This window comes from Acidovorax sp. FJL06, from assembly GCF_003852545.1.
Classification (GTDB): Bacteria; Pseudomonadota; Gammaproteobacteria; order Burkholderiales; family Burkholderiaceae_C; genus Acidovorax.
On the sequence record NZ_QAJR01000012.1, the window covers coordinates 115,344 to 171,015 of the forward strand.

General features: G+C 65.4%; 53 protein-coding genes (2 of these 53 only partly in view). 29 read left to right on the forward strand and 24 right to left on the reverse strand.

Going from position 1 to position 55,672, the window contains the following annotated elements:
* The 11 genes from DBV10_RS07755 to DBV10_RS07805 all read left to right on the forward strand — a co-directional run.
* Positions 1-2,412, forward strand: the 3' portion of a protein-coding gene (locus DBV10_RS07755; RefSeq protein ID WP_124512256.1) for an efflux RND transporter permease subunit. The gene continues 705 nt to the left of window position 1, outside the view; the window shows 2,412 of its 3,117 coding nt (coding positions 706-3,117); its start codon lies beyond the left edge, outside the window; the stop codon is at positions 2,410-2,412.
* A gap of 123 nt (positions 2,413-2,535) precedes the next feature.
* Positions 2,536-3,747: an HD-GYP domain-containing protein gene (locus DBV10_RS07760; RefSeq protein ID WP_124512258.1), complete on the forward strand. Its 1,212-nt coding sequence runs from the start codon at positions 2,536-2,538 to the stop codon at positions 3,745-3,747.
* Between the two features lie 284 nt (positions 3,748-4,031).
* Positions 4,032-4,613, forward strand: coding sequence for a glutathione peroxidase (locus DBV10_RS07765; RefSeq protein WP_124512260.1), 582 nt, complete (start codon positions 4,032-4,034; stop codon positions 4,611-4,613).
* Positions 4,614-4,857: 244 nt separating this feature from the next.
* Positions 4,858-6,177: an NAD(P)/FAD-dependent oxidoreductase gene (locus DBV10_RS07770; RefSeq protein ID WP_124512262.1), complete on the forward strand. Its 1,320-nt coding sequence runs from the start codon at positions 4,858-4,860 to the stop codon at positions 6,175-6,177.
* Positions 6,174-6,965 (forward strand): DUF1365 domain-containing protein, encoded by a 792-nt coding sequence (locus DBV10_RS07775; protein ID WP_124512264.1) that lies wholly within the window; start codon positions 6,174-6,176, stop codon positions 6,963-6,965. The genes DBV10_RS07770 and DBV10_RS07775 overlap by 4 nt, the downstream gene beginning before the upstream one ends.
* 23 nt (positions 6,966-6,988) lie before the next feature.
* On the forward strand, positions 6,989-8,212 hold the full coding sequence (locus tag DBV10_RS07780) for a cyclopropane-fatty-acyl-phospholipid synthase family protein (protein WP_124512266.1): 1,224 nt from the start codon (positions 6,989-6,991) through the stop codon (positions 8,210-8,212).
* A gap of 71 nt (positions 8,213-8,283) precedes the next feature.
* Positions 8,284-8,799 (forward strand): chalcone isomerase family protein, encoded by a 516-nt coding sequence (locus tag DBV10_RS07785; RefSeq protein WP_124512268.1) that lies wholly within the window; start codon positions 8,284-8,286, stop codon positions 8,797-8,799.
* The gene (locus tag DBV10_RS07790; RefSeq protein ID WP_124512271.1) at positions 8,796-10,091 is read left to right on the forward strand and encodes an MFS transporter; all 1,296 of its coding nucleotides are present in this window, start codon (positions 8,796-8,798) and stop codon (positions 10,089-10,091) included. Before DBV10_RS07785 ends, DBV10_RS07790 begins: the two co-directional genes overlap by 4 nt.
* An 18-nt stretch (positions 10,092-10,109) precedes the next feature.
* Entirely contained in the window at positions 10,110-10,652 is a 543-nt protein-coding gene (locus DBV10_RS07795; protein ID WP_124512273.1) for a DUF3833 domain-containing protein, read from the forward strand.
* Entirely contained in the window at positions 10,649-11,431 is a 783-nt protein-coding gene (locus DBV10_RS07800; protein WP_124512275.1) for an SDR family oxidoreductase, read from the forward strand. The genes DBV10_RS07795 and DBV10_RS07800 overlap by 4 nt, the downstream gene beginning before the upstream one ends.
* 8 nt (positions 11,432-11,439) lie before the next feature.
* The gene (locus DBV10_RS07805; RefSeq protein WP_124512277.1) at positions 11,440-11,895 is read left to right on the forward strand and encodes a nuclear transport factor 2 family protein; all 456 of its coding nucleotides are present in this window, start codon (positions 11,440-11,442) and stop codon (positions 11,893-11,895) included.
* A 62-nt stretch (positions 11,896-11,957) separates the two neighbouring features.
* On the opposite strand, the gene DBV10_RS07810 is transcribed toward DBV10_RS07805, so the two are convergent.
* A complete protein-coding gene (locus DBV10_RS07810) occupies positions 11,958-12,572 on the reverse strand; it encodes a glutathione S-transferase N-terminal domain-containing protein (RefSeq protein WP_124512280.1) in 615 nt (204 codons plus the stop codon).
* A gap of 132 nt (positions 12,573-12,704) precedes the next feature.
* Between DBV10_RS07810 and purB the strand changes: the two genes are divergently transcribed.
* From purB to DBV10_RS07825, 3 genes are all read left to right on the forward strand, one after another.
* The gene (purB, locus tag DBV10_RS07815) at positions 12,705-14,084 is read left to right on the forward strand and encodes an adenylosuccinate lyase (RefSeq protein WP_124512282.1); all 1,380 of its coding nucleotides are present in this window, start codon (positions 12,705-12,707) and stop codon (positions 14,082-14,084) included.
* Between the two features lie 7 nt (positions 14,085-14,091).
* A complete protein-coding gene (locus tag DBV10_RS07820; RefSeq protein ID WP_233589847.1) occupies positions 14,092-15,153 on the forward strand; it encodes an acyltransferase in 1,062 nt (353 codons plus the stop codon).
* Between the two features lie 115 nt (positions 15,154-15,268).
* Complete coding sequence (locus DBV10_RS07825; RefSeq protein WP_124512286.1) at positions 15,269-15,829, forward strand: YaeQ family protein; 561 nt, start codon at positions 15,269-15,271, stop codon at positions 15,827-15,829.
* Between the two features lie 94 nt (positions 15,830-15,923).
* Here DBV10_RS07825 and DBV10_RS07830 read toward each other — a convergent pair whose 3' ends face one another.
* Positions 15,924-16,226 carry a DUF2007 domain-containing protein gene (locus DBV10_RS07830; protein ID WP_124512288.1) on the reverse strand — a complete coding sequence of 101 codons (303 nt, stop codon included), beginning with the start codon at positions 16,224-16,226 and terminating at the stop codon, positions 15,924-15,926.
* A gap of 79 nt (positions 16,227-16,305) precedes the next feature.
* Complete coding sequence (locus DBV10_RS07835) at positions 16,306-16,740, reverse strand: DUF3717 domain-containing protein (RefSeq protein ID WP_124512290.1); 435 nt, start codon at positions 16,738-16,740, stop codon at positions 16,306-16,308.
* Positions 16,741-17,223: 483 nt separating this feature from the next.
* Between DBV10_RS07835 and DBV10_RS07840 the strand changes: the two genes are divergently transcribed.
* The 3 genes from DBV10_RS07840 (at position 17,224) to DBV10_RS07850 (ending at position 18,996) form a co-directional block, all read left to right on the forward strand.
* A complete protein-coding gene (locus tag DBV10_RS07840; RefSeq protein WP_124512292.1) occupies positions 17,224-17,979 on the forward strand; it encodes a TerC family protein in 756 nt (251 codons plus the stop codon).
* 91 nt (positions 17,980-18,070) lie between these two features.
* Complete coding sequence (locus tag DBV10_RS07845; RefSeq protein ID WP_124512294.1) at positions 18,071-18,529, forward strand: hypothetical protein; 459 nt, start codon at positions 18,071-18,073, stop codon at positions 18,527-18,529.
* 113 nt (positions 18,530-18,642) lie between these two features.
* Positions 18,643-18,996: a phage holin family protein gene (locus DBV10_RS07850; protein ID WP_124512296.1), complete on the forward strand. Its 354-nt coding sequence runs from the start codon at positions 18,643-18,645 to the stop codon at positions 18,994-18,996.
* Here DBV10_RS07850 and DBV10_RS07855 read toward each other — a convergent pair.
* Complete coding sequence (locus tag DBV10_RS07855) at positions 18,964-20,433, reverse strand: M48 family metalloprotease (protein WP_124512298.1); 1,470 nt, start codon at positions 20,431-20,433, stop codon at positions 18,964-18,966. The two genes, DBV10_RS07850 and DBV10_RS07855, sit on opposite strands and share 33 nt — an antisense overlap.
* Before the next feature lie 181 nt (positions 20,434-20,614).
* Here DBV10_RS07855 and moaC point away from each other — a divergent pair, with 181 nt between their 5' ends.
* Positions 20,615-21,112 carry a cyclic pyranopterin monophosphate synthase MoaC gene (gene moaC / locus DBV10_RS07860; protein ID WP_124512300.1) on the forward strand — a complete coding sequence of 166 codons (498 nt, stop codon included), beginning with the start codon at positions 20,615-20,617 and terminating at the stop codon, positions 21,110-21,112.
* Between the two features lie 339 nt (positions 21,113-21,451).
* Here the strand turns inward: moaC and DBV10_RS07865 are convergent, their stop codons facing one another.
* The 10 genes from DBV10_RS07865 to sucC all read right to left on the reverse strand — a co-directional run bounded on the left by DBV10_RS07865 (position 21,452) and on the right by sucC (position 34,449).
* Positions 21,452-23,185, reverse strand: coding sequence for a PglL family O-oligosaccharyltransferase (locus DBV10_RS07865; protein ID WP_158616806.1), 1,734 nt, complete (start codon positions 23,183-23,185; stop codon positions 21,452-21,454).
* Between the two features lie 140 nt (positions 23,186-23,325).
* Positions 23,326-23,790: a pilin gene (locus DBV10_RS07870; RefSeq protein WP_124512304.1), complete on the reverse strand. Its 465-nt coding sequence runs from the start codon at positions 23,788-23,790 to the stop codon at positions 23,326-23,328.
* Positions 23,791-24,014: 224 nt separating this feature from the next.
* On the reverse strand, positions 24,015-24,806 hold the full coding sequence (locus tag DBV10_RS07875; RefSeq protein ID WP_124512306.1) for an MBL fold metallo-hydrolase: 792 nt from the start codon (positions 24,804-24,806) through the stop codon (positions 24,015-24,017).
* Between the two features lie 23 nt (positions 24,807-24,829).
* On the reverse strand, positions 24,830-27,094 hold the full coding sequence (locus tag DBV10_RS07880) for a CHASE2 domain-containing protein (RefSeq protein WP_124512308.1): 2,265 nt from the start codon (positions 27,092-27,094) through the stop codon (positions 24,830-24,832).
* 80 nt (positions 27,095-27,174) lie between these two features.
* A complete protein-coding gene (locus DBV10_RS07885) occupies positions 27,175-27,828 on the reverse strand; it encodes an FHA domain-containing protein (protein ID WP_124512311.1) in 654 nt (217 codons plus the stop codon).
* Positions 27,829-27,869: 41 nt separating this feature from the next.
* On the reverse strand, positions 27,870-28,658 hold the full coding sequence (locus tag DBV10_RS07890; protein ID WP_124512313.1) for a Stp1/IreP family PP2C-type Ser/Thr phosphatase: 789 nt from the start codon (positions 28,656-28,658) through the stop codon (positions 27,870-27,872).
* Between the two features lie 17 nt (positions 28,659-28,675).
* Positions 28,676-31,360: a CHASE2 domain-containing serine/threonine-protein kinase gene (locus DBV10_RS07895; RefSeq protein ID WP_233589848.1), complete on the reverse strand. Its 2,685-nt coding sequence runs from the start codon at positions 31,358-31,360 to the stop codon at positions 28,676-28,678.
* A 194-nt stretch (positions 31,361-31,554) separates the two neighbouring features.
* The gene (locus DBV10_RS07900; protein ID WP_124512315.1) at positions 31,555-32,241 is read right to left on the reverse strand and encodes a TerC family protein; all 687 of its coding nucleotides are present in this window, start codon (positions 32,239-32,241) and stop codon (positions 31,555-31,557) included.
* A 135-nt stretch (positions 32,242-32,376) separates the two neighbouring features.
* Entirely contained in the window at positions 32,377-33,273 is an 897-nt protein-coding gene (sucD, locus tag DBV10_RS07905; RefSeq protein ID WP_099657212.1) for a succinate--CoA ligase subunit alpha, read from the reverse strand.
* A gap of 15 nt (positions 33,274-33,288) precedes the next feature.
* Positions 33,289-34,449, reverse strand: coding sequence for an ADP-forming succinate--CoA ligase subunit beta (gene sucC / locus DBV10_RS07910; protein WP_124512317.1), 1,161 nt, complete (start codon positions 34,447-34,449; stop codon positions 33,289-33,291).
* Between the two features lie 220 nt (positions 34,450-34,669).
* On the opposite strand from sucC, the gene argC reads away from it, so the two are divergent.
* The gene (gene argC, locus DBV10_RS07915) at positions 34,670-35,602 is read left to right on the forward strand and encodes an N-acetyl-gamma-glutamyl-phosphate reductase (RefSeq protein WP_124512319.1); all 933 of its coding nucleotides are present in this window, start codon (positions 34,670-34,672) and stop codon (positions 35,600-35,602) included.
* A 48-nt stretch (positions 35,603-35,650) separates the two neighbouring features.
* Here the strand turns inward: argC and recX are convergent, their stop codons facing one another.
* Both recX and recA read right to left on the reverse strand, forming a co-directional pair.
* Positions 35,651-36,109, reverse strand: a complete 459-nt coding sequence (gene recX / locus DBV10_RS07920; protein ID WP_124512321.1) for a recombination regulator RecX — start codon at positions 36,107-36,109, stop codon at positions 35,651-35,653.
* Between the two features lie 99 nt (positions 36,110-36,208).
* A complete protein-coding gene (gene recA, locus DBV10_RS07925) occupies positions 36,209-37,285 on the reverse strand; it encodes a recombinase RecA (RefSeq protein ID WP_124512323.1) in 1,077 nt (358 codons plus the stop codon).
* 141 nt (positions 37,286-37,426) lie between these two features.
* Between recA and DBV10_RS07930 the strand changes: the two genes are divergently transcribed.
* A complete protein-coding gene (locus tag DBV10_RS07930) occupies positions 37,427-37,924 on the forward strand; it encodes a MarR family winged helix-turn-helix transcriptional regulator (protein WP_124512325.1) in 498 nt (165 codons plus the stop codon).
* Here DBV10_RS07930 and DBV10_RS07935 read toward each other — a convergent pair.
* Positions 37,900-38,868 carry a LysR substrate-binding domain-containing protein gene (locus DBV10_RS07935; RefSeq protein ID WP_124512327.1) on the reverse strand — a complete coding sequence of 323 codons (969 nt, stop codon included), beginning with the start codon at positions 38,866-38,868 and terminating at the stop codon, positions 37,900-37,902. The two genes, DBV10_RS07930 and DBV10_RS07935, sit on opposite strands and share 25 nt — an antisense overlap.
* A gap of 107 nt (positions 38,869-38,975) precedes the next feature.
* Here DBV10_RS07935 and DBV10_RS07940 point away from each other — a divergent pair, with 107 nt between their 5' ends.
* On the forward strand, positions 38,976-39,941 hold the full coding sequence (locus tag DBV10_RS07940; RefSeq protein WP_124512329.1) for a tripartite tricarboxylate transporter substrate binding protein BugE: 966 nt from the start codon (positions 38,976-38,978) through the stop codon (positions 39,939-39,941).
* 140 nt (positions 39,942-40,081) lie between these two features.
* A complete protein-coding gene (locus tag DBV10_RS07945; protein ID WP_124512331.1) occupies positions 40,082-41,011 on the forward strand; it encodes an N-formylglutamate amidohydrolase in 930 nt (309 codons plus the stop codon).
* 57 nt (positions 41,012-41,068) lie between these two features.
* Here DBV10_RS07945 and DBV10_RS07950 read toward each other — a convergent pair whose 3' ends face one another.
* From DBV10_RS07950 to DBV10_RS07960, 3 genes are all read right to left on the reverse strand, one after another.
* Positions 41,069-42,283, reverse strand: a complete 1,215-nt coding sequence (locus tag DBV10_RS07950; RefSeq protein WP_124512333.1) for a serine hydrolase — start codon at positions 42,281-42,283, stop codon at positions 41,069-41,071.
* Between the two features lie 103 nt (positions 42,284-42,386).
* Positions 42,387-43,787 (reverse strand): HAMP domain-containing sensor histidine kinase, encoded by a 1,401-nt coding sequence (locus DBV10_RS07955; RefSeq protein WP_124512335.1) that lies wholly within the window; start codon positions 43,785-43,787, stop codon positions 42,387-42,389.
* The gene (locus DBV10_RS07960) at positions 43,784-44,440 is read right to left on the reverse strand and encodes a response regulator (protein ID WP_124512337.1); all 657 of its coding nucleotides are present in this window, start codon (positions 44,438-44,440) and stop codon (positions 43,784-43,786) included. The genes DBV10_RS07955 and DBV10_RS07960 overlap by 4 nt, the downstream gene beginning before the upstream one ends.
* Before the next feature lie 113 nt (positions 44,441-44,553).
* Here DBV10_RS07960 and DBV10_RS07965 point away from each other — a divergent pair, with 113 nt between their 5' ends.
* Entirely contained in the window at positions 44,554-45,228 is a 675-nt protein-coding gene (locus DBV10_RS07965) for a response regulator transcription factor (protein WP_124512339.1), read from the forward strand.
* Between the two features lie 80 nt (positions 45,229-45,308).
* On the forward strand, positions 45,309-46,760 hold the full coding sequence (locus tag DBV10_RS07970) for a sensor histidine kinase (RefSeq protein ID WP_124512341.1): 1,452 nt from the start codon (positions 45,309-45,311) through the stop codon (positions 46,758-46,760).
* Between the two features lie 340 nt (positions 46,761-47,100).
* Here DBV10_RS07970 and DBV10_RS22875 read toward each other — a convergent pair whose 3' ends face one another.
* The 3 genes from DBV10_RS22875 to DBV10_RS07980 are packed head-to-tail and all read right to left on the reverse strand — an operon-like array spanning position 47,101 to position 49,363.
* Positions 47,101-47,814 carry an SPOR domain-containing protein gene (locus DBV10_RS22875; protein WP_199740062.1) on the reverse strand — a complete coding sequence of 238 codons (714 nt, stop codon included), beginning with the start codon at positions 47,812-47,814 and terminating at the stop codon, positions 47,101-47,103.
* Positions 47,815-47,849: 35 nt separating this feature from the next.
* Positions 47,850-48,809 (reverse strand): biotin--[acetyl-CoA-carboxylase] ligase, encoded by a 960-nt coding sequence (locus DBV10_RS07975; RefSeq protein ID WP_124512343.1) that lies wholly within the window; start codon positions 48,807-48,809, stop codon positions 47,850-47,852.
* The gene (locus DBV10_RS07980; protein ID WP_124512345.1) at positions 48,806-49,363 is read right to left on the reverse strand and encodes an SET domain-containing protein; all 558 of its coding nucleotides are present in this window, start codon (positions 49,361-49,363) and stop codon (positions 48,806-48,808) included. Before DBV10_RS07980 ends, DBV10_RS07975 begins: the two co-directional genes overlap by 4 nt.
* Before the next feature lie 137 nt (positions 49,364-49,500).
* Between DBV10_RS07980 and DBV10_RS07985 the strand changes: the two genes are divergently transcribed.
* The 5 genes from DBV10_RS07985 (at position 49,501) to DBV10_RS08005 (ending at position 54,949) form a co-directional block, all read left to right on the forward strand.
* Entirely contained in the window at positions 49,501-52,407 is a 2,907-nt protein-coding gene (locus DBV10_RS07985) for a DNA topoisomerase III (RefSeq protein WP_124512347.1), read from the forward strand.
* A 37-nt stretch (positions 52,408-52,444) separates the two neighbouring features.
* A complete protein-coding gene (locus DBV10_RS07990; RefSeq protein ID WP_124512349.1) occupies positions 52,445-53,227 on the forward strand; it encodes a helix-turn-helix transcriptional regulator in 783 nt (260 codons plus the stop codon).
* A gap of 226 nt (positions 53,228-53,453) precedes the next feature.
* Entirely contained in the window at positions 53,454-54,047 is a 594-nt protein-coding gene (locus DBV10_RS07995) for a YbhB/YbcL family Raf kinase inhibitor-like protein (protein ID WP_124512351.1), read from the forward strand.
* A 67-nt stretch (positions 54,048-54,114) separates the two neighbouring features.
* Complete coding sequence (locus DBV10_RS08000) at positions 54,115-54,465, forward strand: DUF4124 domain-containing protein (protein ID WP_124512353.1); 351 nt, start codon at positions 54,115-54,117, stop codon at positions 54,463-54,465.
* Positions 54,466-54,601: 136 nt separating this feature from the next.
* A complete protein-coding gene (locus DBV10_RS08005) occupies positions 54,602-54,949 on the forward strand; it encodes a DUF2834 domain-containing protein (RefSeq protein WP_124512355.1) in 348 nt (115 codons plus the stop codon).
* Positions 54,950-55,038: 89 nt separating this feature from the next.
* Here the strand turns inward: DBV10_RS08005 and DBV10_RS08010 are convergent, their stop codons facing one another.
* Positions 55,039-55,672 carry the 3' portion of a helix-turn-helix domain-containing protein gene (locus DBV10_RS08010; RefSeq protein WP_233589849.1) on the reverse strand. The gene runs 185 nt beyond the window's last position, so the window shows 634 of its 819 coding nt (coding positions 186-819); its start codon lies off the right edge, out of view; the stop codon is at positions 55,039-55,041.

The window sequence follows — 55,672 nt, forward strand, 5'->3', positions numbered from 1 at the left end:
TCGGCGCAGGAGCTGGCCGACCTCACGCTGGCGTTGTCTGACGGGCGGAAAATCCGCCTGGACCAGGTGGCCACGGTGTCTGACACCATTGCCGAGCCGCGTGCCCTGGCCCTGCTCAACGGCAAGCCGGTGGTGGGCTTCGAGGTGGCGCGCAGCAAGGGCGCGAGCGAAGTTGAGGTGGGCGCGGCCGTGCAGGTGGCCCTTCAGGAGATGCGCGCCCAGCACCCCGACCTCACTATCACCGAGGCGTTCAACTTCGTGCAACCTGTGCAGGAGGAATACGACGGCTCCATGCACCTGCTGTATGAAGGCGCGCTGCTGGCCGTGCTGGTGGTATGGCTGTTCCTGCGCGACTGGCGCGCGACCTTTGTGTCGGCCGTGGCGCTGCCGCTGTCGGTAATCCCGGCATTCATCGGCATGCACCTGCTGGGTTTCTCCATCAACGTGATCACTCTGCTGGCCATGTCGCTGGTGGTGGGCATCCTGGTGGACGATGCCATCGTGGAAGTTGAAAACATCGTGCGCCACCTGCGCATGGGCAAGACGCCCTACCAGGCGGCCATGGAGGCCGCCGATGAAATTGGTCTGGCCGTGGTGGCCACCACCTTTACGCTGATCGCGGTGTTTTTGCCCACCGCTTTCATGAGCGGCATTGCCGGCAAGTTCTTCAAGCAGTTTGGCTGGACGGCGTCGCTGGCGGTGTTTGCCAGCCTGGTGGTGGCGCGTGTGCTCACGCCCATGATGGCGGCCTACATTCTCAAACCCATCGCGGGTGGCCACAAGGACCCGCGCTGGATGACGACCTACCTGCGCTGGGCGGCATGGTGCATCAAGCACCGCTGGGTCACCTTCCTGGGCACTGCGGCGTTCTTCATCGGATCGCTGGCGCTGATCCCGCTGCTGCCCACGGGTTTCATACCGCCCGACGACAACTCGCAGACCCAGGTGTACCTGGAGCTACCCCCTGGCGCCACGCTGTCGCAGACCCGCGCGGCGGCCGAGGACGCGCGCGAGCGCATCGCGCGGGTGGACCATGTGAAGAGCGTCTACACCACCATTGGCGGTGGCACTGCGGGGGGGGATCCTTTCATGGGTAGCTCAAACGCCGAGACGCGCAAGGCCACGCTCACCATCCTGCTGGCAGAGCGGGGCGACCGCCCGCGCAAGCAGGGCATCGAGAACCAGATCCGCGCCGCGCTGGAAACCCTGCCTGGCGTGCGAAGCAAGGTGGGCCTGGGCGGCTCGGGCGAGAAGTACGTGCTGGTGCTGACCGGCGATGACCCGCAGGCGCTGACCACTGCCGCGCTGGCGGTCGAGAAGGACCTGCGCACCATCCCTGGCCTGGGCAGTGTGTCGTCCACCGCCAGCCTGGTGCGCTCGGAGATCGCCGTGCGCCCTGATTTCGCGCGCGCCGCCGACCTGGGCGTGACCAGCAGCGCGATTGCCGAAACCCTGCGCATCGCCACGGTGGGCGACTATGACGTGTCGTTGCCCAAGCTCAACCTGGCCTCGCGCCAGGTGCCCATCGTGGTCAAGCTGCGGGACGACGCGCGCAAAGACCTGTCGTTGCTGGAGCGCCTGCCGGTGCAGGGCAGCAAGGGCCCGGTCATGCTGGGCCAGGTGGCTACGCTGGAGTTCAGTGGCGGCCCGGCCGTGGTGGACCGCTACGACCGCGCGCGCAACGTGAACTTCGAGATCGAGCTCTCGGGCCAGCCCCTGGGCGATGTGACGAAGGCTGTGGAGGCCCTGCCCTCCATTCAGAACCTGCCGCCGGGCGTGCGCCAGATCACGATCGGTGATGCCGAAATGATGGGCGAGCTGTTTGCGAGCTTTGGCCTGGCCATGCTGACGGGCGTGTTGTGTATCTACATTGTGCTGGTGCTGCTGTTCAAGGACTTCCTGCACCCGGTCACCATCCTGGCGGCATTGCCACTGTCGCTGGGCGGGGCGTTTGTGGGCCTGCTGGTGGCGCAAAAGAGCTTCTCGATGCCCTCGCTCATCGGGCTCATCATGCTCATGGGTATTGCAACCAAAAACTCGATCCTGCTGGTCGAGTACGCCATCCTGGCGCGGCGCGAGCATGGCATGACGCGTCTGGAGGCTCTCATCGACGCCTGCCACAAGCGCGCGCGGCCCATCATCATGACCACGCTGGCCATGGGCGCGGGCATGCTGCCCATCGCCATCGGTTTTGGCGCGGCGGACGCCAGCTTCCGCTCGCCCATGGCGGTGGCGGTGATCGGGGGGCTCATCACCTCCACGCTGCTGAGCCTGCTTGTGATTCCGCCAGTGTTCACCAGCGTAGACGACCTGGGCCAGTGGTTCGGGCGCATGTTGCGCCGATTGCGGGGCCTGCACCCGGCGCGTGAGCCTGCCGAAGCCTTGCCACCCGCGCCACCCACGGCGCACTGACTGTCGTCCAGGCGCTGAGGGCCGGGCGGCAACACGGGGGTTGCGTCTGCTGAAAAGCCGGGAAATCACCCGGCAGGCGAAGGGTTTGCCGGGCGCGGTGCGTTGGATAATGTGCAGAGAACCATGAACCTCGTCGGCCTCAACATCGAATCCATCCAGCTCGGTCACCCGCTGCCTTTTGTGCTGCGGGGCTCCGATGGCGCCCTGCTGGCCCAAAAAGGCTATGTGATCCGCACCCGGGAGGAACTGGCCAAGATGGTAGCCCGGGGGCGCCAGCTGTGTGTGGACACCGACGAGTCGGGCGGCAGCCACCGAGCCTACCTGGCACAGCTGCAGCGCATGCTGATAGCGGACACCAACCTGGGCGAGATCGCCGCCATGAAGATGACGGCCGCCGAGGAATCTGCAAGCCGGGCCCGTGCAGAGGCTGCCCGGGCCCAGGCGGACTGGCCTGAGCTGCAGCTGCGCGCCACGCAACTGCTGCGTACGCCCTCGCCCAGCGATTTTGGTGCGCGCTTCCAGGCACTGCATGAAGAACTGGCCCGCCACTGCGAGCAGACACCCGACGCCACCCTGCTGGCGCTGATCTACCTGTCGGCCCAGGAAACACGCATGTACAGCGCTACCCACTCCATGCTGGTGAGCTGCGTGTGCATGGTGGTGGCGCGTGAGATGCTGCGCTGGCCTGCGGGCCGGGTGCAGCAGGTGGGGCATGCGGCTCTCAGCATGAACATCTCCATGACGGAGTTGCAGGACCAGTTGGCCCAGCAGACCCATCCTTTGACTGCGGCGCAGATCGCCGCAGTAGAAAACCACGCCGAGCGTTCCGAGGCACTGCTGCGCCATCTGGGCGTGGCGGACCCGGTATGGCTGGAGGCCGTCCGCTGCCACCACCACCGCACCCCCGGCCCACTGGACCAGAAGACGGATGCCCAGCAGATGGCGCGCCTTGTTCAGCGTGCCGACATCTTCGGCGCACGGCTCGCGCCCCGCGCTGCCCGCTGGCCCATGCCGGTCACGGCTGCCATGCAGGCCAGCTACTACGACGAAGAGCAGCAGGCGGACGAAGCCGGTGCTGCGCTGGTGAAGACTCTGGGTGTGTACCCGCCGGGCGCCTTTGTGCGGCTGGCCAGCCGCGAGGTGGGTGTGGTGATCCGTCGGGGCACCACCGCCACCACGCCCAAGGTGGCCGTGGTGACCAACCGCGACGGCATGCCCACGGGCGAGCCCATCCCGCGCGATTCGGGCATGCCACCCTGGAAGGTCACCGGTGTGGTGGCCTTCAAGGATGTGCGGGTCAAGCTCTCGCTGCACCGTCTGTTGCAGATGGTCTGACCTCTGCCTCTGGGCGCGCCTTGGGTGTCGCCAGCAGTTCCCCCTTCTTTTCCCCTTTTCCCCCGTTCTGCCCGCCGGCCCAGCATCTTGCGGGCATGGCCCGCGTGCGCTTGCTCGCGTGCTGTACGCAGAGCGGGCGGGCCTACCCATGCTGCCATGTCGGAAATATGAATCCAAAGGCGAGGGCGATGCGTATACCGTTCAGTACAAATAAAAACTCATGTGGACAAAAAATGATGAAGCGGTTAAATTGTCCCCATTACTTGCCAGCTGCCCAACACCCCATGAACACAAAGTCACGCTGTATCTCCCTGGCTGCCCTGCTGGCGGGGCTGTTGCTGGCGCCCCAGGCAAAGGCGGCCGACACTGAGGCCCCATGTCCTAGTACGCTGAAGCACAGCTTCCCCCGCCTGCAGGACGAAAAGCCCCAGTCGCTGTGCCAATACAGCGGAAAAGTGGTGCTGGTGGTCAATACGGCCAGTTTCTGCGGCTTTACCGGCCAGTACAAGGGGCTGGAGGAGCTGTATGCGCGCTACAAGGACAGGGGCTTGGTGGTGTTGGGCTTTCCGTCCAACGACTTTGCCCAGGAAAAAGGCAGCAACAAGGAGATCGCGGACTTCTGCGAGAACACCTTCGGGGTGAAATTTCCGATGTTCGCCAAGAGCAGCGTGAAAGGCCCCGAGGCCTCGCCGCTGTTCCAGCAGCTGGCGCAGTTGTCAGGCACCGCGCCGCGCTGGAACTTCCACAAGTACCTGCTGGGGCGTGACGGCCAAGTGGTGGACAACTATTCCAGCCTGACCGGCCCTGACAACAAGGGCCTGGTGCGGGCCATCGAGCAGCAACTGGCCCGGCCCGCCCCCCGGTGAGCGCCATGGTTTCTTTACGTTTTTTTATAAAAATTCCGGGCGAGCTCTGGAACTTCGCGGAAATGGCACCACTCTATCCATTGCGCAAGACGATTGCGCAGCGTACAGTTTTAATGTTGCGAAGCCTTTCGGGCCCCCGGGTTCCGACTGACCTCCTGGAGCGCTTCTCCTCCCTCCCTCTCTTATTCGTTTCGGGACGCTTCGCAACCTTTTTATTCCGTGCATCGGCCAGAGGGAGCCGGTCATGAAAATCGCCATCATCGGCTCCGGCATCTCCGGGCTGTCGGTCGCGCATCAACTGCGCGGCCAGGCAGACATCACGCTGTTTGAGGCGGGTGACTATTTTGGCGGCCACACACACACGGTGAATGTGACGTTGCCCGATGCCTCGGGCACCCCAGTCACCCACGGTGTGGACACTGGCTTTCTGGTGTTCAACGAGCGCACCTACCCCCACCTCATCCGCCTGCTGGCCGAGCTGGGCGTGGAGACCGCCAAATCCGACATGTCGTTCTCGGTGCAGGTACCGAGTGCCCTGAGCGGACCTGGCGGCGGCCGTGCGCTGGAGTGGAGCGGGACCAACCTCAGCACCGTGTTTGCCCAGCGCTCCAACCTGGTCAACCCGCGTTTTCTGGGCATGCTGCGCGACCTGCTGCGCTTCAACAAGCTGTGCACGCGCATTGCAGAAAAACAGGCCGAGGCGGCGCTGATGCAGCCACTGGGCGACTTCTTGCGCGAGCACCGCTTTGGCGACGCGTTCCGCGACTGGTATTTCCTGCCCATGCTGGGCTGCATCTGGAGCTGCCCCACCGACCAGATGCTGAAGTTCCCCGTGGCCACCATGATCCGGTTTTGCCACAACCACGGGCTCATCCAGGTGAGCAACCGCCCACAGTGGTGGACGGTTTCCGGTGGTGCGCGCCACTACGTGGAGAAGATTGTGGCGGGCATTGCCGACAAGCGTCTGAACACCCCCGTGCGCCGCATCGAACGCGACGCGGCTGGTGTGCGCGTGTTGACTGCAGGCTATTCAGAGCGTTTCGACAAGGTGGTACTGGCCACGCATTCCGACCAGTCGCTCGCGCTGCTGGCCGAACCCACCCTACAGGAACGAGCCGTGCTCGGCGCCATCCGCTACCAGGCCAACCGCGCCGTGCTGCACACAGACACCTCGGTGCTGCCTGCGCGCCGCGCTGCCTGGGCCGCGTGGAACTACGAGCGTGCCCAGCAAAAGAGCCGCGAGTCGGCCCGCGTGTGCCTGCACTACCTCATCAACCAGCTGCAGCCTGTGCCATTTGCCCAGCCCGTGGTGGTGTCGCTCAACCCAGTGCGCGACATTGCCCCCGAAAACGTGATCGGCAGCTACGAGTACGCACACCCGGTGTTCGACATGGCCGCCATCCGTGCGCAGCAGCAAGTGGGCAAGCTGCAAGGGCAGCAGAACACGTGGTTCTGCGGCGCCTGGACGGGCTATGGCTTCCATGAAGACGGGCTGAAATCCGGACTGGCCGTGGCCGAACGGCTGCGTGCCACCCTGCCCACACCCATGGCGGAGGCCGCGTGAGTCTCGCTTCAGCCCCGCCCGCAGCGCCCCTGATCGGCTTCGGTCAGGTGCGCCACGCGCGGCTGCGGCCCCGGCGGCATGCATTTGCCTACCCCACGTTTTTCCTGATGCTGCCCATGCGCAGCCTGCCCGGCCTGCGCAGCGCGCTGGCCGTGAACCGAAGCGGTGCCATCAGTTTTCATGACGTGGACCACGGCGACGGCCGCAGCGCCGTGCAGGGCGGGGCGCTGGCCTGGCTCGACGAGCTGCTGCGCACCGAAGGCATCACCGATGCAACGGGCGAAGTCTGGCTGCACTGCTACCCGCGCGTGCTGGGCTACACCTTCAAGCCCGTGAGCTTCTGGTACTGCCACCGTGCCGACGGCAGCCTGCGCGCCATCGTGGTCGAGGTGAACAACACCTTTGGCGAGCGCCACTGTTATCTGCTGGATGCCCCCCAGTACGGCGTGGAGCAGCAGGCACGCAAGGTGTTCCATGTGTCGCCGTTCTGCGAAGTCAGTGGCGGTTACCGCTTTCGCTTCATGCGCACCGAGGCCGGTGCACAGGACGCGGGCCGCACCGTGGTGCGCATCGACCACGACGACGATACCGGCCCGCTCATCCAGACCAGCGTGAGCGGAACCCTGCACGCCATCACCCCGCAGACCCTGCGCCAGGCGCTCTGGGGTTATCCCGCCATGACGCTGGCCATCATTGCCCGCATTCACTGGCACGCGCTGCAGCTGTGGCTCAAGCGCGTGCGTTTCCACCGCAAGCCCGAGGCGCCCGCCGCCGCAGTGACCCGCTGATTTCCATGACGAACGAGACCGCCATGAATTCCACCACCGCCCCCCGCTCTGCCCTGACCCTGCCCGCAGGCACTCCGGCTGCCGCCCGCACTGCGCTCAAGCTGCTGCAGCGCCTGCAGCATGGCCACCTCACGGTGCAGCTGCCCGACGGCACCTTGCAGCACTTCGGGCACGGCAACGGCCCCTCTGCGGCGATCACGCTCAAGAACTGGAACGTCTGCAGCGCAGCGCTCAAGTCGGGCGACATCGGCTTTGCCGAGAGCTACATCGCGGGCGACTGGACCACGCCGCACCTCACCGACCTGCTCAAGCTCTTCATCGCCAACCGTCAGCAGGTGGAAGGCGTGATCTATGGCACCTGGGCTGGGCGGCTGCTGTACCGCATCAAGCACCTGCTCAACCGCAACACGCGCGCCAACAGCCAGAAAAACATCCACGCCCACTACGACCTGGGCAACGCGTTCTACGAGTTGTGGCTGGACGACACGATGAACTACTCGTCCGCGTGGTTCGAGGGCGACGCAGACGGCGACATGCGCAAGGCACAGCATGCCAAGGTGCGCCGCGCGCTGCGCATGGCGGGGGTTGAGCCGGGCTCCCGGGTGCTGGAAATCGGCTGCGGCTGGGGCGCACTGGCCGAGATGGCGACCGTTGAATTCGGCGCCAACCTCACGGGCGTGACACTCTCCACCGAGCAGCTCGCGTTTGCGCAAAAGCGCATGGCGCAGCAGGGTGTGGCCGGGCACGCTGACCTGCGTCTGCAGGACTACCGCGACATCCAGGACGGTCCATACGACGCCATCTGCTCCATCGAAATGGTCGAGGCCGTGGGCCGCGAATACTGGCCCACCTATTTCCAGTCGGTGAACCGCCTGCTCAAGCCAGGTGGCAAGGCCTGTATCCAGAGCATCGTGATCGACGACAGCCTGTTCGAGCGCTACATCAGCTCCACCGACTTCATTCAGCAATACATCTTTCCTGGCGGCTGCCTTCCATGCCCGCGCGAGTTCCGCCGCGAGGCCGAGGCCGCAGGCCTGCGCGTGGTGGATGAGTTTGCGTTCGGCCAGGATTACGCCGAGACCCTCAAGCGCTGGCGCGAGCGCTTTCTGGCGCAGCGCACGCAGATCCTGCAACTGGGGTTCGATGAGCGCTTCATGCACATCTGGGAGTTCTACCTCGCCTACTGCGAGGCCGCGTTTGCCATGGGCAACATCGATCTGGTGCAGTACACCCTGGTGAAAGCATGATTGCTATAAAAAACATAGCTATCAGCGCTTTGCTATCAGGCGCAGGGGCCGTTTTTGGCTCGAATTTTGCAATGGCGCAAGGCCCGCAAGGGATTGTTGCCGCGTCGCCAAGCGCCAGCGCACCTTTGGCTGGTGCGCGCCTGGTGGGGCAGGGCACCTTGCGTTTCCTGGGTTTTGAGGTGTACCGCGCTCGCCTGTGGGCCCAGCCCGGTTTTGATGCCGACCAGTACAGCGCACACCCGCTGGCGCTGGAGCTGACCTACCAGCGCAACTTCACTGCTGAGGCCATTGCCAAACGCTCCATCGAAGAAATGCGCCGCGTGGGCAGCTTCACGCCGCAGCAGGCCACCCACTGGCAGCAGGCGCTGCAGGCAGCGCTGCCGGATGTAAAACCTGGCGACCGCCTGCTCGGCCTGTACCAGCCGGGTGCAGGCGCCGTCTTCAAGATGGGCGGCCGCGTGGTGGGCGAGGTGGCTGACGCCGAATTTTCTCGCCTGTTCTTCGGCATCTGGCTCTCGCCCCAGACCTCCGAACCCGGTCTGCGCCGGGAGCTGCTGGCCGCCACCCGAACCGCAGGCCAACCATGACTGCTATGCAGCCCATCCGCGCCAGTGCTGGCTTGGCCTATGGGCTGCTCGGGCTGCCGCTGGCGTTTGTGGCGCTGCCTCTGTATGTGCTGCTGCCCAACCACTACGCGCGCGAATTCGGCATGCCGCTTGCCACGCTGGGCTCGGTGCTGCTGGCGGCGCGGCTTTTTGATGCGTTCACCGACCCGCTGCTGGGCCGCCTGTCCGACCACCTCTTTGGCCGCTCGGTGCGCGCCGTGCTGGCGGTGGGCGCGGGGTCGGCAGTGGTACTGGTGCTGGGCTTGACCAGCCTGTTCTTTCCGCAGGTAGCTGGGGCCGACGCGCTCATCACCTGGGCGCTGGTGACGCTGCTCATCACCTACACCGCCTACAGCCAGCTCAGCATTGCACACCAGTCCTGGGGCGCGCGGCTGGGCGGCGACGAGCTGCAACGCGGCCGCATCGTGGCCTGGCGTGAGGGCGCAGCGCTGCTGGGCGTGGTGCTGGCTTCGGTGCTGCCTGCGATGCTGGGCCTGCCGGTCATGCTCAGTGTGTTTGCTATCGCCCTGCTGATGGGTTGGTGGGCGTGGACGCGTGCACCACGCCCCGCAACGCATGCGGGCGGTGCCGTGGCGGGGGTGTACCGCCCCCCGCAGCGCGCCAGCCTGTGGCGGCCCTGGGAGCGGGCTGCCTTCCGCCGCCTGCTGGCGGTGTTCATGCTCAACGGAATTGCCAGCGCCATACCGGCCACGCTGGTGCTGTTTTTTATCCAGGACCGTCTGCAGGCCCCGCCCACGCAGGAGCCAATGTTTCTGGCGGCCTATTTTGTGTGTGCAGCGCTGTCCATCCCGATGTGGCTGCGCGCTGTGGCGCACTGGGGCCTGGCGCGCACCTGGCTGGCGGGCATGCTCTTGGCGATTGGCGTGTTTGTGTGGACGGCGTTTCTGGGCGCGGGCGATGTGGTGCCGTTCCTCGTGGTCTGTGCGCTGTCGGGCGTGGCCCTGGGCACTGACCTGGCCCTGCCCAGCGCGCTGCTGGCAGGTGTGATCGCGGCGGAAGGCGATAGTGGCCAGCACGATGGCGCGTATTTTGGCTGGTGGAACTTTGCCACCAAGCTCAACCTGGCATTGGCCGCAGGCCTGGCGCTGCCCCTGCTGGGCTGGCTGGGCTACACCCCCGGCACGCGCAGTGCCGAGGGCCTGCAGACCTTGGGTTGGGCCTACGCGGTGCTGCCCTGCATGCTCAAGTTGCTGGCAGCAGGGGCGCTGTATTTCCTGGTGCTTCGGCCTGCGCACCGCGCGGCCAGCGCCTGACAGTCTGAGGGAACTCCCATGATGCAAAGACGCCTTCTCCTATCTGCCGCCGTGGCGGCCCCTTTGGTGCTGTCCGGCTGCGCCAGCCAGAACCTCGATGGCTACGCCAGCGAAAAGCCGGTGCTCGACCTGGCCCAGTATTTCAACGGCAAGATCGACGCCTACGGCATCTTCCAGGACCGCAGCGGTCAGATCGTCAAACGCTTCACCGTCGTCATGGACTGCACTTGGAAAGGCAACGAGGGCGTGCTCGACGAAGCCTTCACCTACTCCGACGGCACCACGCAGCGCCGCATCTGGCGGCTGACGAAACATGCCGACGGCCGCTATACCGGCACCGCCGACGATGTGGTGGGCACCGCCAACGGCCAGACGCGCGGCAACGCCTTTCGCTGGAACTACACACTCGCCCTGCCGGTGGATGGCACGGTCTACAACGTGGACCTGGACGACTGGATGTACCTCATCGACGACCGTGTGATGCTCAACCGCGCCACCATGAGCAAGTTCGGCGTACGGCTGGGCGAGATCACCTTGTCCTTCACCAAACGCGCACCATGAGCCTCAACCCCCCCCTGCGCGACTGGCACGGCCGCCGGGTCTGGCTCATCGGGGCCAGCAGCGGCATTGGCAGGGCCACGGCAGTCGCGCTGCATGCGCGTGGTGCGCAAGTCATCGTGTCGGCGCGCAACGGCGATGCCCTCCAGGCGTTCGTGGCGCAGCACCCCGGCAGCGTGGCCCTGGCCTTCGACACCGCCGAGCCCGATCAGGTGCAGACCGCCGCCGTGCAGGTGCTGGCAGGCGGCGCGCCCGATCTGGTGTGCTATTGCGCGGGCTACTACCGCGACATGCGCGCCACCGATTTCGACCTGGCCGTGATGTTGCGCCACGAGCAGATCAACTACAACGGCGTGCTGCACGTGCTGGCCGCTGTGTTGCCCGCGATGCTGGCTGCAGCCCAGGCCGGGCGCCCAGGGCATGTGAGCCTGATCAGCAGCGTGGCGGGTTTCCGGGGGCTTCCCAAGAGCCTGGCCTACGGGCCCACCAAGGCCGCGCTCATCAACCTGGCTGAGGCGCTCTACCTGGACCTGCATGACCTGGGACTGGGCGTGAGTGTGATCAACCCCGGCTTTGTGGCCACGCCGCTCACGGCGGGCAACGACTTCACCATGCCGGCCCTCATCTCGCCCGAGGCTGCCGCTGCCGCCATCGTGCAGGGCTGGGAGCGGGGACAGTTCGACATCCACTTTCCCAAGCGCTTCACGTGCGTGATGAAGCTGCTGCGGCTGCTGCCGTATCGGTGGTACTTTCCAGCGGTTCGCCGCTTCACAGGCCTTTGACTTTAGCCATGCAGCCTTCGAACACGACCCCCTCCACCGAAGAGTCCGTCACGCGCGTCATCGCGTTCTTTGAGAATCTGTCCCCCGCCGATGTGGCGACCATCGGCAACCTGTATGCCCCGCAGGCCCGCTTCAAAGACCCGTTCAACGAGGTGGTGGGCGTGCCCGCCATCCAGGGCATATTTGCCCACATGTTCGAGGCGCTGGAGCAGCCACGGTTTGTGGTCACCGGCCGCGTGGTGCAAGGGCAGCAGTGTTTTCTGACCTGGGATTTCCTTTTTGCCTTCAAGAGCTTTGAAAAGGGCGTGCCCCAGACGGTGCGCGGCGCCTCGCACCTGGTGCTGGACGAACAAGGCCTGGTGACCCTGCACCGCGACTACTGGGACGCGGCCGAGGAGTTGTACGAAAAGTTGCCCGTGGTCGGTGCGCTGATGCGCTGGCTCAAGAAACGCGCCAACAGTTAGCAGTGAACAGTTAGTTGATCGTTGGCGGGTGTTGTGCCGCGCCAGGGGCTTGATGCTGGCGCTCAGGATGGCCTGGTGTCTGCGAAGCTTGGGCGCAGCATCAGCTTGTCCAGCAGCTTGCCCAGGTTGGGGTATTCGTTGCGCCAGGCGATCTCTGGGAAGCGGAACTCCAGCCAGCCCAAGGCACAGCCCACGGCGATGTCGGACAGGCTCAGGTGGATGCCGCTGCAATAAGGCTTGTCGCCCAGGCCCTGGCTCATGGACTTGAGGCCGTCGTTCACCTTGATCAACTGGCGGTCAATCCAGGCCTGGCTGCGCTCGCTGTCCTTGCGGTGGGCCCAGGTGGCTTCCAGGCGGGCCAGGATGGCGGCGTCCATCACGCCATCGGCCAGCGCCTCCCAGGTCTTGACCTCGGCGCGCTCGCGGCCTTGGGACGGGATCAGCTTGCCCACGGGCGACAGGGTGTCGAGGTATTCGACGATCACGCGGGAGTCAAATACCGCTTCGCCGCCTTCCATCACCAGGCAGGGGACCTTGCCCAGCGGGTTGGAAGTGGCGATGTGGGTGTCGTCAGCCCAGACGTTTTCTTGTACGAACTGGTAGTCGAGCTTTTTCTCCGCCATCACGATACGTACCTTGCGCACGTAGGGGCTGGTGGTGGCTCCGATCAATTTCATGGTAAGTCTTCCAGTGCGCGGGATAAGCTGAACAATTCGGGTTTGATTCTATCGACAGCGACCCGGCGTGAGGCCGACTGATGCGCCGCCCCCACAAACCCCGCCGACCCACCCCGCCTACAATGGCGCGCCATGAGCCTGTCCACCATCACTGCCCTGTCGCCGCTTGACGGCCGTTACGCCCCCAAACTTGCCGCCCTGCGCCCGATCATGAGCGAGCACGGCTACATGCACCGCCGTGTGCAGGTGGAGGTGGCATGGTTCATCGCGCTGTCTGATGCGGGATTTGCTGAGTTCAAGCCGCTTACCACCGGAGCGCGCGCTTACTTGCTGGGCCTGGTCAAGAACTTCTCCGAGGCCGATGCCGCCGCGATCAAGGAGATCGAGAAGACCACCAACCACGATGTAAAGGCGGTCGAATACTGGATCAAGAGCAAGTTCGAAGCGCGCCCCGAGCTGGAAAAAGCCTCCGAATTTGTGCACTTTGCCTGCACCAGCGAAGACATCAACAACACCAGCCATGCGCTGCAGCTGCGCTCGGGCCGCGACCAGGTGGTGCTGCCAGGGCTGGACCGCATCGTGCTCAAGCTGCGCGAGATGGCCCACGCCTTTGCCGACGTGCCCATGCTCAGCCGCACCCACGGCCAGACGGCCAGCCCCACCACCGTGGGCAAGGAGATGGCCAACGTGGTGATGCGCCTGCAGGCCGCCTGCGAGAAGATCGCCGCCGTCAAGATCATGGGCAAGATGAACGGCGCCGTGGGCAACTACAACGCCCACCTGTCCGCCTGGCCCGAGTTTGACTGGGAAGCCTTCAGCAAGAAGGTCATCGAAACGCCCGAACCCCTGGGCCTGGGCCTGACCTTCCAGCCCTATTCCATCCAGATCGAGCCGCACGACTACATGGCCGAGCTGTTCGATGCCGTGGCCCGCGCCAACACCATCCTCATCGACCTCTCGCGCGACATCTGGGGCTATGTGAGCCTGGGCTACTTCAAGCAGCGCCTGAAGGCGGGCGAGATTGGGTCGTCCACCATGCCGCACAAGGTCAACCCGATTGACTTTGAAAACGCCGAAGGCAACCTGGGCCTGGCCAACGCGCTGCTCAAGCACCTGTCCGAAAAGCTGCCGATCAGCCGCTGGCAGCGCGACCTGACCGACAGCACCGTGCTGCGCAACATGGGCGTGGCCCTGGGCTACGCAGCGCTGGCCTACACGTCGCTGCTCACGGGCTTGAACAAACTTGAAATCAACGAAGAGGCCCTGGCCGAAGACCTGGACGCCGCCTGGGAAGTGCTGGCCGAGCCCATCCAGACGGTGATGCGCCGCTTTGGCGTGCAAGGTGCCTACGAGAAGCTCAAGGAAGTGACCCGCGGCAAGACCGTGACGGCCGAGGCGCTGCATGGCCTGATCAACTCGCTGGAAATCCCCCAGGCCGAAAAAGACCGCCTGCTGGCCATGACGCCCGGCAGCTATGTGGGCAAGGCGGCCGAGCTGGCACGCCGCGTTTGATCTGGGCGTGAAATTCACATTTGCGCAGGGACACCGCGCCTCAGTGATTCATAGCCCCCAGCATCGAGCCAACAATTTTGACGCTTTGCGTTTGTTGGCAGCAGTGTTGGTGATATGGAGTCATCAGTTTGCACTGATGGGGCGCCCTACGCCGCTGATTTTCGGTAATGAGCCGGGTGCTCTGGGCGTGGTGCTTTTTTTCGCCATCAGTGGGTATTTGGTAACCCAATCGTGGGTGGCGGATCCTCATGTCCGCCGCTTCGCTGCGCGGAGGGCGCTTCGAATCTGGCCCGGTCTCACGGCGCTTGTGTTGCTGTCGGTTTTTGTCTTGGGACCACTGCTGACGGAGCTGTCCGTACCCCAGTATTTCAGTCACAAGGCTACTTGGCAGCATCTGCTGAACTTGGTTCTTCAAACCCAAATTGGTCTGCCCGGTATCTTTGCGTCGAACCCGCATCCTGGATCGCTCAACGGACCCCTCTGGACGATTCCAATAGAGGTTGGTTGTTACGCCGCACTGGCCTTGGTTGGATGGCTCGGATTGATGCGCTGGCGTTGGTTTCCTTTATGTGTTTTCCTTGCTTTAGCTGGGTTGCTGCAGTGGCGGTACAGTGCTTGGCCTCACCCTGAGTGGTCATTCGCGCTGCAATACGCAATGATCTTTGCAGTTGGATCTGCCCTGTCACGGTGGGAGTCGATTTGGCTTGAGCATCCTTGGGTGACGGCTGGACTTCTTCTTGCGGCGTGCAGTCTGCTCTACAAGTTTGGACCTTCTCCTTTCAATGGACAGAGTCCTTTGATTGCGCTGGCGGGTCTCGGTGTGGTGTGGGGCGCTTGCTGCACGCCTGTAATAAATCGGGCTGGGCGCTTCGGTGATTTTTCATATGGCCTGTACATCTATGGCTTCGCGGTGCAACAGATCATCATCTGGGGGGCGGCGAATCAGCTATCGTTTGGCGTGGCGTTTGTGCTGAGCATTATTGGGGCGTTGTTTTGCGCCGCCTTGTCTTGGCACTTTGTGGAGAAGCCTGCACTGCGCTGGAAGCCCCAGCGAGTACTTGAAAAATAGCCCGAGATGCTCGCATGCAGCCTCAAAGTGACTGAAATCAGCTATGGCAATTCGTCGAGATTGGCAGATCAGCCAGTCCCGTGCACGCGAACCTAGGACTATAGTCAAAGAATCCATGGCCATCAAATCCACCATCTTCAAGGCGAACCTCCAAATCGCCGACATCGACCACGGCTACTACGCCGACCATGCGCTCACGCTGGCACGCCACCCCAGCGAGACCGACGAGCGCATGATGGTGCGGCTGGCAGCGCTGGCCATCCAGGCGCACCAGCTCAACGACCTGTGCAATGGCGACGCCACGCTGGCGTTTGGCGCGGGCCTGTCGGACCCGGATGACCCGGATGCTTCGCTCACCGACTTCACCGGGCGCAAGCGTGTGTGGATCGAGGTGGGGCAGCCCGAGGACAAACCGCTGACCAAGGCCTGCAGCAAGGCCGATTCCGTGATCGTCTATTGCTTTAACCACGCAGCGGAAATCTGGTGGAAGGGCATCGAGACCAAGCTCTCGCGCCTGGACAAGCTGCAGGTCTGGCGCATCCCGACCGATGCCTCGCAGGCGCTGGCGCAACTGGCCGAGCGCAGCATGCAGTTGCAGGCCACGGTGCAGGAAGGGGCCATCACGCTGAGCAGCACGCAGGGCAGCGTGCATGTGGAGCCTGTGCGCTGGAAGTGATGCGCCCTTAGGCCTGAATAGCCGCTTGCGCCTAATGGATAAGCGCCTGCAGCTATCAAAAAAAGAGCAATTGAATGATGGTGGCTGACATCGGTCAGCGTGGCATGAGCGCGCCACATTGCCAGCACTGCTCGAAGCCGCCTTCCACGATTTCGCCGCACCGGCAGGCCCAGTGGCGCTGCGGCAGGGCCTGCAGCGCTTGCAGCAGGGCGTGCGCGCGGGTGGCGTGTTCGTCGCAGTCCAGCCAGATCTCGGGCAGGCACTGGTCGGGCGGCAGGTGCCCGGCGGCGGCGCCCAGGTACTGGCGCTGCACCGACGCCGTCATGCCCGCCTCGCACAGCAGGTCGGCCCACAGCGTGGCGATGGCGATGTTCGGGGCTTGGGTCAGGCGCAGCATGGCTCCACCTTAGCGGCTGGCGGGGCCGGCGTACAGCCCCCGGCCTTGCTGCTCTTGCGCTCAGATCGTAAACACGTTCTCAGAGGGCGGGCGGCTTGCGCGGTGAGGCGCCCTCGGCAGCCCGTTCGGCGTAGCGGTTGAAGCGCCACGCGGAATGCTCCAGGGTGATGCGGCGCCACACCACGCGCTTTTCTGCGGGGGACATGGCCGGCCAGTGCTGCACCTCATCAAAGGTGCGTCCGCATCCCTTGCAAAGATCGTCCCCCTGGCTGGTGGAGCAGATGGCGATGCAGGGGGTGTCGGGTGTCGTGTCGTACCAGGCCTGCCACGCCGCCAGCGCGCGCGCGGGCAGGCGGTCTTCGCCAATGGCGGTCTGGCGGTGGTAGACCATCAGCGCGTACGTTTCACCCAGGGCCTCGATCTCGGGCGCCAGCGCGACGCCGTCAGGCGACGGCGCGCGGTGACGCCAGTGGTTGATGGCGGCTTCGATGTCAGTGATGTGGATGGCGGCCATGGAGGGGCAGGACACAAGGGGGCTGGATCATAGCCGCCCGCCCGGGGGATGCTGGCTGTGGTGGTTTTTCGGTGGGCCACGCCCAAGGCGGGGCGGACGTAAGCAGAAACCACAACATGCCGGGCCTTGCGCGCTGGCGCAGGCGATGTTCCAATCGAGGGCTCGAAGGGGAGTAGCTCCCGACTTGCAATGCTGTACGGCCGGTTTCTGGCGGGCGTGTGGCGCAAGGCATCGGATTCGTCGTCAATACGAAGCATCGCTTCCGGCGTTCCGGGTTCCGCGCACATGGCTGCGTGCTGAACTGAGCAAGACCTTTGATGGGCCCTCTGTGGGCTGATCAAGGCTGTCCCTTCGCATGCCACGCCCCCCTATCGGGTGCAAGAACTCCTTGATCCTCCGACCGCAGGCCCTCTATCCCTGGGACGGACTCGGCGCTACAGTGGTGACGAGCTCCTCCTTTCGCGCACTGATATTGAGGAATTTATGGACTTTTTGGCATCGCCCGAATTCTGGCTCGCTCTCGGCCAGATCATCATCATCGACATCCTGCTGGGGGGCGACAACGCGGTGGTCATCGCGCTGGCCTGCCGCAAGCTACCCCCCGCACAACGCACCAAGGGCATCATCTGGGGCACGGCGGGTGCCATCGTGCTGCGTGTGATCCTGATCGCGTTTGCGATGACCCTGCTGGCGCTGCCGTTCCTCAAGTTCGTGGGCGCCATTTTGCTGGTGTGGATCGGCGTCAAGCTGCTGGCTCCTGATGAAGATGGCCATGGCGACGTGCAGGGCAGCGACAAGCTGCTGGCCGCGATCAAGACCATCATCGTGGCCGACCTGGTGATGAGCGTGGACAACGTGATCGCGATTGCCGGCGCTGCGCAGAACGCGGGCGAGCACCAGTTTCTGCTGGTCGTGCTGGGCCTCTTGATCTCGATCCCGATCATCGTCTGGGGCAGCCAGCTGGTCATCAAGCTCATGGAGCGCTTCCCCATGATCATCACGCTGGGCGGCATGCTGCTGGGCTGGATCGCCGGTGGCATGCTGGTGACGGACCCCGCGCTGGCCAACCCCGACAAGTGGCAGTGGATGCTGAAGATGCCGCTGGACAGCGCCTCGGGTGAAGTCCTCGACATGGTCAAGTACGGCGCCAGCGTGGCAGGCGCTCTGCTGGTGCTGGTGGCAGGCAAGATCATCCTGGCGCGCCGTGCGGGCGCGGAATCCGCAGCCGCCGGCCACTGACCTGCTGGCGCGCGGGTTGCTCAACCAAAAAGCGGCAACGCAAGAGGCCATGCGACCTTTGCGGCGGGCCGCTTTTTCTTCTGGAGGTGGTATGGAGAGAGTCATCGTGTACGTGGACGACGCAGCGTATGCCGAGCAGGTGCTTGCGCCTTTGTTTGCCCGAGATGCGGCGCTGCAGACCCAATGGGTCTTGGTGGCCTGCGCTCCCCGCATGACCCACCGGATCAGCAAGTGGGTGAGCCACAGCGCACGGGAGAATTGGCGTGCCAAATGGGCGGACAAGCTGTTTGCCCAGATCCTCCCTGCGCTGCGCGCCCCGGCAAGCCGCGTGACCACCATGGTGGCCAAGGGCCCGCTGGTGGAGTTGACCGAGCAACTGCAGGCGGCGCAGCCTTCTGCGGCCCAGGTGGTGGATGCCCGCCGGCCGAAGTCCGATGCGCCAGAAGGCGCGGGCGGCACCAGCCGCCGCTGGTCTTCGCCGCGGCCCGGTACCTTGCTGGGCAGCCTGCTGACGGGCTTTGGCGCCCTGTGGGTGCTGGCGCTGGAGTGATCGACTGGGCCCGACAGCCGCCGATTGAAGGGGGTGTGGACGGGGAGTGAAGGAAGGGCCCATTGGGCCCTTTTTCTTTGCTGCGGGCCGGTGCTATTTGCTATTCTTTGAGCATGAAACTTCTTCTCAAATGGCTGCTCAGCGCGGCTGCACTGCTGTTCGTGGCCTACATCTACAGCGGGGTCGAGGTCAAAAGCTTCCCTGCGGCATTGATTGCAGCCTTTGTGATCGGGTTGTTCAACGTGGTGCTGCGGCCCGTGCTGGTGGTGTTGACGCTGCCCGTGACCATCGTCACGGTCGGGTTGTTCCTGTTCGTCATCAACGCCCTCATGTTCTGGGCCGCCGCCAGCGTGCTGGACGGATTTCACGTCACGGGGTTTGGCGCCGCCCTGCTGGGCTCGCTCATCTATTCGGTACTGGGCGTACTGATCGAGTCAGCGCTCGGTGGCCTGTTCACGAAGAAGTGACTCCATGGCCCGCAGCCGGGTGTCGATGATCGAGGCCTCGATGTGGTCCACGGCCGCGCTCCCGCTGCGGCGCGCCAGGTCCTGACCGGCCTTGAACCGATCCACCGCCGCCGCATAGTCATAGCGTGCGGCATGCGCTTCGGCTTCCGCGCGGATGGCACGCAGGCCCTGGCCCTGAGCCTGCCGCATGGATGCCAATAATTGCCACGCGCTGGCGTCCATGGGATGGTCGGTCACCCAGGTTTGCAATGCCTCTGTGCCCTCGCCCGCCCGGCCGGCCTTCAGCAGGGCCTGGGTGCGCAGCATCAACTCGGGCCGGTGCCTGTTGTCTTCGGGCATGGCGGCAAGCGCAGCCGCCGCGTCGCCCGCAGCCAGTTCGATTTCAGCACTGAGCAAGCGCGCAAGCCTGCGGGCGGCCCTGCCATCCGCTTGGGCCAGCGTGTCCAGCTTCTTGGCCGCCGCCCGGGCGCCGGCCACATCACGCAGCTGGCTGTTGCCCAGCGCAGCGGCATAGAGCGCGGCTGCGCGCCGATGGGCGGGCTGGCTTGCAAACCCCGTGCCCTGCGGCTCCGCAATCCATTGGCGCAGGATGTCCACCCCAGGGTTGGAGAGCACCCGGGCCCGGGCCGCGATCATGGCGTGTTCGAGCGTGAAGGGCCCCGGCGCCGCAACAGTGGTGCCTGGCGGAATGCGCGATTGCATGTCTGCCATGCGTTCGGTGGTCAGCGGGTGGCTGCGCAGGTAGGGCCACGAGCCGTTGTCATTGAGCCGGTTCGCCTGCTGCAGCTTGTCGAACATGCTCACGAAACCCTGGGGGGCAAAGCCTGCAGGCGCCATCAGGCCATAGCCAACGCGGTCCGCCTCCCGTTCCATATCGCGCGAGAAACTGAGTTGGTTGTGCACCGCCAGGGCCTGGCCGCCCACGACGAGGGCCTGGGTGGCCCCCGGGTTCTTGCTGGCGGCCAGGGCCCCCAGGATCAAGGCGCCCAGCAGCAGCGGTGTCTGCTTGCTCTGCTGCGCGACCAGGCGCGAGATGTGGCGCTGGGTGACATGGCTGAGTTCATGCGCGAGCACCGATGCGAGTTCATCGCGCGTGGTCACAACCCCGATCAGGCCCAGATGCACCCCCAGGTACCCGCCAGGCAACGCAAAGGCATTGACCGTGCGATCACGGCCCAGCAGAAGCTCCCAGGCAAAGCGCTCGTCCAGCTCAGGGGACAGCTCGCCACGCGCCTTGGCTGCCGCCATCAGGGGCTGCCAGATGCCTTGCACGTAGTCCGCTATGACCGGGTCGTCCAGGTAGTCGGGGTCCCGGTACAGCTCCCGGATGATGCGGTCTCCCAGGCGGCGCTCGGCGCTGGTGGTGAGGTCGCTGGTTTCACCGAGGGTGGGGAGGGAGGGTTGGGCGTTTGTCGCCGATGGAGCGCCAACGCTCATTGCTATCAATAATGAAGCTGTCAGCGCGTATCCAGCAAACGCTATAGAGGCTTTTTTAGTGCCTTTGACTACTAAGGAGTCTTCGGTCGAAGGCTTGGCACGGGTGTGTTCGTGGTTCCGCATGCACGTATGATGCCCCGTCCCTCGAATGTTTCCCACCGATTCACCTGGCTACAGCCGTATGTCCGCACTCACCCACTTTGACGCTCAGGGCCAAGCCCACATGGTGGATGTAGCCACCAAGGCAGCCACGCATCGCGTCGCTATCGCTTGTGGCCGCATCGAGATGCAGCCTGCCACCCTGGCTCTGATCGAATCCGGCACGGCCAAAAAAGGTGATGTGCTGGGCATTGCCCGCATCGCAGGCATTCAGGGGGCCAAGAAAACCAGTGACCTTATTCCGCTGTGCCATCCGCTGGCGTTGACCCGTGTTGCTATTGAGTTTGAAGATTCTCGCGCGCACGATCCGGGCGCTACGGGCATATTTTGCACCGCAACTGTGGAAACGGTCGGCCCCACTGGCGTGGAGATGGAGGCGCTCACCGCCGTGCAAGTTGCCTTGCTCACCATCTACGATATGTGCAAAGCGGTGGATCGGGGCATGTCCATCCATGGCGTGCGAGTGCTGGAAAAGCACGGTGGCAAGTCCGGTAGCTATGTGGCTACCCGAGTGGGTTGATTCTTTGGAAGGCTCGCCCACTGCTTGAACCCCAGTAGATGGCGACCGAGACCTGCCGCCGCAGCCTTGGATCCAGTCGATTTGGAGGATCATGGTAATGATCTCGACTTATCGATGGATTTTTGCATCGAGCACGACCCTCGCACCAAGGTTTGTAGTGCGGGATTATCGCCTGCCACATCGGTATTTTCGAGATACGACACATTGACGCCGCATCGCGGCAGACACTTTTGGCAAAATGCCAGATGACTGTCTCCAAGAGGAAAAGACGCGGGTGAATGGTTTTTTCGATTGGAAAACTGGTATTGAAATGCGTCAGATGCTCTTCCTTCGTTTCGATCATTGCAGGCGGTTTTGGAAACACTTGCTGCTGTAGGTGTCGATGGATCGCTCGACCGGATGAGGCTTCTCTATGAAATCAAGCATTATTTCCTTTGATGGTGCATCACTTTTTTCCATTGATTTCTTGAAGTGCTGTGAGTATCCGCCACTAAGCTTCCAGTAGGAGTATATGATCCATTTGGCCTCTTCCAGCCTTTCAGCGTAGGTGAGCGCGACAATGGTGCCGGGCTGATACCATAGTTCATACATGATGCATCCATTCGTGGCGGCTTGATCCAAGTAAGCGCGATAGTTTTCAGGTGCCACAGGTTGAATGTTCAAGAGAACAAATCTTGAGAATGGTTGGAACCAAAAATTGTCACTTGCAGTTGCTATTCTTTCATTGAGTGTGGATTTAAGTCCAGCCGCATAAATAGGTGTGATTTTGTAATAGTCACTATTTATCCATGTGGTGAGCATGATTGTGCTAAGGCCGATGGCAGATGCGAGATATTTTTTCCGAGTCGTATTTTTGGCCTCCGCCAATGAGGGGGGGGCGGTTTGAGTCTCAAGCCAGCCTAGGTGGAAGCAAAATGGAAGCAGGAAATATGTGTACCACAAGGGGAATTCAACCATTGAATGTATTCCGATAAATCCTATTGTTGTTGTGGGAATGAAATTCCCAGGATTTAGTATGATTTTTCTGATTTTGAGAAAAATTCGAGCGACTAGTGTGATAAATGCAATTGATACCGGGATTCCGAAGGCGTATATTATTTGAAGAATAATATTGTGCGAGTGGGTCATTGGAAGCCCCACTTTCTCAGCTGCTCCGCTGAGTATGAAATCGGATCCGAAATAAAGTAGGCCCGCCCCAATCAAAGGGTGTGAAACAATTAAATTCCATGTTTCACGCCACAATTCATGCCTCAAGCCGACACCTTCTGATGATGTCTGTGCGGCTTTCTTGATGCCGTAAAAATTTGCGATATCGAGATAATTCAAAATATACAATCCAAACCATAGCAGGGCTGTCAGCAAAATTATTGATGCTGCAGCCCGCAATCCTCTGGATTTGAACGTCAGTGCGATGCAAATGGAGAGAAAAATGATTTGCATCATTGCGGTGCGTGAACCTGTTGTCAGCAACGCGAAAATTATGATTGGGGCGAAGAGGAGAGCCAGTACCCGGGTGCGGTATTTTGAAATATAGGCCAGATAAACAATGCTGGCCAAGCCGATGCTTAAAAATGTTCCCTGATGGTTGGGTTGCCGTACAAATCCAAATGTTCGCCCAGAGTCTTGGGCGGGGGAGAGAACGATATATCCGCCGTCAAAATTAAAAAATTGTGCGATCGATCCCAGCGCTGCAATCACTGCGCCAATTGACAGCCCAATACATATGGCCTTCATCCATTCATTTGCATGCGTGCCGCTTCGTGCAGCACTCCCGGTCCAGGCGGCAAGCCAACCCATGCCCAGATAGCCGATGGCAACGATCCATGCCGGCGTGTTGATGGCTCCAAAATAGAAGTAATGAAAAATAGTTGCCAATATCAAAAGAACCAATGCAGATGTGGTTCTTTGTATGTTCTTGTGGGCGAAATCGAAGTTTCCATATATTGCCGCTGCCCAAAGTAGGGTGGAAAATCCGGAGGCACTCACAATTTCGCCTGCAAAATTAGTCAGAGGGGCGGTGCCGTAGCCGAATAAAAATGGTGCAGACAGCCCTGCCAACGCGACCAAACTCAAAATTACCAGGGGGCCATGATCGGAGTGTCTTGGCGAGTGCATCAGGGACCGAGGCAGCATAGGGTGGTTAAATATTTTTGAGATACTTCAAACAAAAAAGGCACCCGAAGGTGCCTTTCCATGCGCAAAAACTGGCGCAATTAGCCGCGGCAAGAGCCTGGGAGGAACTTCAGTGGGACGCCAGAAGCGCTGCTTGGACCACAGATCCATTGACCAATCACAGAGCCTGCGGCCAAGGTGCCCGTCGAAGGAGTGCCCTTGGGGACCAGCGAAACCCACATGCTATCGATGGTGGAGTCATTCAAGCCTTGGGCTTGGACGCTAACTGTGCCGCCTGCATTGGTGACAATCTGTGCAACATATTTGCTGGTGCTGGCGGCACTTTCACAACCCCAGCTACCAGCTGCGGGCAATGTGCTTGCCGATTGGTAGACTTCAGAAATGCTGGTGCGGCAAGCCGAAGCAGCCAGAATCACTTCAGACAGCTTGGCACGCTTGGTGTAGTCCTGGTACGCAGGCAGAGCCACGGCAGCCAAGATGCCGATGATCGCGACCACGATCATCAATTCAATCAGGGTAAAACCCTTTTGGAGAGAGCGCTTCATGAAAAACTCCTAGGAAAAGTTGCAAATGCGTTGGTACTAAGCAATTGCCATGCCCAAACGGGTGGCCGGCCAGGACGGTGGATGGTTGAGGGCTGCGCTTGGCGAAACTGGCGGGATCGCTTGTGCTTTCTTCAATGGTGTCTGGTGATGGCCCGCGACGGGAACGGCGTTCTACAAGACGGGCTTACATTTTTGTCGTCCAGTAATGTCATCGCCACCTTCCGTTACACCTCCAGCACCTGCCCTGCCCGCAGCCAGCGGATGTCATGGCCGGTGTTCTGGCCGGTGGGCGTGAGGCGATCAAATTGGCGGATCTCGTCCATGATCAAGCCGGTCTCGGAAGGCTTGGTGTGCGTGATGTAGATGGGGTAGCGGTTCGAGGGGGGGATGTTGGCCAGTTCCTGGGCCAGTGTGTCGGGCGACAGGTGCAGGCTGCGGTGGGCCAGGTCGCGTTCGCGGTTGCTGAAGGCGGTTTCGATGACGAGGTAGGTCACGGGGAGGGCGTTGACCCGCTCCCAGAACGGCTGATTGCGTTCGGTGTCGCCGCTGAACACCCACCAGCCCTTGCGCCCCCGCACCGCAAAGCCGACGGCGGGGACGGTGTGGCGGGCCGGGAGAACTTCGATTTCAGTGCCGTCGATGGTCAGCAATTGGCCTGTGCCGAAGGACTGGTACTGAAGGAAGGGCGAGTCCTGTGATGGGATTGCGCTGAAGTCCGGCCAGATGACGTTGTTGAACACATGCGACTGGAGGGCCTCGATGGTCGCGGGCAAGGCATGGATTTGCACGGGGCTGCGGCGCAAGGACGACACCGCGTCCAGCATCAGGGGCAGTGCGGCAATGTGGTCGAGGTGCGAGTGGGTGAGAAGCACATGGTCGATCCGGCCCATTTCCTCCAGGGTCAGGTCGCCCACGCCAGTGCCCGCATCGATCAGGATGCGGTCCCCAATCAAGAACGATGTCGTGCGACAGTCCTTGGCGATGGCGCCGGAGCAACCCAGCACGCGAACCTTCATGTGAAGCCTTCTTGCTTGTCCATTTACTTGGTGTCGAAGTTGGTCGCGCTGTCCCAGTCCGGGTTGAAGGGTAACAACCGAAGGCTGGCCACGCGCTCGGCGTAGAGCGCGTGCAGCACGGAGTGGGGCTGGAACTCTTTCAACCGGGCCAACAGTGCTTCACATTGTGCCCATTCCTGTGCGGCATAGGCGGCGAGAAATTGGCTCCAGATTGCGAGTTCTTCGGTTTGTCGATGCGGTAACTGGCCCAACTTTGCCAACGGCTGGTAGATGGGCACTGCCTGGGCCTTGCCCTTGACGCGGACGCGGTCCATCTGTTGCCAGGCGAACTGGGGGGCCAGTGACTTGGCGGTTTCGCTGACCACGATGGCGGTGCCGTAGTGCTTGGACAGACCTTCCAGCCGCGAGCCCAGGTTCACGGCGTCGCCGATGACCGTGTAGGCGCGGCGGATGTCCGAGCCCATGTCACCGACGCACATGATGCCGGTGTTGAGCCCGATGCCCACTCCGATCTCGGGCAGGCCCCGCTGTCGGTGGTCGGCGTTGATCTGCCCGATGGCCTGCGCCATTTCCATGGCGGCCGAGACGGCCAGGTGGGCATGGTCCGGGGTGGCAACGGGTGCGCCCCAGAAGGCCATGACGCAATCCCCCATGTACTTGTCGATCGTGCCCCGGTGGCTGCGGATGATGTGGGTGAGTTTGCTGAACACCTCGTTGAGCAGCGCCTGCAGCTGCAGAGGCTCCATCCGTTCCGACATGGCGGTGAAGCCCCGCATGTCGCAGAACATCACCGTCAATTCGCGGTTGGTGGCCTGCATGCTGTAGTGCTCGGGCTGCTTGACCATCTCGGCCACCAGTTCGGGTGGCACGTAGGCGCTGAACAGGGTGGCCAGCTCGCGCTTGGAGCGGCTTTCCACAAAGTAGCCATAGGCCATGTTGAGCGCAAATGCCAGCAGCGCCATCACCACCGCCGTGGCGAGTGGCAGGGCCAGGCCGTGGGTCAGGTAGAGCCACAGGTTGAGGCCCACCAAGGTGGTGACGACGCCGCCACTCAGCAGCACGGCAGAGGATGCGGATAGCAGTGGCAGTGCCACGGCCAACAGCAAACCAGCGCACAGCAGTTGCAAGGCGTCAAAGCCGATGGCGTAGTCCGGGCGCACGATGTTCTTGCCGTCCAGAAAGGCCGAGAGCACATTGGCATGCGCTTCCACGCCCGGATAGGTTCTGCCGACCGGGGTCACCCGCAGGTCCAGCAGGCCCGGGGCCGTGGAGCCGACCAGCACCAGCTGGTCCTTGAGTTGGCGGGGCGGGAGCTTGCCCTCCAGCACGTCCGAGGCCGAGACGTACCGGAACGAGCCGCCCCGGGCGTCGCCCGGACCTCGGTAGGGGATGAGGGTGGCCAGTTGATCGTCCACCGGCAGGGCCAAAGCGCGGCCATCGGCGCGCAGCACAATGCTCTGCAGGGCATCGTAGGTGCCGTTGGGGGACGGGTTGGCGAAGCCCGGGCGGATTTCCGGCGAGCCAATCACGGTGCGGAACATGGCCAGCGCCAGGGATTCGTAGTACTGCCCCTGGTACTCGGCCAGCAGCGGGAGGGAGCGCACCACGCCGTCCTCATCGGTGATCGAGTTGAAGAACCCGGCGGCGGGCGCGGCGTGGGCCAGGCTTTCGATGTTGCTGCTGTAGCCCTTCCATGAAGTCGCAATCAGCGGCAGGCCACGCAGGCGGTCCAGCGGCAGCGCAGGCGGAGGAAGGGCCCCCTTGGTAATGCCGTCGCGGTCATCGCCCGAGAGGTAGTAGCCCAGCACCACCGGGCGGCCCTGCAGGGCCTGCGCAAACAGGGCGTCGTAGTTCAGTGAAGGCGCGAGGCGCTCCAGTTGTTCCTGGAACCCGGGTTGTCCGCGCAACGGGCCCTGGGCCAGCTCCCGCAGCGTGGCCAGGCCCGAGCTTTCATCCGCCTCTGCGAACAGCACATCGAACCCCAGCACCGATACCTGCTGCCGTTCGAACAGCTCCCGCGCCAGGGCTGCCAGCTTGTCACGCCTCCACGGCCACTGGCCGACCTGGCCCAGGCTTTTTTCGTCGATATCGACAATGACGATGCGCTCGTCCAGCGTGCGCGGCATGGTGACCCGCAGGCGCGTGTCATAGATGATGTTGTCCAGCCGTTCCAGCACCTGGAGGTGGAGCACATCGGCAATGTGCAGCAGCGCAAAGGCCAGCGGAATCAGGGTGACGGCGATGCGCCGCCAGCGGCGCAGAAACAGGTGCGAGAGCTGCTGTCGCATGGGCCTGGCCGCATGGGAGGTGGGGTGGGAATGGTGGTGCGGACGCGGTGGCCATCAGGCTCTGTGCCGCCCACCCGCCCTCAGCTTTGCTCGAACTGCATTTCGGTGCCTGCCAGCTCCAGCCGGTCACCGTTCTTGAGCGGCACGGGCGAGGTCCCTATGGAAGTCCCGTTGAGCAGTGGCGTTTCAGGTCCCTCCACGTGGGCCAGCACAAAGCCCTGGTGCCGCTTGGTGATGGAGGCCACGGCGACGCCCGGCTTGCCAATGGTGGTCACCACCTTTTGCAGGGACACTTCGCGCCCTGCGGCCGCACCGGACATGACGCGGATCACGGCGGCAATCGGGGCCGGTGCTGGGGCAGCGGGCGTGGGCCGCGCTGCGGCAGCGCCCAAGGGGGGCACCATGCCGGGCTTGAAGACCATGGTCTTCTCGAAGTTCTGGCCTTCGGCTTCCTGCAGGAAGCGGATCTTGTACTTGCCGACTTCGATCGTGTCGCCGTTGCGCAGCTCCTGGCGCTTCACGGCCTTGGCATTCACATAGGTGCCGTTGGTGCTGCCCAGGTCCTCGATCTCCACCTCGTGCCCGGCCACATGGATCACGGCGTGTTCTCCGCTCACGGCAAGATTGTCGATCACGATGTCGTTGTAGGGGCGCCGGCCAAGCGTGGTCCGCTCCTTGGTCAGTTGCACTTCCTTGATGACGACCCCGTCGATTGAAACGATCATTCTCGGCATGATCCACTCCTGATGTGATGAATTGTTGTGGTTTGGGCCATTCAAGCGGCCCCTAGCAATCGGGACATAAGGCCGCGCTTCTTGCCTCCCGCGGCGGCCTGCACCAGCAGCACGCTCACGTTATCACGACCGCCGTTCGCATTGGCGGTGTCGACGAGCAATGTGGCTTTTTCCTCCAGCGGGAGGGGCGCGCGCACCATCTCCGCAAGATCGGAGTCCGACACCATGTCCGTGAGCCCGTCGGAGCACAGCAGAAACAGGTCGTTGGATGCCACCTGGAATTCGTTGACTTCCATCATGACGTTGGGCTCCACGCCCAGGGCGCGCGTCACCAGGTTGCGGTTGGACGACAGTGCTGCCTGCTGGGGGGTGAGCAGGCCGGCATCGACCTGCTCCTGCAGCCAGGAGTGGTCCCGTGTGATCTGCTGCAGGGCGCCGTCGCGCAGCCGGTAGCAGCGTGAATCGCCGATGTGCCCGAGGATGAGGCGGCTGCCATGGAACACGCCTACCACCAGCGTGGTGCCCATGCCGGCGTATTGGGGGTTGGACAGCGACGCGCCCAGGATGGCATGGTTGGCGTTTTCCACGCAGATTTCGAGCGCGCGGCGCACATCGGTAGACTGGGGCGTGCTCCCGGCCTGCGCCAGCCAGCGGGCCATCTCGGTGCGGATGAAGGTGGTGGCCATCCCGCTGGCGACCTCCCCGGCGTTGTAGCCGCCCATGCCATCGGCCAGGATGGCGACCTGCGCATCGCGGTCCACGGCCACCGCGTCTTCGTTGTTGGTACGCACGCGGCCCTTGTCGGTCCGCGCGAAAAATTCGTAGGTCATGGATGTAGGGGCGAGCGTCATTGGGCGCCTGAAGCGGGCGGGACGGCCGCTCCCCGGGCTGCGGGGGGCTCCATCACGGTTTCCTGAAAATCCGCCATTTCGTGCCCTGTTGCATCGCGGTCCGCATCATAGACCACAGTTTCGGGCCCGGGCGGGCCTTCGGCGTGGGCTGTTCCAGCGGCAGCCTGCCGCAGATCGGCGGCGAACTGGCGGCCTGTCTGGTAGCGGGCTTCGGGGCGTTTTTGCAGCGCCAATGCCACCACCCTGGCCACGGCGGGGGACAGGTCGGGGCGCAGCTCGCGGATGTCGGGCGCATCCACGCTGGCTATCTTGTGCATCAGCTCCGTCATGGAGGCGCCGCGCAACGGAAGGGCGCCAGCCAGCAACTGGAACAGCGAAATGCCCAGCGAGTACAGGTCCGAACGGCCATCCACCTTCTTGCCCGCCAGCTGCTCCGGTGACATGAAGCTGGGGGTGCCCAGCACCAGCCCCGTGCGGGTCTTGCTGGAGTCGGTGATGCGGGCAATGCCGAAGTCCGTCACCTTCACCGTGTCGGTAGCGCTGTCGAACATGATGTTGGCGGGCTTGATGTCGCGGTGCACCACGTGGTGGGCATGGGCGTAGTCCAGTGCGTCGGCCACGCGAGCGGCAATCGACAGCACGGTGGGCACGGGCAGCAGGTGCTCCTTGGCGCAGGCATGGGCCAGGTCCCGGCCCTTGAGGAATTCCATGGCGATGTACGCCAGGTCATGTTCCTCGCCGGCATCGAAGATGGTCACGATGTGCGGGTGCTGCAGGCGCCCGGCCGTTTCGGCCTCCCGGAAGAAGCGGGCCCGTGCGTCGATCAGCGCATCGCCCTCAAACTCCTGGCCCAGGGCCAGGGTCTTGATGGCCACCACGCGGCCAATCTTGGGGTCCCGGCCCAGGTAGACGACGCCCATGGCGCCTTTGCCGATCTCCCGGTCGATCTGGTAGCGCCCGAGCATGGGCACGCCGAGTGAAGCGTCTCCGGGAAGTCGCGGGCTGGCCGTGCCTGCGGGGGACTCGGAGGCGGGTTGGCTGCTGGGAGCGCCTTCGCCCTGCAGTTGGGCGCGCGCCCGCTTGTAGCGGCTGCGGGCATCTTTGTATTGGCGGTTGTGCCGCAGGATATGTTCGTAGACCGCTTTGGCCTTGGCGAAATTGCGCTTGCGCTCAAAGTCTTCCGCCAGGTGGTACAGGTTGTCCAGCAAGGCATCGCTGGCAGGCACTTTGCGCAGGCGCTCGAAGGCCATGTCCAGCTGTCCTTGGCCGTGCAGTGCCAGCCCCATCATCCGGTCGGCTTCTGCCGATTCGGCCGATGGCGACCGGGTGCCTCCGCGGCTTCTGCCGAGCAGTGCGGCCACCACGGCCCCTGCCACGAGCCCGGTGGCCGGAAGCACGAGTGCGATCCACAGGCTGGCATACCGCAGCAACCCCCATTCGATGCCCACAAGGGCCAGCGCCAGCCCAACGCCAATGCCCAGGGCCACCGGCCTGCGGGCCCGTGCAGCCAGCCCTGCCACCACCAGGAGCACGCCGACAGCCACGGACCCGGAGGCCCAGGGCCCCCAGGCGGGTTCCTGCACTCCGAGGCCCAGGCGGATGGACGACAGCGCACGCGCCAGGATTTCCACGGGGTACATGCCCTCTCCCCGCCCTTGCGCGAGGCCTGTGGCTGGTGGCGTCTCGGCGGTGGCACCCACCAGCACGATCTTGTCCTTGAAGTGGGTGGCGGGGGTTTTCCCGTCGAGCACGCTGGTGAACGAAGAGGTGGAGAACGCCGCCGACCCATCGCGTGAGACGGGCGTGTGGGGGCGCAGGGTGGCCGTGCTGTCCGTGGCGACGTGCAGCCCGCCCAGCCGCAGGCCGGCGGATGTCTCCTGGATGCGGATGTCGCTGGGCCCCAGGTGCAGGCTGTGCTGTGCGGCCAGCAAGGCCAGCGATGGGATGCCGGCGTTGTCATAGCGCAGGAGCAGCGGCACCTGGCGAACCTGGCCGTCCGGGTCCGCCTCCAGGTACAGGTGGCCGACTCCGGCCGCAGCCAGGCCCAGGGGGGCGACAGGGTGCCGGGCCGAGAGGGCCGGCGTGGCATAGGTGCCGGGGTCGGGCAGCGTGCTGCGGCGCACATAGGATGGCAAGGCGGCTGGTGTTCCGGTAGGTGCATACCGCGAGGCCAGCAGCACATTGCCCGCCCGCTGGATGGCGCCCGCCAGGCGGGCGTCGGCGTCAAGTGCCACATCGGCCTCGGCCGCAATGCGGCTGAGCTCCGTGGCCAAGGGGGATCCGTCTGCCGCCGCCGCCAGGGTTTCGCGGATCTTGCGCACATAGCCCAGGCCCCGGTCACTGTGGGGCTCCGTAAGGTCGGGGGTGTAGACGATGGTCTTGGCGCCACCGGCGGCCAGCAGGTCAATCAGCCGCGCATGGGTGTCGCGGGGCCATGGCCAGGGGCCCAAGGCCGCCAGGCTGGCATCGTCGATGCCCACAATGGCAATTTCGGCCAGCGGCGGGGGGGCGGATGCGCTGGTGGCCGCGTCGTAGAGCGCGTATTCCAGCCGCTGCGCGAGGCCGGAGGCTGCGCACAGCGCCGCCACTGCCAACGCAGCCAGTGCGCTCCAAAAGCCGTCGGTACGCCACACATCCAGCCGCCGTGCCGAGGTTTTTCTTCCCACTTGCTGTTGTTCCACTCAGGTATTGAGAGGTCATTCAAGCAATATCCGAGCCCAGCTGCAAGGGGCCCACCGGACGGTGGCTGGAGGGGTGAAATGGCCCTGCAAGCCGGCCTGCGTGCCGTTCTTGTCGGAAGGCAGGCCCAGGGGGCGCCCCGGGCCTGCCATTTTTGTCACACCGATGGCCTGGCCACCGATGAGTGCTGCGGGCCTCAGTCTGCAGATTGGCTTCGTGCCTTTGAGGGCCAGAACTTGCCCACGCCGACCACCAGTGCCGCACCCAGGGCTGCCGCCACGTAGTGGAGTGCCGGGTGTGCCGCAGCATAGTCGTGCAGGATGGCGTCGCTGGCGATGGTTTCGCCGCCCACCCAGCCGATCAGCGCGGCGCCCAGCACCACGATGAAGGGGAAGCGCTCCATGAGCTTGATCATGAGCGTGCTGCCGAAGATGACCAGGGGAATGCTGATGGCCAGACCCAGGACCAGCAGGATGACGTTGCCTTGGGCGGCGGCTGCCACGGCGATCACGTTGTCCAGGCTCATGACCAGATCGGCAATGAGAATGGTGCGCACGGCCGCCATCAGGCTGCCATAGGTCTTGGATTCGCCCTCGTCCTCTTCCTCATCGCTGAGCAGCTGGAAACCAATCCACAGCAGCAGGCAACCGCCCACGATCTGCAGGAAGGACAGCTCCAGCAGCTTGGCGGCCACCACGGTCAGCAAGATGCGCAGCACCACGGCCGCACCGGAGCCCCAGAAAACGGCTTTCTTCTGCTGATGGGGGGGGAGGGACCGGGCCGCGAGTGCGATGACCACCGCGTTGTCGCCCGACAGGATGATGTTGATCCAGACGATCTTCACCAGGCCGATCCAAAAATCGGCACTTTGCATAAACTCCATGACTGAACTCCACTGTTATGAATGCAAGAAGCGCCCGGAACCGGAGTTCCGAGCGCTTCTTTTTGTTGGAGCCGCCAGTCTAGCGGGCTGATTCGCGGGGGTCGTCCGTAATTGTGCTTACGGACAGCTCCCGGCTTACTTCAGCTGGGCCTTGAGCAGCTTGCCCAGTTCCGACGGGTTGCGGGTGATGATGAAACCCGACTCTTCCATGATGGCGAGCTTGGCATCGGCCGTGTCGGCGCCGCCAGAGATCAGCGCGCCGGCGTGGCCCATGCGCTTGCCGGGAGGGGCGGTCACGCCAGCGATGAAGCCCACGATAGGCTTCTTCATGTTGGCCTTGCACCATTGGGCGGCTTCGGCTTCGTCAGGACCGCCAATTTCGCCGATCATGATGACGGCGTCGGTGTCTGGATCGTCGTTGAAAGCCTTCATCACATCGATGTGCTTGAGGCCGTTGATGGGGTCGCCACCAATGCCCACGGCGCTGGACTGGCCCAGACCCACTTCGGTCAGCATGGCCACGGCTTCGTACGTCAGCGTGCCGGAGCGGCTGACCACGCCGATGCGGCCCTTGCGGTGGATGTGACCGGGCATGATGCCGATCTTGATTTCGTCAGGCGTGATCAGGCCAGGGCAGTTGGGGCCCAGCAGCAGGGTCTTCTTGCCGCCAGCCGCTTCCTTGGCCTTCATCTTGTTGCGCACTTCCAGCATGTCGCGCACTGGAATGCCTTCGGTGATGCAGATGGCCAGGTCCAGGTCGGCTTCCACAGCTTCCCAGATGGCGGCAGCAGCGCCTGCGGGCGGCACGTAGATCACCGACACGGTGGCGCCGGTCTGGTGAGCGGCTTCCTTGACGGAGGCGTAGATCGGGATGTTGAAGATGGACTCGCCGGCCTTCTTCGGGTTCACGCCGGCCACGAAGGCGTTCTTGCCGTTCGCGTATTCCTGGCACTTCTCGGTGTGGAACTGGCCCGTCTTGCCCGTGATGCCTTGGGTGATGACCTTGGTGTCTTTGTTGATGTAGATCGACATGTGTGTTCTCCGGGCTTACTTGACGGCAGCAACGATCTTGGTCGCAGCTTCGGCCATGGTGTCTGCGGCGATGATGGGCAGGCCGGACTCGGCCAGCATCTTCTTGCCCAGCTCTTCGTTCGTGCCCTTCATGCGCACGACCAGCGGCACGTTCAGGTTCACGGCCTTGCAGGCGGTGATCACGCCGGTGGCGATGGTGTCGCACTTCATGATGCCGCCGAAGATGTTGACCAGAATGCCTTCGACCTTGGGGTTCTTGAGCATGATCTTGAAGGCTTCGGTGACCTTCTCGGGGGTGGCACCGCCGCCCACGTCCAGGAAGTTGGCTGGCTCGCCGCCGAACAGCTTGATGGTGTCCATGGTGGCCATGGCCAGGCCGGCGCCGTTCACCAGGCAGCCGATGTTGCCATCGAGGCTGATATAGGCCAGGTCGAACTTGGAGGCTTCCACTTCGGCCGGATCTTCTTCGTCCAGATCGCGGAAGGCCACGATTTCAGGGTGGCGGAACAGCGCGTTGGCATCGAAGTTGAACTTCGCGTCCAGGGCCATCAGGTTGCCCTTGGAGTCGCAGTTCAGCGGGTTGATTTCCACCAGCGACGCGTCGGTTTCCATGTAGCACTTGTAGATCTTGGCGAAGATGTCTACGGCCTGGTCAATGGAAGCACCGGTCAGGCCGATGGCGGCTGCAACCTTCTTGCTTTGCTCGGTGGTGATGCCGGCAATGGGGTCGATCATCTCGGTGATGATCTTTTCGGGCGTGGAGTGCGCCACTTCCTCGATGTCCATGCCGCCTTCGCTCGAAGCGATCAGGGCCACCTTTTGCGTGGCGCGGTCGGTGACCAGCGACACATACAGTTCGTTCTTGATGTCGGCGCCGTCTTCGATGTACAGGCGGCGGACCTTCTGGCCTTCGGGGCCGGTCTGGTGCGTCTTGAGCTGCATGCCCAGGATCTCGCCTGCGATGCGCTTGACGTCTTCAATGGTCTTGGCAACCTTCACGCCGCCGCCCTTGCCACGGCCACCAGCGTGGATCTGGGCCTTGACAACCCACACGGGGCCGCCGAGCTTCTGGGCTGCTTCGACGGCTTCTTGCACCGTGAATGCGGGAATGCCGCGCGGAACGGGCACACCAAAATTGCGCAAGATTTCCTTGCCTTGGTATTCGTGAATCTTCATGAGGTCTCTCTCAGGGGAAGGATGGTGGTTACCCGTTTACCATGAACAACAAAATGTCTGGCCGCGGGCTGGGAACATGGCAACCAGCGACTGTATCATGTTGCAACGCACCATTCTTGTGCATGGCTGACGGCCGCCTGGTCCCGGCAGGTGGCCGGGTTTTGTCTTTTTGTGGTTTGTTTTGGCAGACGCTGCCACCTTTTTTGCAGGAGTACCTCCCATGTCCAGAGTCTTTATCGATGGCGAAGCCGGCACCACGGGCCTGCAGATCCGTGAGCGCCTGCAGGCCATGCCCCAGGTCGAGCTGGTGAGCATTGCGCCCGAGCTGCGCAAGGACCCCAACGCCAAGCGCGACCTGATCGCTGGCGTGGACCTGGTGGTGCTGTGTCTGCATGACGATGCAGCACGCGACACCGTGGCCATGGTCGATGCGATCACGCAGAGCACGGGCCGCACGATCAAGGTCATTGATGCCAGCACCGCCCACCGCACGGCCGCAGGTTGGGTGTATGGGTTCCCGGAGCTGGACGCATCGCAGACCCAGGCGGTGCGCGAAGCCACCCGCGTCTCCAACCCAGGCTGCTACGCCACGGGCGCCATTGCGCTGCTGCGCCCGCTGGTGGACGCAGGCCTGGTCCCCAAAGACGCTGCGTTGAGCCTGCCATCGGTGTCTGGTTACTCGGGCGGCGGCCGCACCATGATCGAGGCCTACGAAGCAGGCACGGCTGCACCCTACGAGGCCTACGCGCTGGGCCTGACGCACAAGCACATCCCTGAGATCCTGCGCTACACCGGGCTCACACGCCGCCCGGTCTTCATCCCGGCCGTGGGCAACTTCCGCCAAGGCATGCTGGTGCAACTGCCTGTGCACCTGGACCTGCTGCCCGGCGCCCCCAAGGCCAGCGACCTGCACGATGCGCTGGCCAGCCACTACAGCCGCACCAACACGCCAGAGCAATGGGTCAGCGTGCTGCCACCCACCGACGATTGGAAGCTGGCGGCCGACACACTGGCCGACACCAACAAGCTGGAACTGCGCGTGTTTGCCAACGAGGAACACCGCCAAGCCGTCGTCATTGCACGCCTGGACAACCTGGGCAAGGGCGCCAGTGGCGCTGCGGTGCAAAACATGAAGCTGATGCTGGGCGTGTAAGGCCGCGTGGGTCGGGGTGCCGACCCACCCGTCAGACACAGCACACAGTCACTCCTCGTCCGACGCCCCGGTGCCCTGCACGGCACGCCGCACCACATCACCAGAAAACCCCCGCGCCAGCAAAAAACGCATGTGCTTGGCGCGGGTTTGCGGGTCTGTCGCGGGCTCGCCAAACTTGCGGCGCCACACCTCGTGGGCGCGCTCCAGCTCACTGCCCTGCAACTGGGCCACAGCGTCTTGCACGGCCTCTGCCCCCAGTCCTTTGGATTGCAGCTCTTGCCGGATGCGTGCCGCGCCCAAGCGGCTGGCACGGCGGTGCAGCACCGACTCCACCACCCGCGCCTCGCTGATGAAGTCTTTGGACTGCAGTTCATCGAGCACCGCGTTCAGGTCTTCACCCTCTTGCACATGGGGGCTGAGCTTGCGCAACAGCTCGGCCCGCGAGTGCTCGCGCTGGCCCAGCAACTGCAAAGCGCGGCCTTTGAGCGATAGCGTGGTGAATCCCATATAGGCCTCAAATGCTTCTGTTTTGATAGCTGATAGCGCTTATTGGATAAGCGCTATCAGCCAATTTCTTTCAAATCCAGAAGCATCCAGCGTGACACATCACTCGTCGGCAGTGGCCGCTGGGACTTGCAACGCACCAGGCAGCAGGGCAATGCCCAGGCCTTCGCGCACCTTGTTCTCGATCTCGCGGGCCAGGTCGGGGTTCTCGCGCAAAAACTCCCGCGCGTTGTCGCGGCCTTGGCCGATCTTTTCACCGTTGTAGGCGTACCAGGCGCCGCTCTTTTCCACGATCTTGGCGGTCACGCCCATGTCGATGATCTCGCCCTCGCGGCTGATGCCTTCGCCGAACAGGATGTCGAACTCGGCCGTCTTGAACGGGGGGCTCACCTTGTTCTTGACCACCTTGACCTTGGTCTCGTTGCCGATGGCTTCGTCGCCCTTCTTGATGGTGCCGGTGCGGCGGATGTCCAGGCGCACCGAGGCGTAGAACTTGAGCGCATTGCCGCCAGTCGTGGTTTCGGGGCTGCCGAACATCACGCCGATCTTCATGCGGATCTGGTTGATGAAGATGACCATGCAGTTGGTCTTCTTGATCGTGGCGGTGAGTTTGCGCAGCGCCTGGCTCATCAGGCGGGCCTGCAGGCCGGGCAGCGCGTCGCCCATTTCGCCTTCGATTTCAGCCTTGGGCGTGAGCGCGGCCACCGAGTCCACCACGATCAGGTCCACTGCGCCCGAGCGCACCAGGCTGTCCACGATTTCGAGCGCCTGCTCGCCCGTGTCGGGCTGGCTGATCAGCAGGTCGGACAGCTGCACGCCGAGCTTCTGGGCGTATTGCACGTCCAGGGCGTGTTCCGCATCGACGAAGGCGCAGGTGCCGCCCTGCTTTTGCATCTCGGCCACCACCTGCAGCGTGAGCGTGGTCTTGCCCGACGATTCCGGGCCATAAATTTCCACCACGCGGCCGCGGGGCAGGCCGCCCACGCCCAGCGCGATATCCAGGCCCAGCGAGCCGGTGGAGACCACCTGGATGTCCTCGATCACCTCGCCCTCACCCAGGCGCATGATGGTGCCCTTGCCAAATTGTTTCTCGATCTGGGCGAGCGCGGCGGCCAGGGCCTTGGCCTTTTCGGTGTTCACGGGCAATGCGGGGTTGGTGCCTTTGACTGCGACGTCCATGAGAAAACTCCTTGAAAAACAACGGGTTGGATGTTTGCACCGCTCTGCAATTAATTACAGGCTGGATGCTTGAACAGTAGTTTATGCGAGCTGTTTGGCGGTATTCAAGCGTAATTTGGTCAGTTTGCCTGACAATCTGCCATGCCTGACATTCTCCCTCCAGCGCCCGTCCAAGATGGCTGGCGCCAGACCCACCTGGGCCGCCTGCTCGGCCACGCCATGCGCCGTTTCGACGCCCGGGTGCTGCAACTCATGGCCCGCAACATCGAGGTGCCGCTGGCGCTGTCCAATCTCGCGGCGCGCGACCAGGTCAGCGCTGCCCATGTGCACATCACGCGCCACTTGGCGCTCTCGGGCGACCGGCTGACGGACCTGGCCCAGCGTGCGGGCATGACCAAGCAGGCCATGGCCGACCTGGTTCAACAAGCCGAGGCCTGGGGCCTGGTCACGCGCGAGGCCGACCCGCTGGATGCGCGTGCGCGCCGGGTGTGCTTCACCCCTGTGGGGCTGGCCTGGTTGCAGGCGTTCCGCGATGCCGTGGCGCAGGCCGAGGCCGAGTTCCGCGAGGAAGTGGGGCGCGATGTGGCCACGGTGGTGGCGATCGGGCTGGAGGCCTATGCGGGGGGCGCCGCCAGCTGAAGTGTGGCGCTGCCATCGCCGCCCGCACCCGCCGGCTGCGCGCAGGCCAGCAGCCACTGCCGAAAGCACTGCAGCGCATGCAACTGCGTGCGCCCCTCGGGGTAGCAGAGCCAGTAGCCCACCTCGCTGGGGTAGCCCCCGCGCAGGGGGGCATCGGCCAGGGGCTCGCGCACCAGGCCGGCGGTGATCTCGTCCTGCACCAGGCAGCGCGGCACCAGCGCCAGGCCCATGCCGGCCATCACGGCGCGGATCATGGTCTGGAACTGGTCGAACTGCGGGCCGGCCAGTGGGTCGATGCGGCCCGGCACGCCCTGGGTTTCGCTCCAGCGCAGCCAGGCCTCGGGCACGGTCACGTGGCGCAGCAGGGTGTGGCGCGCCACGTCGCGCGGGGTGTGGATGGGCCAGTCGGCCACCTTGCTGCGCGGTGCGATCAGGGCCACATCGTTGCCCGTGATGTAGTGCGCATGGGCGCCGGGCCAATGGCCATCGCCGAACAGGATGGCGCAGTCGAGTTCGGGCCGCTCGAAGTTGTAGCTGTGCACGTAGGGCACGAAATGCAGCGTGACCTGCGGGTGCTGCTGCTGGAACTGCGGCAGGCGCGGGATGAGCCACTTGGCCGCAAAGGTGGGCAGGCTGGAGAGGTGCAGGGCGCCCCCGCCGTCGTCGCTGGTGATGAGTTCCAGCGTGGCGCTTTCCAGCTGGGCCAGCACCGAACGCACGGCCTTCTCGTAGCGCTCGCCCGCCGGGGTCAGCGCCAGGCGCTTGCGGCTGCGCTCGAACAGCGGCACGCCCACCCAGCCCTCCAGCTCCTTGATCTGCTTGCTCACGGCGCTTTGCGTGAGGTGCAGCGCCTCGGCTGCGCGCGACACGCCGCCGAACCGCGTCACGGTAGAAAACGCCCGCAGCAGGTGCACGGGGGGCGAGAGGCGGCGCAGGGACGACATGCTAAGTAATCAAATCATTCCACATTGGAATGTTATCAGGCATATCCATTGCTTGGTACAGCCCTTTGATTCATTTACTCTCGACCCACCCCATAGGAGAATTCTTCATGCAACGCCGTCACCTGCTCAACGCATTGGCCGCCGTATCTTTCGTTCCAGGAATGTCTTTGGCGCAAGAGGGCAAGCCCCTGCGCCTCGTCGTGCCCTTTCCACCCGGGGGCGCCACCGACATCACGGCCCGCAGCCTGCAGGAGTCGCTGGCGCGCATCCTCAAGCAGCCCGTGGTGCTGGACAACCGGGGCGGCGCCGGTGGCTCCATCGGCATGGCCGAAGTGGCGCGCGCCCCGGCCGACGGCCTCACCATCGGCGTGGCCACGTTGTCCACCCATGGCGTGAACCCCGCCGTGTACAGCAAGCTGCCCTACCACCCCACCAAGGACTTCGTGGGCGTGACCGAGATCGTGAAGGCCCCGGGCGTCATCGTGATCAACCCGGCCGTGCTGCCGGTCAAGGACTTTGCCGACCTTGTGAAGTACCTCAAGGCCCATCCCGGCAAGGTCTCGTACGCCACGCCGGGCAACGGCACCATCGGCCACATGTGGGGCGAGCTGTTCAAGAGCAGCACCGGCACTTCGATGGTGCACATCCCCTACCGGGGCGCGGGCCCGGCCGTCAATGACGTGCTGGCCGGGCAGGTGGCGGTGTATTTCGACCAGGTGGCCTCGTCGCTGCCGCACGTCAAGGCCGGCAAGCTCAAGGCGCTGGCCGTGTCCTGGCCCGAGCGGCTGGATGTGCTGCCCGAGGTGCCCACCTATGCCGAGCTGGGCTACAAGCAGGCCAATGAACCCTCGTGGTTCGGCCTGGTGGCGCCTGCGGGAACGCCCGCCGCGGCGGTGGACCGCATCCAGCAGGCGGTGGCCCAGGCGCTGAAGGAGCCCGCCGTGCGCGAGCGCCTGGCGGGCCAGGGCCTGTACCCCTCGGGCACCACGCCCAAGGAGTTCACGGCCCAGATTGCCAGCGAGATCGACAAGATGAAGCGCGTGGCGGCCTACGCCAAGATTGCCCTCGACTGATTTGTTCTCCCCCGGGCCTGGTGCCCGGACCGGCCACAGCTGGGATGCCCTGACGCGGGGCCCTGTCTTCAGGGATAACCATAGTCACATCCCGGTCTGGGCGGCTAGGCCAGCCGCCCTCCTTTGCGCACACTCTGCCTATGCATGCAGCCTTGAAACTGATCCACCACCGCTTTCAACAAGCCCAGCCTGGCCTGACCGGCTCGCCCGGGCTGGCCACACCCGCCGTCCGCATGGTGACGGCCCTGCCCGGCAGCACCCCGCTGGTGCTCGACTCGCCCCACAGCGGCACCCAGTACCCGGCCGACTTCGGCTCCGCCTGCGACCTGCCCACGCTGCGGCGCGCTGAAGACACCCATGTCGAAAAGATCTACGCCTTTGCCCCCGCCTTGGGCGTGGCCTGGATCGAAGCCCACTTTCCCCGCATCTACCTGGATGCCAACCGCGACACCACCGAGCTCGACACCAGCTTGCTCGACGGCGCGTGGACCGACCCCATCTCCACCGACCCCCAGGTGCTCAGCAAGGTGCGCCTGGGCAAGGGCCTGGTCTGGAAGTTCACCGACGAAGGCGAGCCCATCTACAAGCGCCTGCTCACGGTGGCCGAGGTGCGCGCGCGCATCGACCGCTGCTGGCGCCCCTACCACGCGGCGGTGGCCCAGGCCATCGACGCCGCCCGCGCGCGCCATGGCTACAGCATCCACCTCAACTGCCATTCCATGCCCGCCGTGGCCGGGCGCTTTGCCACCGAGTTTCCGGGGCTGGAGCATGCCGACTTCGTGATCGGTGACCGCGACGGCACCACCGCCAGCCCGGCGCTGTCGGCACTGATCTGCGAGCACCTGCGCGCCTGTGGCTACAGCGTGGAATACAACCACCCCTACAAGGGCGTGGAGCTGGTGCGCCGCTACGGCCACCCCGCGCAGCACCGCCACAGCATCCAGGTCGAGATCAACCGCAAGCTCTACATGGACGAGCAGACCCTGGCGCAGCACCCCGAGGGCATGGCGCGCCTGCAGGCCGACCTGCAGGCCCTGGTGCACAAGCTGCTGGCGCACGACCCGCGCTGAGCACCCGGCCCGGCCTCTCAGCCTCTCAGCCTCTCAGCCTCTCAGCCTCTCAGCCTCTCAGGCCAGCAGCGTGGAGACGCCTGCGTAGAGCAGGTCCATGCTGTCCGCCGTGGCGATGTTGCTGTGGGCCAGGCCCGCGCGCGAACCATCGAGCGCGACCACCGACATGGCCTGGAAGCCCGCGTCCTGGCCGTTGTGCAGCAGCCAGCCCGTGCCGTGCTCCGCATGCACCAGCCAGCCCAGGCCATAGCGGCCTGCGGGAGCGCGCCCCAGGTCGTGCAGGCCCTGCACGTAGCTGCGCGGCAGGGGCGTGGACTCGCCGCGCAGCGCCCGCAGGTGCCACTGCAGCCACAGCGCATCGTCCTGCACCGTGAGGCTCACAGCGCCCGCCGGGTCCAGGGTCTCCAGCCAGACGCGCTCCGGGGCTTCGGTCAGGGGCTCGGGCACGAGCTGCCCGTTCGCGAGGTCGTGGCCCGAGGGCTGCAGGCTGCCCAGGCGCAGCGGCTCCCCAATGAACAGCGACACGCCCAGGGGCTGCGCCACGCGCTGGCGCAGCAGCTCGGCCCAGCCCTGGCCTGTGGCCGCGCGCAGCATGCGGGCCGCCAGTGCGTAGCCGGCATTGGAATAGGCAAAGCCCGGGTCCGCGCCAGCGCCGCGGATGGGCGGCTGGCGCAGCAGCCAGGCCAGGAAGAAGGCCTCCACTTCGGCCGGCTCCTGCAGCCGCGCGATCACGTCGATCCCCACGGAATTCACGAAGGTGTTCAAGTCTTCGAGGGCGGTGAAGGCCATCACGCCCGCACGGTGGTCCAGCAGGTCGCGCAGCGTGATCGGCTGGTAGGCGGGCAGGGCCTCGCGGGCCAGCCCGGGCAGTACCTGGGCCAGGGGGCTGTCCCAGCGCAGCAGGCCCTGGTCCACCACGCTCGCGGCCACGCAGGCGGTCATGGCCTTGGTGTTGGAGCCAATGGCCATCAGGTCGCCGCTCGCCAGCGGGGCGCTGCCCCCCAGCCGGCGCAGGCCGGCCACCGCCACGCGGGTGTGGCGCGCATCGGCCCACCCGGCAGCGGCGCCCACCACCCCCTGTTTCACCAGCCCGTCGGCCAGCGCCTGCACACGCCCCTGCGCTGCGCCGGGGCCGTTGTGGTCGCCGCCACCGCCGCCGCAGGCGGTGAGCAAGCTACCCAGCGCGGTCAGGCCTGCGGCGGCCAGCCAGTGGCGGCGCGAGAGGGGGACGCCGTGCGCCGCTGAAGGGGTTGCAAGGCTTGAAAGGTTCATGGCATCTCGTGAAGTGAAGAAGATGCCGGCATTGTTGAAACGCGAACCTTGGGCCAACCCAAAGATCCCGCGCAGATGGGGGCAGGCCGCTGGGCGCGGGTTCTCAGCCCGCCACCGGCCAGCGCAGCGTGAAACCCACGCCCCGCCCATGCAGCCCCGGCCCCAGGCGGACCTGCCCGCCCAGGTGGCCGATGGCCTGCTGCGCAATGGTGAGCCCCAGGCCCGAGCCGCTGCTGCGCGCGCGCGGCGAGCGCCAGAAGCGCTCGAACACCCGGGCCTGCTCGCCGGCCTCGATGCCGGGGCCGTCGTCGGCGATCCAGACCACCACATCGCCGCCCTCCTGCGCCACCCGCAGCTGCACCTCGCGCCCCGCACCGGGGCCCGCGCCGTGCTTGAGCGCGTTGTCCAGCACATTGCCCAGGGCGGACCAGAGCAATTGCCGGTCAAGGGGCAGCACCCAAGTGTCCGGGCCCTCAAGCGACAGCTCCACGCCCAGGCCCTCGGCCCAATGGGCGCGTTCGGCCAGGCAGTCCTGCAGCAGGGCCATCAGGTCCTGGGGCGCGGCGTGCAGCGCGGGGGCTTCTTCGAGTGCGGCCAGGGTGAGCAACTGCTCGCTCAGGTGCGCGGCGCGCTGCACGGCGCGCATCAGCGCCTCGCCGGCCTGCGCGCGCGCGGGGCCTTCGGGGGCTTGCGCCAGCACATGGGCCTGCGTGGCGATGACGGCCATGGGGGTGCGCAGCTCGTGGGCCGCGTCGTGCACCAGGGCCTTTTCGCGCGCCAGGTGGGCCCGCAGGCGCGCCAGCAACTGGTCGAATGACTGGGCGAGGCCGTGCAATTCGCGCTCGGGCGGCAGGTGCTGCAGCGGCCGCAGGTCGTGGGCCGAGCGCGCCGCGATCTGGGCGCCTAGCCGCGCCAGCGGGCGCAGCCCCGTGCGCACGGCCAGCCACAGGGGCAGGCCCACCAGCGGCAGCGCCAGCAGCACCGAGGCCGCCAGGTCTTCGCCCATGAAGCCGAGCAGGCGCGCATCGGGCAGGCGGGGCTCGGCCGCCACCACCCGCCAGGGCCCGGCGCTTTCCCAGGCCACCCAATGGGGGGCGCCAGCCACCTCCATGGGGGCGTGGCCCGAATCGCCAGCCAGCACCATGGCTGGCACACCGGCCGTGCTGCTGTGCAGCAGCTGGCCTGCGCGGTCCTGCAGCTGCAGCAGCACCGGGCTGCCCTGCAGCAGGTCCACGTCCGCGCGCATGGCGTTGAGGGTGTGGGCCATGCCGTGCACCAGCGCCCGGGCCTCGGTGGGCTGTTCCAGCGCGGCCAGCGCCCCCGCCAGCCCCTGGGCGAGCTGGCGCACGCCGGGGTTGGTGTCCATGGCGCGGTAGTGGGTGAGGGCCGCCTGGGCCAGCAGCACCAGCCACACCAGGGCCATGGCTGCGAGCAACGCCAGCAGGGTGCGGCGCGTGAGGCTGGGGCCCCACCAGCGCTGCGGCAACAGCACAGGCTCCGTCATGGCTGCAGCCGATAGCCCACGCCGCGCACGGTGGCGATGCGCGCCCCACCGATCTTCTTGCGCAGGTTGGAGACATGCACCTCCAGCGTGGCGGCGTCCAGCGCGTCGCCCAGGGGTTCGAGCCGCTGGGCGAGCACATTCTTGGCCACCACCTTGCCGGGCTCGCGCGCCAGCTCCACCAGCAGCCGGAATTCGCGCGGCGACAGCGCCAGCGGCGCATCGCTCAGCCAGGCTTCGTGCCGCCGGGGCGCCAGGCGCAGCGCGCCCAGCGCCCATTCCTCGCTGGCCTGGCGCGCGCTGCGCCGCAGCACGGCATGCAGGCGCGACAGCAGCTCCGGCACGTCGAAGGGCTTGAGCACGTAGTCGTCGGCGCCGCCGTCCAGACCATCGAGCCGGTCCTGCAAGGCGGTGCGGGCCGTGATCACGATCACAGGCAGGGTGAGGCCCGCGCGGCGCCAGCGGCGCAGCAGCGCCATGCCCTGGCCATCCGGGAGGGTCAGGTCCAGCAGCACGGCGGCGACCTCGTTGGCGTCGGGCAGCGGCGGCGTGGCGGCCGCGCTGCGCAGCCACTGCACCGTGAAGCCGCCCTGCTGCAGCGCCTGCAGCAGCGCCTGGCCCAGGTCCAGGTCGTCTTCGATGAGCAGGATGTGCATAGGGAGCGCATTTTCCACACCCGAGCTTGCGCCCAGCCAAAGACCGCGCCCTAAAATCAAGCCACAGAACGACCGGCCTTGTCCCCACGGGCCGCACCACAGGAGACACCCCCATGCGCATTCTTATTGCCGAAGACGACCAGGTGCTGGCCGATGGCCTGCTGCGCACCCTGCGCGCCTCGGGGGCCGTGGTGGACCATGTCGCCAGCGGCAGCGAGGCCGATGCGGCGCTGATGACCAACAACGAGTTCGACCTGCTCATCCTGGACCTGGGCCTGCCCAAGATGCACGGGCTGGAGGTGCTGAAGAAACTGCGCGGCAGGGGCTCGGCCCTGCCCGTGCTCATCCTCACCGCCGCCGACAGCGTGGAAGAGCGCGTGAAGGGCCTGGACTTTGGCGCCGACGACTACATGGCCAAGCCCTTCTCGTTGCAGGAGCTGGAGGCGCGCGTGCGTGCCCTCACGCGCCGGGGCATGGGCGGCACCAGCAGCTCCATCAAGCATGGCCCGCTGGTGTACGACCAGGCCGGCCGCGTGGCCACCATCGACGGCAAGATGATCGAACTGTCGGCGCGCGAGCTGGGCCTCTTGGAAGTGCTGCTGCAGCGCGCCGGCCGCCTGGTGAGCAAGGAGCAGCTGGTGGAGCGCCTGTGCGAGTGGGGCGAAGAGGTGAGCAACAACGCCATCGAGGTCTACATCCACCGCCTGCGCAAGAAGATCGAGGGCGGCCCCATCCGCATCGCCACCGTGCGCGGCCTGGGCTACTGCCTTGAAAAAATCCCTGGATAGTATGAAATTGATAGCTATCAAGGCATGATGGATGCGCGGTAGCGGCCAATTTAGTTCATAAAACCAGCACGGCAAACGCCTTGAAGATCTTCCAGCGCGAGCAGCGCTCCCTGTTTGGCGAAATTCTCGACTGGATGCTCACGCCGCTCTTGCTGCTGTGGCCCGTGAGCCTGGCGCTCACCTGGCTGGTGGCGCAGGGGCTGGCCAACAAGCCGTTCGACCGCGCGCTCGAATACAACGCCCATGCGCTGGCCCAGCTGGTGTCCGTGGCGGGTGACAAGGCGCAGTTCAACCTGCCGCAGCCCGCCAGCGAGATCCTGCGCGCCGACGACTCTGACATCGTCTACTACCAGGTCATCGGCCCGGGCGGCGAGTTCCTGTCGGGCGAGCGCGAGCTGCCCGAGCCCCCGGGCGACGAAGTGCCCCTGTCGGGCGAGGTGCGCCTGCGCGACGGTGAAATGCGCGGCATCGACATCCGCGTGGCCTACATCTGGGTGCGGTTGCCGCTGGAAGGCACGCCCGTGGCCCTGGTCCAGGTGGCCGAAACCCGCGAAAAGCGCAGCGTGCTGGCCACCGAAATCATCAAGGGCGTGATGCTGCCGCAGTTCGTCATCCTGCCCCTGGCCGTGCTGCTGGTGTGGCTGGCGCTGGCGCGCGGCATCCAGCCCCTGAACCAGCTGGAGCAGCGCATCCGCGCGCGCAACCCCGACGACCTCTCGCCGCTGGACGACCGCACCGTGCCGCTCGAAGTGGCGCCGCTGGTGGCCTCGGTGAACGACCTGCTCACGCGCCTGAACGATTCGCTGGCCACGCAAAAGCGTTTTCTGGCCGACGCCGCGCACCAGCTCAAGACCCCGCTTGCCGGCCTGCGCATGCAGGCCGACCTGGCGCAGCGCGAGGGCACCAGCACCGAGGAGCTCAAGCGCTCGCTGCAGCAGATCGGGCGCTCCAGCATCCGCGCCACCCACACCGTCAACCAGCTGCTGGCGCTGGCGCGTGCCGAGGGCAGCGGTGTGGGCATTGCGCGCCAGCCCTGCGACCTGGCGCGGCTGACCATCGAAGTGGTGCGCGACTCGGTGCCGCGTGCGCTCGACAAGAAGATTGACCTGGGCTACGACGGCGCCGAGCCCGGATCGCCCGGCGTGCTGCTCGACGGCAACCCCACGCTGCTCAAGGAGCTGGTGCGCAACCTCGTGGACAACGCCATCAACTACACGCCCTCCACCCCCGAGCGGCCCGGCGTGGTCACGGCCCGCGTGCTGGCTGACACCTTTGGCCATGTGCTGCTGCTGCAGGTCGAGGACTCGGGCCCTGGCGTGCCCGAGGCCGAGCGCGAGCTGGTGTTCCAGCCCTTCTACCGGGCGCTGGGCAGCGAGGCCGATGGCTCGGGCCTGGGTCTGCCCATCGTGCTGGAGATCGCGCGCAAGCATGGCGCCGAGGTTGGCCTGGAAGACGCACGCCCCGGCCAGCAGCCGCCGGGGGCGCGCTTCAGCGTGCGGTTTGTGGCACGGGGGGCGGTGGCGGGGGGGTGACGTGAAACACCCCCTGAGTCGCTTCGCGCCTTCCCCCTCTCTCGCCTTGCTGAGCAAGGCGGGAGGGGGACGCCCCCGGTGCCCGCAAGCGAAGCGCCGCTTGCGCAGCTCGGCGGCCCTTGCACAGGGGCGCTGGCTGGGGCCGCGCCGGTTTCATCCGCTGCGGGTGGCGCGCAGCGCCATGGATAACTGATACCGATGGATGTTCAGCTGGCGAGCCCCGACGGGGTGAGCCACTTTTTCAGAGCGCAGAGCGGCCGAGCAAACTTCCCTGGGCGTTCCGTCGCAGGCAGTACGACAAGACGGGACAACGACGCCAGGGGAGTTGGGTTCGCCGCTCTCAGCCGCAACTGCGCAGCGTCTTGCCCGCCATGGCGCTGCGCAGCGTGTCCAGCTGGGGGCGCAGGGCGTCGTTCACGGCGGGCAGGCGCAGGGTGAAACCGGTGGAATCGGGCCGCTCCTGGATCACGCGGGCCGTGCGCACGCCCTTGGCGCCCAGGTTGGTCAGTTCGCGCTCGGCGGCTTCCTTGGTGGAGAAGCGGCCCAACGACAGGCCCAGCTCCAGCGTCCCGCCTGCGCGGTCAAAGTCCACCTTGCGCGCGCGCAGCTCGGCGCGTTTCTTGTCCAGGGTCTCCGCATCGTCGAAGCGCCCCATGTAGACCATCCAGCGGCCCGTGATGGGTGTGGGCTCCAGGGACCAGCTGCCCTGGGGCAGGCCGGCGGCGGCCGCGCGCAGGGCCTCGGCCTGGCGGTCGTCAAACACACCGGCCTGCAGGCATTCGGCGGGGTCGGCGGCCGGGGCGGGGGGGGCGTCGGCGGTGGTGGCACTGGCCGCAGGGGCGGGCGCCGCAGGCGGCGGCGCCGGGGGGCTGGCAGAGGCCTTGCTGGGGTTCACCTTCAGGATCTGCAGCGTCTCGGGCCGGATCTGCTGGTCCATGCGCTGGGGCTCGGCCTGCTCCTGCGGGGCCCAGCCCCAGGGGCGCAGGTGGCCCTGCGACCACGCGAAGTAGCCCGCGTTGGCCAGCAGCAGCACGATCACGGCGAGTCGAAGCATGGGGAAGGCCTTTCGGTGGGCGTGGGGTCAGGCTCTCAGACCGGCGGCACGGCGCTGGGCCGCACGCTGATTTCGGAGCTGGTGATGGCCTGCATGCCACCGGCCGTGTGCACCAGCAGCGCGCCATCGTCGCCCACGCCATGCGCAGTGCCGGTGTGGCCGTCGCTCAGCGTCACGGCACGGCCTTGCAGCACATCGCGTGCGGCAAAGCGGGGTTGCATGGGCGCAAAGCCATAGCCTTCAAACGCCTGCAGCATGGCCACCAGCGGCGGCAGGATGCGCAGCAGCGCGGCGGGGGCGTCCAGGCCGGGTTCCACGTCCTGCAGGCTGCCCGGCGGCATGCTCATGCCCTCGGGGCTGCGCGGCAGCACGTTGATGCCGATGCCCACCACCACGTAGCGTGCGGTGCTGTTGCTGCTATGGGTGCCGGCCTGCGGGGCCGCTGCCTGGGGCGCCACGAAGCTCGCCGTTTCCACCAGGATGCCGCCGAGCTTGCGGTCGCCCCCCGCACCGCTGCCACCGCCCAGCCACAGGTCGTTGGGCCACTTCAGGCCCATGCGCGCGGGCTGGCCTGCGCCCAGCGGCGGCAGCACGGGTTGCAGGCTCTCGGCCACGCTCACGCCCACGGCGAGCGAGAGGCCCGACCAGTCCTTGGGCGCCAGCGGCAGGCCCAGGGACATCATCAGCGACGGCATGGCCCCCACGCTTGCCGCTTCGCGTGCGGCGCTGCCCCCCAAGGGGGCCTTCGCAGCTTGGGGCGGCCCGGCGCTGCTCACATCCACACCGCTGTACCACACCCGCCCCAGCCGCCCGCGCCCGGCGGTCTGCTGCTCGGCCACCAGCAGGGTGGGCTCGCACTGGCCTGCGCGCGCACGGCGCATGAGTTCGGTGTTGGTGGAGTCGACGGTGGGCAGCACCTCGACGCTAAAGCCCGGCAGCAGGGGCGATACCGCCTCCCAGACGGCTTCGGCGGGCCAGCGGATGGGGGCACTCATGGCCGGGCCTTTTTGGCGGCCTTGGCCGAGGGTTTGGACGGCGAAAGGGGTGGCATGGGCGGTGCCCAGCCACGCTTGGGCGCCAGCAGCGTGCCCCGGCAGTTGGTGCTGCCGCACCAGCAGGGGTATTCGGCCTTGAGCTTCGGGGTGTAGCGCTCCTCGATGATCAGGCCGTAGTCGTAGTTCAGCTCTTCGCCCGCCGGGATGTTGCGCAGCGCGGTGATGAAAATGCGGCCATCGCGCTCGTCGGCGTAGCAGTTGGGGTTGCAGCTGTGGTTGATCCAGCGCGACGAGTTGCCGCCGAACTTGGCGTCGATCACATGGTCTTCATCCACATGGAAGTAGAACGTGTGGTTGGGCTGCAGGGGGTCGTGCGGGTGGCGGTCCTGCGCTTCCTGCCAGCCGATCACTTCGCCCGTGTACTCCACAAGGACTTCGCCCTCTGCAATATCCTGCACGGCAAACACGCCCTTGCCATGCACGCCCGAGCGCCGGGTCTGGATGCGGCGGCCTGGTGCAAGGAGGGGGGCAGCGGGCGATGCGGAGCGGGGCATGGCAAAAACTCTGTTAACTTGATGGTGCACACATGTGTGTGCGTGCGCGTGTATGCGTGTGCATGCGCGTGAGACCCGAATTGTAGAAGCGCCCGGGCCGGCCCCGGGCGACCAGAATGACTGGCGAGAGCCCCAACATGACCAAGACCCTGGTAATTGCAGAAAAACCCTCTGTCGCGCAAGACATCGTGCGCGCACTGACCCCCGTGGCTGGCAAGTTCGACAAACACGACGAGCACTTCGAGAACGACCGCTATGTAGTCACCAGCGCCGTGGGCCACCTGGTCGAGATCCAGGCCCCCGAAGAATTCGACGTGAAGCGCGGCAAGTGGAGCTTTGCCCACCTGCCCGTGATCCCGCCGTACTTTGACTTGAAGCCCGTGGACAAGACCAAGACGCGCCTGAACGCGGTGGTCAAGCAGGCCAAGCGCAAGGACGTGACGCAGCTCATCAATGCCTGTGACGCGGGCCGCGAGGGCGAGCTGATCTTCCGCCTGATCGAGCAGTACGCCGGCGGCGCCAAGCCCCTGGGCAAGCCCGTCAAGCGCCTGTGGCTGCAGTCCATGACGCCCCAGGCCATCCGCGACGGCTTCGACGCGCTGCGCACCGAGCAGCAGATGGCGGGCCTGGCCCATGCCGCGCGCAGCCGCAGCGAGGCCGACTGGCTGGTGGGCATCAACGGCACGCGCGCCATGACGGCCTTCAACTCGCGCGATGGCGGCTTCTTCTTGACCACCGTGGGCCGGGTGCAGACGCCCACCCTGTCGCTGGTGGTTGAGCGCGAAGAAAAGATCCGCAAGTTCATCAGCCGCGACTACTGGGAAATCCACGCCACCTTTGGTGCCCAGGCCGGTGAATACCCCGCCAAGTGGTTCGACCCCAAGTGGAAGAAGGGCGAGGATGTGGAAATGCGTGCCGACCGCGTGTGGTCCGCCGCCGAAGCCACGGCCATCGCCAACGCCGTGCGCGGCAAGCAGGCCACCGTCACCGAAGAAAGCAAGCCCACCACGCAGGCCTCGCCCCTGCTGTTCGACCTGACCAGCCTGCAGCGCGAGGCCAACGGCAAGTTCGGCTTCTCGGCCAAGACCACGCTGGCCCTGGCGCAAAGCCTGTACGAGCGCCACAAGGCCCTGACCTACCCGCGTACCGACTCGCGCGCGCTGCCCGAGGACTACCTGCCGGTGGCCAAGCAGACCTTCGAGATGCTGGCCGACAGCGGCATGCGCCACCTGGCGCCGCACGCCGCCACGGCGCTGGCCGGCAACTACGTGCGCCCGTCCAAGCGCATCTTCGACAACAGCAAGGTGAGCGATCACTTTGCCATTATCCCCACGCTGCAGGCACCCAGCGGCCTGAGCGAAGCCGAGCAAAAGCTGTACGACCTGGTCGTGCGCCGCTTCATGGCGGTGTTCTTCCCGAGTGCTGAATACACCGTGACCACGCGCATCAGCACCGTGGCCCCGCACAGTTTCAAGACCGAGGGCAAGGTGCTGGTCAAACCCGGCTGGCTGGCCATCTACGGCAAGGAAGCCGCCGACGAGGTCGAAGGCGGCAAGGACGGCGACAAAGGCCAGAACCTGGTGCCGGTGAAGCCTGGCGAAAGCGTCAACACCCTGCAGGTGGACCCCAAGGGCCTCAAGACCAAGCCGCCAGCCCGCTACTCCGAAGCCACGCTGCTGGGCGCCATGGAAAGCGCTGGCAAGCAGATCGACGACGAGGAACTGCGCTCTGCCATGCAGGAAAAGGGCCTGGGCACGCCTGCCACGCGTGCGGCCATCATCGAAGGCCTGCTGACTGAAAAGTACATGCTGCGCGAAGGCCGCGAGATCATCCCTACGGCCAAGGCCTTCCAGCTCATGACGCTGCTGCGCGGTCTGGAAGTGGAAGAGCTCTGCCGCGCCGACTTGACCGGCGAATGGGAGTTCAAGCTCTCGCAGATGGAAAAGGGCCAGCTCAGCCGCGAATCCTTCATGGCCGAGATCGCCGCCATGACCGAGCGCATGGTCAAGAAGGCCAAGGAATACGACCGCGACACCATCCCCGGCGACTACGCCACGCTCGAATCGCCCTGCCCCAACTGCGGTGGTGTGGTGAAGGAAAACTACCGTCGCTTTGCCTGCGTGGGCAAGCCGGGCTTTGATGCCTGCGGCTTCAGCTTTGGCAAGTCGCCCGCAGGCCGCACGTTCGAGACGGCCGAGGCCAATGCGCTGCTGCGCGACAAGAAGATTGGCCCGCTGGAGGGCTTCCGCTCCAAGGCGGGCTGGCCTTTCACCTCCGAGATCGTCATCAAGTACGACGACGAGGCGCACAACTACAAGCTCGAATTCGATTTTGGCGACGACAAGAAGGGCGAGGAGTCCGGCGAGATCGTCGAGTTTGAAGACGCCGCGCTGGGCGCCTGCCCCATCTGCGGATCGGATGTGCACGAGCACGGCAGCAACTACGTGTGCAGCAAGGCCGTGCCCACCGCCGCGCAGCCCACGCCCAGCTGCACCTTCAAGAGCGGCAAGATCATCCTGCAGCAGCCCGTGGAGCGCGAGCAGATGACCAAGCTGCTCGCGACCGGCAAGACCGACCTGCTCGACAAGTTCGTGAGCATGCGCACGCGCCGCAACTTCAAGGCCCACCTGGCGTGGGACAAGGAGGCGGGCAAGGTCAACTTTGAATTCGCGCCGAGCAAGTTCCCACCCCGCCCCGGGGCTGCTGCCAAAACAGCCGCCGCCAAGGCAGGCAAAACAACCGCTGCCGCCAAAAAAGCCCCGGCCAAGAAAGCGGCGGCCAAAACCACCGCCGCCAAGGCTCCGCGCAAGGCCGCCGCCGGCAAGGCCCCCAGCGCCGCGCTGGCCGCTGTGATCGGCACCGAACCGGTGGCCCGCCCCGAGGCCGTCAAGAAGATGTGGGAATACATCAAGGCCCACAACCTGCAAGACCCCAAGGACAAGCGCACCATCGTGGCCGACGACAAGCTGCGCGCCGTGTTTGGCAAGGACAGCGCGGGCATGTTCGAGCTGGCGGGCATTCTGGGCAACCACCTGGGTGGCTGAGTGCGCGGCGCCGAGGCCATGAGCCGGTTCTGACACCATGGCCTTGCAACCCCCCGCGCTGTCGCTGCAGATCGCGACCACGGTGCACCACCGCATCCACACCGCCACGGTGCGCATGGATTCGGTGGGCTGGGTGGTCTCGGGCACCAAGCACCTGGTCACGCCCGGGGGCGGCCACCGCTACCCCAGCGGGCGCGTGTTTGTGCTGCCGCGCGGCGCGCAGTGGGAGATCGTGAACGACCCCGCACCGCAGGGCCGCTACGTGGCGCGGCTGCTGTGCTTTGCGCCCGGGCTGGTGGAGCAGTTCCACCGCCAGTTTGGCCAGTTTGCGGCCGTGCCGCCCGTGCAAGGCTGTGCGGGCCTCGCAGCCGATGCGGCCTTTGAAGACAGCTACATGCGCGCCGTGGCCGCGCTGGAGAGCGAGGCCAGCTCGCAGGCCCTGCGCGAGCACCGCGCGCTCGAAGTGCTGCTGATGCTGGCCGAGGCGGGCATTGTGTTTGCCCCGCCCGGCGAGCTGGGCTGGGCCGAGCGCGTGCGCCGCCTCATCGGCCCCAGCCCCCAGGCCGACTGGACGCTGGAGCGCATCGCCGGCGCCTTTGCCACCAGCGCCAGCACCCTGCAGCGCCGCCTGGCGCAAGAGGGCGAAACCGTGAGCCAGTGCCTGCGCGATGTGCGGCTGGAGACGGGCCTGCTGCTGCTGCAAAGCTCCGCGCTGCAGGTGTCCGAGATCGCGGCCCGCTGCGGCTATGAGTCGCACAGCCGCTTCAGCGCAGCCTTCCGCGAGCGTTTTGGATTTCCTCCCTCGCAGCTGCGGCCCTGAGGCGGGGGCCAAGGCGCCAGTTCAAAAAATCTGATCTGTTCACTGAGCGTAGTCGAAGCGCAGCACAGGGCTTTGACAGGCTCAGCCCGAACGGTATTGGTGCGTTGTACGCGCATCTTCCTGACGCGCCGCGCACAGCCTTTGACGCCGCCGGGCCAGTGCCATGGCGCGGCGCACCGCACCATCAAGGCCTTGTTTCACCCCGCTATTGCAAGGAGCTTTTCTGATGTCTTTTCCTCTTTCGCGCCCCCTTCGCGCCCTGTCTGCCGTCGCCACTCTGGGCCTTGCGCTGGCCGCCCCAGCCCAGGCCTTCACGCTCACCAGCCCCGACTTTGCCGAAGGCAGCACGCTGCCCCAGCGCTTCGAGTTCAAGGGCTTTGGTTGCGCGGGCGATAACCAGTCGCCCGCCCTGCGCTGGAGTGGCGCGCCTGCGGGCACACAAAGCTACGCCGTCACCGTGTACGACCCGGACGCGCCCACGGGCTCGGGCTGGTGGCACTGGTCGGTGGTCAACCTCCCCGCCAGCGTGACGGAGTTGCGGCCCGACGCGGGTGCTGCCGGTGGCGCCAAGCTGCCCGCAGGCGCCAGCCATGTGCGCATCGACTACGGCGTGGCGGCCTGGGGCGGCACCTGCCCGCCCGAGGGCGATGTGCCGCACCGCTACATCTTCACCGTGCACGCGCTCAAGGTGCCGCGCCTGGAGCTTCCCGCCGACGCCACCGCCGCGTTGGCCGGGTACATGATCAACGCCAATGCCTTGGGCAAGGCCACGCTCACGGCGCGCTACGGGCGCCCTGCGGCCCAAGGCAAGCAGCAGTGACCCTGTGGGGTGGGGCGCTGTGATGTTTTAAGCTCGGTGGTCATCCACCCCACCGCAGGCCCACCCCATGCGCAGCACCCGCGAACGAGCCCTCTGGTCCCTTCTGGCCGCACTGCTGCTGGCCGCCACAGCGGCGGCCTGGTGGACGTCTGACCAGTGGCTGCCCCAGGCCGGGCCCTGGACCGAACAGGCCTGGAAAAAGATCACCCGCCCCGGGCCCGAGTCCCTGCCGCCCGACAAGCGCCCCGCTGCCGCACAGGCCCGCCCCGCGCAGGCGGGCGCATCCCAACCCGTGGCGCCACAGCCGCGCAAATGTGTGTTGGACGGCCGCACCACCTACACCGACCAGCCCTGCCCCCAGGGCAGCCAGGAGCTGCCGGTGGACGGCGCGCTCACGTCGCTGCCGCCTGCTCGGTAGGCGGCTGATCTGCTTCCAGTGGCGTGCAGGCCCGTGGGTGAGATGTCGTTTTTTTCCTAGCCCGCACGGGGTGGCGCGCGTTCAATCGGTGGCTGGATTCACCACCTGCGGCCTGCGCAAACGGGCCGTTTCACCGATGCAACACCCCCCTGTCTCTCGATCCCTGCGTGTGTTTTTGTGGGCGCTGGCCGCCCTGGGCCTGGCCATTCCCTGGTACTTCAACACCCTGTACTTTCTGGCCGGCGGCAGCGTGATGCCCGATGTCTTCTGGCGCGACGCCTTTGCCAATGCGCTCACCACCGGCATCACCTGCGACGTGTACCTGGCCGCTGTGGCGTTCTCGGCCTGGGTGGCGGCCGACCGCCGCCTGGGCGCGTGGCGCTGGGCCTGCATCGCGGCCTGCTTTGGTATCGGGCTCGCGTTTGTGATGCCGCTGTACCTGGCTCAGCGCTTGCGGATGGACGCAGCCCGCTCCGGCGGCTGATACCAGTTTGCGTTCAATAAACAAGAACCGTTCGGGCTGAGCCTGTCGAAGCCTTGCGCGGCGCTTCGACAGGCTCAGCGTGAACGGACTTATATTTTTGAACGCATACCAGTATGACCCGGCTGCGCCTGCGCGCCCACCTGCAGGGGCCAGTGTTCGCTGACCGGGCTGCGGCTGCCCTGCACCAGGGCCTGCAACGGCTGGCCCGCCAGCCTGCGCACATCGCGCGCCATGTGCGACTGGTCGTAGTAGCCCTGGTCCACCGCCAGGCCCACCACCGGGTCACCGGGCGCAGCCAGGGCGTTGCCCAGCGTGCTGTTCAGCCGCGCAATCACCTGAAACTGCTTGGGCGCCATGCCACAGTGCGCCACAAAGCGGCGTTCAAACTGCCGCTGGCTCAGGCCCAGACGCTGGCCCGCGCCTGTTGCATCGTCGCTGGCCGCGTGCAGCAAAGCCAGCGCCTGTTGCCGCCGCGCCTCGCAAGGCGACGGCGGCGCAACCCTCTGGCGGATGAACTGGCACAGCACCTGCAGCCGCGCACCATCGTCCGCCGCCGCGCGCACCGCGTGTTCCACCTCGGCCCACTCGGGGCCCACCAGTTCAGCCAGCGGCCGCAGCGTGTTCACCAGCCCGCGCGCGCTGGCAAAAAGCGCCGCTGCGGCCTCGGGCTGCAGCACCAGCCCCACTGCCTGCACTGGCCCGCTGTGTTCGTACACAGTGGCC

What these genes read in the sequence shown, in the direction of transcription:
- sucC (WP_124512317.1), bottom strand. Translation starts at nt 34,449, where the DNA reads ATGAAGATTCACGAATACCAAGGCAAGGAAATCTTGCGCAATTTTGGT.
- DBV10_RS07855 (WP_124512298.1), bottom strand. Translation starts at nt 20,433, where the DNA reads ATGAGCGTTGGCGCTCCATCGGCGACAAACGCCCAACCCTCCCTCCCC.
- purB (WP_124512282.1), top strand. Translation starts at nt 12,705, where the DNA reads ATGAGCCTGTCCACCATCACTGCCCTGTCGCCGCTTGACGGCCGTTAC.
- DBV10_RS07830 (WP_124512288.1), bottom strand. Translation starts at nt 16,226, where the DNA reads ATGCTGCGCCTGACCCAAGCCCCGAACATCGCCATCGCCACGCTGTGG.
- DBV10_RS07960 (WP_124512337.1), bottom strand. Translation starts at nt 44,440, where the DNA reads ATGCACATCCTGCTCATCGAAGACGACCTGGACCTGGGCCAGGCGCTG.
- DBV10_RS07890 (WP_124512313.1), bottom strand. Translation starts at nt 28,658, where the DNA reads ATGACCTACGAATTTTTCGCGCGGACCGACAAGGGCCGCGTGCGTACC.
- DBV10_RS08000 (WP_124512353.1), top strand. Translation starts at nt 54,115, where the DNA reads ATGCGCAGCACCCGCGAACGAGCCCTCTGGTCCCTTCTGGCCGCACTG.
- DBV10_RS07845 (WP_124512294.1), top strand. Translation starts at nt 18,071, where the DNA reads ATGGAGAGAGTCATCGTGTACGTGGACGACGCAGCGTATGCCGAGCAG.
- DBV10_RS07790 (WP_124512271.1), top strand. Translation starts at nt 8,796, where the DNA reads ATGACTGCTATGCAGCCCATCCGCGCCAGTGCTGGCTTGGCCTATGGG.
- DBV10_RS07880 (WP_124512308.1), bottom strand. Translation starts at nt 27,094, where the DNA reads ATGCGACAGCAGCTCTCGCACCTGTTTCTGCGCCGCTGGCGGCGCATC.
- DBV10_RS07840 (WP_124512292.1), top strand. Translation starts at nt 17,224, where the DNA reads ATGGACTTTTTGGCATCGCCCGAATTCTGGCTCGCTCTCGGCCAGATC.
- DBV10_RS07825 (WP_124512286.1), top strand. Translation starts at nt 15,269, where the DNA reads ATGGCCATCAAATCCACCATCTTCAAGGCGAACCTCCAAATCGCCGAC.
- DBV10_RS07950 (WP_124512333.1), bottom strand. Translation starts at nt 42,283, where the DNA reads ATGAACCTTTCAAGCCTTGCAACCCCTTCAGCGGCGCACGGCGTCCCC.
- DBV10_RS07835 (WP_124512290.1), bottom strand. Translation starts at nt 16,740, where the DNA reads ATGGCCGCCATCCACATCACTGACATCGAAGCCGCCATCAACCACTGG.
- sucD (WP_099657212.1), bottom strand. Translation starts at nt 33,273, where the DNA reads ATGTCGATCTACATCAACAAAGACACCAAGGTCATCACCCAAGGCATC.
- DBV10_RS22875 (WP_199740062.1), bottom strand. Translation starts at nt 47,814, where the DNA reads ATGCTTCGACTCGCCGTGATCGTGCTGCTGCTGGCCAACGCGGGCTAC.
- DBV10_RS07990 (WP_124512349.1), top strand. Translation starts at nt 52,445, where the DNA reads ATGGCCTTGCAACCCCCCGCGCTGTCGCTGCAGATCGCGACCACGGTG.
- DBV10_RS07875 (WP_124512306.1), bottom strand. Translation starts at nt 24,806, where the DNA reads ATGAAGGTTCGCGTGCTGGGTTGCTCCGGCGCCATCGCCAAGGACTGT.
- DBV10_RS07850 (WP_124512296.1), top strand. Translation starts at nt 18,643, where the DNA reads ATGAAACTTCTTCTCAAATGGCTGCTCAGCGCGGCTGCACTGCTGTTC.
- argC (WP_124512319.1), top strand. Translation starts at nt 34,670, where the DNA reads ATGTCCAGAGTCTTTATCGATGGCGAAGCCGGCACCACGGGCCTGCAG.
- DBV10_RS07760 (WP_124512258.1), top strand. Translation starts at nt 2,536, where the DNA reads ATGAACCTCGTCGGCCTCAACATCGAATCCATCCAGCTCGGTCACCCG.
- DBV10_RS07945 (WP_124512331.1), top strand. Translation starts at nt 40,082, where the DNA reads ATGCATGCAGCCTTGAAACTGATCCACCACCGCTTTCAACAAGCCCAG.
- DBV10_RS07965 (WP_124512339.1), top strand. Translation starts at nt 44,554, where the DNA reads ATGCGCATTCTTATTGCCGAAGACGACCAGGTGCTGGCCGATGGCCTG.
- DBV10_RS07885 (WP_124512311.1), bottom strand. Translation starts at nt 27,828, where the DNA reads ATGCCGAGAATGATCGTTTCAATCGACGGGGTCGTCATCAAGGAAGTG.
- DBV10_RS07900 (WP_124512315.1), bottom strand. Translation starts at nt 32,241, where the DNA reads ATGGAGTTTATGCAAAGTGCCGATTTTTGGATCGGCCTGGTGAAGATC.
- DBV10_RS07805 (WP_124512277.1), top strand. Translation starts at nt 11,440, where the DNA reads ATGCAGCCTTCGAACACGACCCCCTCCACCGAAGAGTCCGTCACGCGC.
- DBV10_RS07955 (WP_124512335.1), bottom strand. Translation starts at nt 43,787, where the DNA reads ATGACGGAGCCTGTGCTGTTGCCGCAGCGCTGGTGGGGCCCCAGCCTC.
- DBV10_RS07995 (WP_124512351.1), top strand. Translation starts at nt 53,454, where the DNA reads ATGTCTTTTCCTCTTTCGCGCCCCCTTCGCGCCCTGTCTGCCGTCGCC.
- recA (WP_124512323.1), bottom strand. Translation starts at nt 37,285, where the DNA reads ATGGACGTCGCAGTCAAAGGCACCAACCCCGCATTGCCCGTGAACACC.
- DBV10_RS07980 (WP_124512345.1), bottom strand. Translation starts at nt 49,363, where the DNA reads ATGCCCCGCTCCGCATCGCCCGCTGCCCCCCTCCTTGCACCAGGCCGC.
- DBV10_RS07785 (WP_124512268.1), top strand. Translation starts at nt 8,284, where the DNA reads ATGGCGCAAGGCCCGCAAGGGATTGTTGCCGCGTCGCCAAGCGCCAGC.
- DBV10_RS07930 (WP_124512325.1), top strand. Translation starts at nt 37,427, where the DNA reads ATGCCTGACATTCTCCCTCCAGCGCCCGTCCAAGATGGCTGGCGCCAG.
- DBV10_RS07770 (WP_124512262.1), top strand. Translation starts at nt 4,858, where the DNA reads ATGAAAATCGCCATCATCGGCTCCGGCATCTCCGGGCTGTCGGTCGCG.
- DBV10_RS07800 (WP_124512275.1), top strand. Translation starts at nt 10,649, where the DNA reads ATGAGCCTCAACCCCCCCCTGCGCGACTGGCACGGCCGCCGGGTCTGG.
- DBV10_RS07810 (WP_124512280.1), bottom strand. Translation starts at nt 12,572, where the DNA reads ATGAAATTGATCGGAGCCACCACCAGCCCCTACGTGCGCAAGGTACGT.
- DBV10_RS07795 (WP_124512273.1), top strand. Translation starts at nt 10,110, where the DNA reads ATGATGCAAAGACGCCTTCTCCTATCTGCCGCCGTGGCGGCCCCTTTG.
- DBV10_RS07975 (WP_124512343.1), bottom strand. Translation starts at nt 48,809, where the DNA reads ATGAGTGCCCCCATCCGCTGGCCCGCCGAAGCCGTCTGGGAGGCGGTA.
- DBV10_RS07940 (WP_124512329.1), top strand. Translation starts at nt 38,976, where the DNA reads ATGCAACGCCGTCACCTGCTCAACGCATTGGCCGCCGTATCTTTCGTT.
- DBV10_RS08005 (WP_124512355.1), top strand. Translation starts at nt 54,602, where the DNA reads ATGCAACACCCCCCTGTCTCTCGATCCCTGCGTGTGTTTTTGTGGGCG.
- DBV10_RS07870 (WP_124512304.1), bottom strand. Translation starts at nt 23,790, where the DNA reads ATGAAGCGCTCTCTCCAAAAGGGTTTTACCCTGATTGAATTGATGATC.
- DBV10_RS07765 (WP_124512260.1), top strand. Translation starts at nt 4,032, where the DNA reads ATGAACACAAAGTCACGCTGTATCTCCCTGGCTGCCCTGCTGGCGGGG.
- moaC (WP_124512300.1), top strand. Translation starts at nt 20,615, where the DNA reads ATGTCCGCACTCACCCACTTTGACGCTCAGGGCCAAGCCCACATGGTG.
- DBV10_RS07935 (WP_124512327.1), bottom strand. Translation starts at nt 38,868, where the DNA reads ATGTCGTCCCTGCGCCGCCTCTCGCCCCCCGTGCACCTGCTGCGGGCG.
- DBV10_RS07780 (WP_124512266.1), top strand. Translation starts at nt 6,989, where the DNA reads ATGAATTCCACCACCGCCCCCCGCTCTGCCCTGACCCTGCCCGCAGGC.
- recX (WP_124512321.1), bottom strand. Translation starts at nt 36,109, where the DNA reads ATGGGATTCACCACGCTATCGCTCAAAGGCCGCGCTTTGCAGTTGCTG.
- DBV10_RS07985 (WP_124512347.1), top strand. Translation starts at nt 49,501, where the DNA reads ATGACCAAGACCCTGGTAATTGCAGAAAAACCCTCTGTCGCGCAAGAC.